Here is a 57,671-nt window from a genome sequence, read left to right as displayed (position 1 = left end):
ACAGTCCAGTTTCCAGCTGCGCCTCTTCGCTCATCATGTGCCGCTGCCAGGGCGGATCGAAGACCAACTCAACGGCCACTTTCTTCACGTTCGGCACCTTGCGAACCCGATGTTCAACATCACCGACCAAAACCGGGCCCATGCCGCAAGCAGGAGCCGTAAGGGTCATAGTGATATTGACCTGCTTATTGTCCTGATCGATCTGCACGTCGTAGATCAGGCCAAGATTAACCAAATCCACGGGAATTTCCGGATCATAGATGCTGCCCAACGCCTGCCACACTTGATCGGGGGCGATTTGATCGTCCTCGGGAGGCGGAAAGTTGAGATCCGGTGTTTCCAGGCCCAGAGCACCCGCATCACTACCGTCAACGCGAACCATCTGGCCATGATAGGTCAGTGTGTAGTTGCCGCCCAGGGACTGGGTAATGGTTACGAAGGTGTCTTTGGGAATGGTCAGGGGCGTACCGTCGGGCACCCGGCGCGCCGGGCAATCCTCTTGAGCCACTACCACTTGTCGTTCACTGGCGCCCATAACTTAATTCACACTGAAGCTTTCGCCGCAACCGCAATGGTCTTTGGCGTTAGGGTTGAGAAATTTGAGCTGGCGGTTAACGCCCTCTGAGACGTAATCAATCTGGGTACCGCTGACCACTTTTAAGCTGGCACGATCAATCAGAAGCTCCAAATCCTGCGCAAGCGGATAGCGCAGATCTTCAGCTTCCGGCTCAATTACCAGATCGACCACGTACATAAAACCGGTACAGCCGCTCTCTTTCACACTCAAGCGCACCGCTTGCGCCTCTTGATTTTGTTGCAATTGCTTACGAAAGTGCTCCACGGCCGCTGGGCTCACGGAAACCACCTCGGTGCTGGGATCAAAGGACTCTACACTCATTACAGACTCCTGCTAAAAAAATTCGCGCGCCTTGCGTAAGGCGGCAAACAGCCGATCAACCTCGGCCATGGTATTGTAAAAACTGAAACTGGCTCGCACCGTTCCGGGAATGCAGTACTGCTCCATAATAGGTTGCGCACAATGGTGGCCAGTACGCACCGCAACCCCCTGCTGATCCAGCAAAAAACCCAGATCATTGGGGTGCGTGCCTTCCACGAGAAAACTCATCACACTGACTTTTTGCGTGGCCGTGCCCACCAATCTAATACCTTGCTCCGCACTGGCCTGCTCTTGCGCGTATTCCAATACCGCTTGCTCGTGCGCGGCGGCCGCGGTGCGATCCATTTGATTCAGATAGTCGATGGCCGCGCCCAGTGCAATAGCTCCGGCGATATCCGGTGTACCCGCTTCGAACTTGTACGGCAGCTGATTGTAAGTGGTGCCCTCAAAGCTGACCCGCTCAATCATTTCGCCACCACCTTGCCAGGGGGGCATGGCCTCTAGCAACTCGCGTTTACCATACAGCACACCGATACCCGTAGGGCCAAACAATTTGTGCGCGGAAAACACATAGAAGTCGCAACCCAGCGCCTGCACATCCACCGGCCAGTGGCTTACCGCCTGGGCACCATCGATCAAAACCCGAGCACCGAACTTATGGGCCAACGCAATGACGTCCTCGATGGGATTCACCGTTCCCAGAGCATTGGACACATGCCCAAGCGATACCATTTTCACGCGCTCATCGAGAAGGATATTCAGCGCGGTCATATCCAGCGTGCCGGTTTCATCAACCGGAATGGCTTCCACCGAAGCACCGGTAGCGGCGGCAGCCATCTGCCAGGGCACAATGTTGGAGTGGTGTTCCATGGCGGAAACCAGTACCCGGTCCCCGGCTTTCAGGTTGCTGCGACCCCAACTGCTGGCCACTAAGTTGACCCCTTCAGTGGTACCACGCGTCCACAGAATTTGCTGGGTCGAAGGCGCGTTTAAAAACTCCGCCACTTTCGTGCGTGCGCCTTCGAATTTTTCCGTCGCCCGAGCCGCTAACGTGTGCGCACCTCGGTGTACATTGCTGTTATCGTGACTGTAGTAATGCACGATGGCATCAATGACCGCCTGAGGCTTTTGTGTGGTGGCGGCGTTATCCAAATACACCAGCGGATGACCGTTCACAGTCTCCCGCAGGATAGGAAAATCCTCCCGGACCCGCTCGACATCAAACAAGTTCACACGCTTATTCATAACTGAGGTGCCGCAGTAGCTCACTGTTAGGGCTAAACAGTTGTGCCAGCCTCGGACCCAAATAGGCGCGCACGGCGGGCTGAGCCACTTGCTGTAGCAATTCATTGATAAAGCCGAAGTTCAACATCACTTCCGCCTCCGCACGAGGAATGCCCCGGCTTTGCAGATAGTACAGCGCAGTCAGGTTCAATTGGCTGACCGTGGCGCCGTGAGCGCACTTAACGTCGTCGGCGTAAATTTCCAACTCCGGCTTGGTATCCACTTCCGCCTTGTTGGAAGTCAGCAGGTTTTTGTTGCTCAGCTCTGCCAAAGTTTTTTGTGCGTGGGGATGAATGTAAATCCGGCCATTAAATACGGCCTTTGCAGAATCGCCCACAATGCCGTGAAAAACTTCTTTGCTGGTGCAGTGCGGCACCATGTGACGAATCTCGGTGTGGTAATCAATCAGCTGCTTGTTTCTCGGCAGATACAAACCCTGCAAATCCAGCTCCGCACCCTCACCCCGGTGATTCACCTGGTAATCAATGCGCTTCAGGCGGCTACCCTGAGCAATGGTAAATGCACGCAAGCGCGCTGAGCGCTGCAGGTCCACATGCACGCCGCCTACGTGCAGTATATTCTCTTCTTCCAGATTCAATCGGTAGTGGTGCAGTTCGGCGTTTTCTCCCACCACCACTTCGGTCAAACCGTTCACAAAGCCGTTCTGTTCAGACGCACCAGATACGAAGTGTTCGATCACCTCGGCCTGGGCGCCATTTTCCAACACCAGCAACAAGCGCTGGTTGGCGGTGGCTGGCTCTGCCGTAGCGGTGGAAACGTGAATCACGTACAGAGGCTTTTCCAAGCGCTGGTTAGCTGGCACATGCAGAAGCACGCCGTCGGACGTCCAAGCGTTGCTCAGTGCAGCAAACAGGTGCTTTTCAGCATCCACAACTTTGCCCAGATGTTTTTCAATCACGGCTCGGGCCGCACCTTCCGCCGCACCAAAGCGAACGACTTCGGCGGGTAACTCGCTGGAGTGTTCAGGATGAAAAACGCCATTCACAAATACCAGCCGAGTGGCGTCAATGTCGAGCCACTCTTGCTGGTCCTGCCAATCAGCCTCTACATCCGCCCAGCGCCCAAAGCCCACTTTTTGCAAAGGCGCTAAGGGGGTGTACTTCCAATGCTCAGTCTTGCGGCTCGGCCAGGCTGCACTGGACCACAGCTCAGCGCCCTGCTCCCGCAAACCGGCGAGCCAGTCGGGGCTTGTTTGCTGGCCAGCGAGCACTAAAGCTTGCTGCTGGAAGTCGGTTATGGACTTATCCGTCATTACGCTACCTCTTGTTCCAGCCAGCCATATCCTTTAGCTTCGAGTTCTTTGGCCAGTTCTTTATCACCGGATTTCACGATTCGACCGCCCGCCAGTACGTGTACAAAGTCGGGCACTATGTAGTCCAGCAGCCGCTGGTAGTGGGTCACAACAATAAAGCTGCGCTCTGGACTGCGCATGGCGTTGACGCCGTTGGCGACAACCTGCAAGGCGTCGATATCCAACCCTGAGTCGGTTTCATCGAGAATGCACAGCTTGGGTTCCAACAGCATCATTTGCAGCAGCTCATTGCGCTTTTTCTCGCCGCCGGAAAAGGCTTCGTTGACGCCGCGCTTTAGGAACGATGCATCCAGGTCGACTTTTTTACTGGTTTCCCGCGCAAGCTTCAAAAATTCCACGGAGGACAGTTCGGGCAGGTCGCGATGTTTGCGCGTAGCGTCCACGGCCGCTTTGAGGAATTCCATGTTGCTGACGCCGGGAATTTCCACCGGATACTGGAACGCCAGGAACAGACCTTCACGAGCCCGCTCTTCGGTTTCCAGCTCCAGCAGGTCGGCACCCTGATAGGTGACGCTACCGCCAGTAACCTGGAAACCTTGCCGGCCGGTCAGAACATTGCCCAGGGTGCTTTTGCCGGACCCATTGGGACCCATAATGGCATGCACCTCTCCCGGTTTGATGTCCAGGCTAAGGCCTTTAAGAATTTCCTGTTCTGCGACGCTGGCGCGAAGATCTTTAATGCTCAACATAATCTTTGGTTTCCCATTGGGTGAAACGTTAACCTTTCTGTATTTCTAAATCGTTTTGAATGTAGTCTTGGTGCTTCGTAAGGTCGCTCCGCCGCGAGGGGAAACTACCTTCCGGGACACGCGGTGAATACTTCCATGTAGTTTGGATCGGGCATACCGCGTGTCTCGAACCCCTGTACCCCTTACCGGGCCTCTCCACATCCAAAACCAAAACGCAGACAACTTTATCTTTCTGAAACTCTCAATTCTTTCAATCGTTGCCAAGCTTGATGCTTTGTAAGGCTACTCCGCCGGAAGGGAAAGTTAACTTCCGGGACACGCGGTAAATACATCCCTGTAGCTTGTTTCGGGCGTCCTGCCCTCTACAGTCCCGGAAGTTAACTTTCCCTCCCGGCTCAGCGGTAACTGCGGGTGCGACGCTCAGTTGACCCTTGGTACAAACTCTAAGGACAACCCAGGCCTTTCGTCTTACAACCGCAAAAAGCCAAAACTCCCAAGCTCAAGCTCGGTAAGGGGTACAGGGGTTCGAGACTGTAGAGGGCATGGATGCCCGAAACAAGCTACAGGGATGTATTTACCGCGTGTCTCGAACCCCTGTACCCCTTACCGAGCCCCTCCGAGCTCCAATTGAAAACCCAACTCAAACTACAAAAGAAAAAACTTAACCAACCGCTCCCTCAAGACTTACCTCAAGCAATTTGCCAGCCTCAACCGCAAACTCCATAGGCAATTCTTTAAACACTTCTCGACAAAACCCATTCACAATCATCGATACCGCTTTTTCAGCGTCCAGACCGCGCTGCTGACACAAAAACAACTGATCGTCACTCACCTTCGACGTCGTTGCCTCATGCTCAATCACCGCACTTGGATTCTTACTTTCGATATAAGGAAAAGTGTGCGCCGCGCAGCGATCGCCAATCAGCAGAGAATCACACTGAGTGTAATTGCGCGCACCCTCAGCGCCGGGGTTCATACGCACCAGACCGCGGTAGGCGTTGGAGCTTTTGCCTGCAGAAATACCCTTCGAGATAATCGTGGAACGGGTATTTTTACCCAGATGAATCATCTTGGTGCCCGTATCAGCCTGCTGAAAATTATTGGTTAGCGCGACCGAATAGAACTCCCCAACACTGTTATCCCCTTTCAGGATACAACTGGGATACTTCCACGTAATCGCCGAACCAGTTTCCACCTGAGTCCAGGAAATTTTGGCATTGGTGTGCGCTACACCGCGCTTGGTCACAAAGTTAAAAATGCCACCTTTGCCGTTCTCATCGCCCGGATACCAATTCTGTACCGTCGAGTATTTGATCTCCGCGTTATCCAGCGCTACCAACTCCACCACCGCCGCGTGCATCTGATTCTCATCGCGCATGGGCGCGGTGCAGCCTTCAAGATAACTGACGTGGGAGCCTTCCTCAGCGACAATCAGCGTGCGCTCAAACTGGCCGGTATTCTGCTCGTTAATGCGGAAATAGGTGGACAGCTCCATGGGGCACCGGACCCCTTTGGGAATAAACACAAAAGAACCGTCGGAGAATACGGCGGAATTCAGAGCCGCGTAGTAGTTGTCTTTTTGGGGAACCACTGAGCCCAGATACTTTTTAATCAGTTCCGGGTACTTTTGCACCGCTTCACTGATGGAACAGAAAATGACACCGGCTTCGGAAAGCTTTTCACGGAATGTGGTTACCACTGAGACTGAGTCAAACACCACATCCATAGCCACACCAGCGAGTACTTCCTGTTCATGCAGCGGGATGCCCAGCTTTTCGTAGGTGCGCAGCAACTCGGGGTCCACTTCGTCCAGACTTTTGGGACGATCTTCCATGCTTTTGGGAGCGGAATAATAGGAGATGGCCTGAAAGTCCACTGGCGGATAGCTAACATGCGCCCAGCTGGGTTCAGTCATTTCCTGCCAGGCACGGAACGCCTGTAAGCGCCATTCGAGCATCCACTCGGGCTCCTGCTTCTTCGCAGAAATGAAACGCACCACGTCTTCATTCAAACCCGGTGGCAGAGTATCCGAGTCGATCAGGGTATGAAACCCGGCCGCGTACTCTTTGCGAATCAAATTTTCCACTTGCTCTTCAGCCATTACTTCACCTCTTGTCCGGCTGGCGGCCGGAAGGGTTGCCCGAGGGCAACGCTCTGGATTTACGTACTTTCAAAACCGGCAGGAAAACCCTGCGTATTAACCAATCCGTCATTCCCGCGAAGGTGGGAATCCATCAGCTACCTACCAACCGACCGACTAACGGGATCCCCGCTTACGCGGGAATGACCAGTGCTGAGGTTCGCAGAAATCCTGCATTCGTGAACCCTCTCGTCATTCCCGCGTAAGCGGGAATCTATCAACTACTTAGCGTCACCCACAACTGGGGCTGCGCTCGCACAGGGATGATAACTGCCGGGAATTTTCCCCGCGTCTCATAGTGGCTTTGACACCACCCCTGTGGGTCATTTCCGAATCTTTTCCACTACTTCTCGGATGTGGCTCACTGCAATCGCCACTTCTTCTTCCGTGGTGTAGCGTCCCAAGCTAATACGCAAGGAGGACTGAGCCAGTTCGTCGCTCAAGCCTATGGCCTTAAGCACGTAGCTGGGCGCCATAGTGGCGGAAGTACAGGCGGAGCCTGTGGCCACAGCCAACTGACGTAAGCTCAATAAAAGCATTTCGCCGTCGCAGCCGCCGAAGGCCACGTTTAAATGCCCGCACGAGCGCTCTTCAACGGGACCGTTGAGCCGCACACCGGGCAAGTCTGCGATGCCTTGCCAGAGTTGATCGCGCAGGGCTGCGATTCGCTTCGGCTCGCTGCCCATTTTGTCTTTCGCCAATTGCGCTGCGCTGCCCATACCGACACATAAATGCGTGGCCAGTGTGCCGGAGCGCATGCCCCGCTCGTGGCCGCCGCCGTGCATTTGCGGCGCAATCACTACGTCCGGATGGCGGCGTACATAGAGTGCGCCGACACCTTTAGGGCCATACATTTTGTGCGCGGACAGCGACATCAAATCCACCGACTGTGCCACTACATCCAAAGGCACACGCCCGCTGCTTTGTGCCGCATCCACGTGAAACAGGCAACCGTGTTCGCGGCAAACGGCCCCCAACTGGGCAATATCATTAATACTGCCTATCTCGTTGTTGATGTGCATGATGCTTACTAGGAAAGTATCTTCCCGCAACGCGTCTTTCAGTATTTGCACATCGACCCGGCCGTCCCGGTTCGGGATCAGGTACGTGACCTGCACGCCCTGCTCGGCCAGCCACTGGGCCGCGTCAAGCACGGCTTTGTGTTCAATAGCCGAGACAATCAAGTGTCCGGCGCTTTTACCGGCGCGTCGGCGCGCTTCTGCGGCGCCCTTGAGTGCCAGGTTGTCGGCCTCGGTAGCGCCGCTGGTCCAAACGATTTCCCGGGAGTCGGCATTGATTAGCTCAGCCACCTGGAGGCGCGCCTGCTCTACGGCTTCCTCGGCTTGCCAGCCGTAGAGGTGCGAGCGGGACGCTGGATTGGCAAAGTTGCCCTCCCGAGTCAGGCACTGGACCATTTGCTCGGCCACTGCTTCATCCACCGGGGTCGTGGCCGCGTAATCCAGGTATATGGGCCTTTGTGGCGCGCCCGACGGGCGACTGACTGTCATCTCGTACTACTCACTACTGTATTTCGCTACACGCTATCTGTTGGTCGCGGTCCAGCGGCAAACGCTGATCCTGACGCTGGCTGACGGCCTGAATATCACCTCGCGACACCAGGTCGGCGAGGGAGATGTCACTTAAAAACCGATGAATCTGTGCGCTCAAGTCCTCCCACAGGTGGTGGGTCAAACACACCTCACCCTGCTGACAGTCCCCTTTACCTTCACAGCGCGTGGCATCCAGGGATTCACTGACCGCATCCACCACCTGTGCGACGGAAATCTCTGCGGTAGTCTTGGCGAGGCGGTAACCGCCGCCTGGGCCGCGAACGCTGTTGACCAGTTGCTGGCGACGCAACTTGGCGAACAGTTGTTCCAGGTAGGACAATGAAATCCCCTGACGCTGGGAGATGTCCGCCAGACTGACGGGCCCCCGCTCGCAGTGCAGTGCCAAATCCAACATTGCCGTGACCGCATAGCGGCCTTTGGTGGTCAGTCTCATTGCCGAACCTGTAAGTGAGAATCAGTCGTGGCTGAAGGTGGTAGAGAGAACCCTCTATATCCGACTATTTTACTCAACTATTGACTGGTATCCAAGGGATTTTTTCCCGCCCACCGTCGACAGGCCCTAGCCCTCATCGTCCGAGAGTTTCTCCAGGCGCTTGTTGGTGTGGTAGATGTAGTTCTGCGTGGCGGTAAGCACACCGCGCAAAATACTCAATTCCATTTCATCCGGGCGTACCCGGTTATATAGACGGCGCAGACGGGTCATGGTCTGACGAGGATTATCCGGGGTCAGAAAGCCCAGGGTTTCCAGGGTTTCCTGCAAGTGCTCGTAGTAGCGCTCCACAGCCTGGCTGGGCGCGGGGGGCACATCCCAGGGCTCGGGCGGCAAAAGCGTGCCCTGCTCCTGGGCCAGATGCGCCATACGTATTTCGTAGCTGACAACCTGAACAGCCGCGGCGAGGTTCAACGAGCTGTAGTCCGGGTTAGAGGGAATGTGCACGTGATAATGGCACTTGTGCAGCTCCTCGTTGGTCAGGCCGCGATCTTCACGGCCGAACAACAGCGCCACTTCGTGCCTCTGCGCCTCTTGCCAGCAGCGTTCGCCGCACGCACGTGGGTCCACTAAGGGCCAGGGAATACGCCGTCCGCGCGCACTCGTGCCCACCACCAAACCGCACTCTGCAATGGCTTCGTCCAAGGTTTCCACCACAACTGCCTGGTCCAGTACGTCCAATGCGCCAGCGGCTCGCCATACGGCTTTCTCGGCCGGGAAATCCTTCGGTGCCACCAGGTAAAGGCGCGACAGGCCCATGTTTTTCATGGCCCGGGCAGCTCCACCGATGTTGCCGGGATGGGAGGTGTTCACCAGGACGATACGGATGTTATCAAAAGCGTTGGCGGTCATAGGGCGGCTCTCATACAAATACAGTGCGCCTCGCATTGCCTAGGCGGGGCCGGGGGTCAGAAAAGGCGCGCATTCTACCACGAACGTTGCGTCCACGAACCTCGGGTTTTCGCCGCAATCTCGCAATGGATCAGCGCACTGATGCCGTATACCCCTAGAGCCTGGGCCGTGTGCAAGTTATACTAGCGCCCTTCGCGGGGTCCCCCCGTCCGTTCTTTCACGCAGCCACAGATTGATCGCCCTATGGAACCCATGTTAAATATCGCCCTGCGCGCGGCGCGCAAGGCAGCTCTGTTGATTGAGCGCTCTTACGAGCGTCTGGATTTGGTCAAGGTCGAGAACAAGCGACCCAATGATTTCGTCACCGAGGTAGATCGCGCGGCGGAAAAAGAGATCATCAGCCAGTTGCGCAAGGCCTACCCGGATCACAGCATTCGCGGCGAGGAAGGCGGCGATCAGCCCGGCAAAAACCCCGATTACGAGTGGATTATCGATCCGCTGGACGGCACCACCAATTTTGTACACGGCATGCCGCACTTTTCCATTTCCATCGCCTGTAAATACAAAGGGCAATTGGAGCACGCGGTCGTGCTGGACCCGGTTCGCCGCGAAGAGTTTACCGCCAGCCGTGGTAAAGGTGCGGCACTCAATGGTCGACGCATTCGGGTGACCTCACGACGGGGATTGGAAGGCGCTCTTATCGGCACCGGTATTCCTTTTGACGGCTACGCCTACGATCATATCGACCCTTACTTAGCCTGCGTTAAAGATGTGGCGGGACAAACCGCCGGTATTCGGCGCGCCGGGTCGGCGGCACTGGATCTAGCCTATGTGGCCGCTGGCCGCTTTGATGCCTTTTGGGAAATGAATCTGAACGAGTGGGACTTTGCCGCGGGCGTGCTTCTGGTTCACGAAGCTGGCGGACTGGTCAGCGATTTCAAAGGCGGCAAATCGTATATGGAAACCGGCCATATCGTGTGCGGCAGCCCAAAAGTGTTCAAGCCGATTTTGCAATTAGTTGAGAAACACTTGGGACACATCAAATAACGCGCCGGCTCACCGAGCGGTCGAACCGGTAAGTTTGCCGGGCGACCGCTCAGGATTTTAATAATAAAGAAATACGAAATGGGTGCTTAGGCGAGGAGCTGGTTCAGCGTGTGGATCAGATGGTTAATCTCCACCGGTTTAGTCAAGTAATCATAAAATCCAGCATTCTTCCCGCGCTCTATATCGTAGGGCATAGCATTGGCGGAGAGGCCGACCACTGGAATATGCGCGGTGATCGGGTCACGCTTGAGCACTGACAGCGCCTCATAGCCATCCATGCCAGGCAGATTGATATCCAAAATAATGACGTCCGGCTGATCGTTCCGGGCCTTATAAATCCCCAGAAATGCTTCCTCCGCCACGTCCAACTCCAATTCGGGATAACGGGCAAACAACTGCTGTAGGAGTCGTATATTGGAAGGGTTATCTTCCACATACAGCACCCGGCATGGCCCCTCCACATTGAGTTCCGCCGCCTGAAACTCGTTCGTACGAGGCTCGCTCACCGCCAACAAATCCTGATTCCACTCGGTGGACAGCGGCAAGTCGATCCAAAACTCGGTGCCTTTACCTTCAACACTTTCAAACGACAGTTTGCCCGCCATCATTTCCACTAGCTGCTTGGTAATGACCAACCCGACCCCGGAACCTTCAACTGCCGACTGCTCCGCGTTTAGGCGGTTAAACGGTTGAAACACTTCATCCTGGCGGTTGGCGGGAATGCCCTGCCCGGTATCGCGCACGGAAATGCGCAGCTGGTTGTCCTGATGCTCAGTCATGCGCACCACGACTTCGCCACCCACTTTGTTGTATTTCACAGCGTTGCTGATCAAATTAATGAGTGCTTGTTTCAAGCGCACATTATCAGCCACCACATAGCTGCTTTCTAAGCCGTTCAAACTGACATCGAGCTTTACGCCTTGAGCGTCGGCTTGGGGCTGCACGAGCGTAAAGCAATCCGCGATCACCCGGGAGACCAGTACCGGCTCGAGGGAGACGGTCATTTTGCCCGATTCAATCTTGGCCAGATCCAATACATCATTGATCAATTGCAATAAATGCTGGCCAGCTTTGTAGATTTCCCGCACGTTGTCCATGTGACGTTGAGGCAGGTTCACGTCATACTCGAACAACTGGGCGTAACCCATAATGGCGTTCAAGGGGGTACGCAATTCGTGACTCATACTGGAGAGAAATTCCGATTTGGCCTGATTGGCTTTTTCCGCCGTCTCCTTGGCCTGCATGACGCGCTCTTCTGCTCGTTTGACGTCAGTAATATCCATATTGGTGCCGGACATGCGCACCGGTTTGCCAGTGGCATCAAAGCTGGCGCGTCCGCGGGCGCGAATCCAGCGTACGTCCCCTTCCTTACCAAATATCCGATACTCAATATCAAAGGGGCCGGAGCCTCGCATGTGAGAGGCCAGGGTATCGTCGAATTTGGGTAAGTCCTGGGGATGAATGTGAGAGCGCCAGACCGCGAGACGATTTTGGCCACGGTTCACCAAATCGTCTTTTTCGTTGTAACCTAAATGCTCCCAACAACGGTTGGAGAAGTGAAAACCGCCCCGGTCCGCATACCACTCCCAAATCCCGTCGTTAGAGGCCTGAATAATACGGGCTTGACGAGCTTCACTCTCGCGTAGTGCCGCTTCAACGTTTTTAAGCTCGGTAATATCAAAATTGACGCCGGAAATGTAAAGCGCCCGACCGTATTGGTCACGGATGGAATTGGCCCGAACCTGAGTCCAGACGTAACCACCTTCTTTGGTGCGAATTCGGTAGGAGGTGTAGAGTTGCTCGCCGCTGCGCAAATGCTGGCGCACCGCTTCGAGCATATTTTCCCGGTCATCCGGGTGAATAAAGTCCGGCAGTTGATGAGCATCAGCAACACGACGCTGGTCCTCTGCCCCGTATCCCAGACTTTCCCAGAAGCCTCCCGACCAATCTATGCGATGAGTGGTGAGATCCCACTCCCAAAAACCATAACCACTGCCGTTAAAAATCCGACGATAGCGCGCCACCAGATCACGCAGCTGCTCGCTGGACATAGAGCCAAGCTCTTCATCGCTGATGGTAATACGGTTGGACATACAATTGCTTCGGCATCTGGGCAAACCGGCCTTGGCAGAGCCCGTTGTTATTATGGGATACAGATGGACAACATAAACCAGTTTTTACGCCAATACCAGCCGCCGCCCATGATATTTTCGGGCAGCGGCGGCGCCCCAATTTAGGGCGCGATTGGCTCTTGATCTTCGCCTTCTTTGGGCGGAGGCATGAGATCTTCTTTGGTCAACTGTAGGCTGACCAATAGGTTGGCGGAGATGTATATAGAAGAGTATGTACCGATCACCACACCGGCGATCAGTGCGGCCGAGAAACCGCGAATCAGTTCGCCACCCATGAAGAACAAAATTAACAGAACCATTAGAGTGGTCAACGACGTGATTAGAGTCCGCTCGAGCATTTGCGTCAGAGAGCTGTTGATCACCTCCTCGGTGGTACCACGTCGCATCAAGCGGAAGTTTTCCCGTATTCGGTCATAGACAACGATGGTGTCGTTCAACGAATAGCCGATGACCGCCAACAAGGCCGCCAACACCGTGAGATCGAACTCCATCCCCAGGAGAGAGAAAATACCCACGACAATAATCACATCGTGGATCAGGGCGAGCACGGCACCAAAGGCAAATTTGTATTGGAAACGAAGGGCCACATAGGCCATGACCACGAACAGCGCAAATAAGAGCCCGAGGCCACCTTCGTCGCGCAGTTCCTCACCGATTTGAGGTCCCACAAACTCACTCCGACGCAGCTCCAGGCGTGAGTCCGTGGCCTCCGCAATCGCGTCCATCAGATAGGATATATAAACGTTATCCAGGGAGCGCTCTACCGCCACCTCAACCGAGTCACCCACAGTGTCAAAGCGCACAGAGCCGTACAGCGCTCTGGAAAACAACCCCGACTCTCTCAGTTGTTCTTCACTCACTCCACTCACTTGCACGATCTGCGTGAAATCCACCATTTCACTGGGCACGCGGCGAACTTCGGTGACAGATGCCTGTGGGTCAAGCTCAACCAAACGCCGCTCAATGCGCCGCTGCTCTTCGTCCTCCATGGATTCTTGAGTGCGGATCAGCACTTCAGTGTCGGAACCGAACAAGACCACTACTGGATTCTCAAGCCCAGTTTCGCCAAGCACCTCCCGAATCCGGTTGAGGTTTACGGGCTCTTCAAAGCCCAGCTCCAACTGAGTACCGCCCGTAAAGTCCAGACCCAGATTCAGCCCTTTGGTTACCAAAGAACCGATAGAGATTACCAGCAGAATGAAGGAGATGGTCAGCGCAGTCTTGCGCATCCCCATAAAATTAATGGTTTTTTCAACGTGCACCATAGCTGTGACTCTCTTATATCCAGATCTTCTGCAGATTTCGGCGGCGGCCATAAATCAAGTTCACCAGGGCACGGGTGCCTATAATGGCGGTGAACATAGAGGTCATGATGCCGATGGACAGGGTAACCGCGAAGCCTTTGACCGGCCCGGTACCAATGGCGTAGAGGATCACCGCCACCAACAATGTGGTGATGTTGGCATCCAGAATACTCACGAAGGCGCGCTCATAGCCCGAATAAATGGCCGACTGTGGTGAGCTTCCGGAGCGCAGCTCCTCGCGAATCCGCGAGAAGATCAGCACATTGGCATCCACCGCCATACCCACAGTGAGCACGATACCGGCAATACCCGGTAGCGTCAGTGTGGCGCCGATGATGGACATAACAGCGACCAGAACAAACATGTTCATGATCAGCGCGAGATTCGCAATCAACCCGAAGGTTTTGTAGTACAGCAGCATGAACAGCAACACCAGCGCCATCCCCCAGGTGAGTGAGGTGATGCCCTGGGAAATGTTTTCTGCACCCAAAGATGGCCCAATGGTGCGCTCTTCCACAAAATACATGGGGGCGGCCAGGGCGCCAGCGCGCAGCAGCAGCGCCAATTCGGACGCTTCAGCAGGCGACTCCAAGCCAGTAATACGGAACTGCACCCCCAGGGCTCCCTGGATGGTAGCGAGGCTGATAATTTCCCGATCGACGTAGTATTCGGTGACTTCTACCTGTTCGCCGGCTTCGTCGGTTTGGATCTCGGTGCGGCTTCTGTGCTCAATAAAGAGTACACCCATGCGCCGACCGATGTTGCTACGGGTCGCCCGGTGCATCATGGTGCCGCCGAGGCTGTCCAGGGTGATATTCACCTGGGGCTGGTTGGTTTCGTGGTCGAAACCACTGCTGGCGTTGGCCACATGATCACCGGTAAGGATGATTTGCCGCTCCAGCTCCGCCGTAGCTCCGCGTCGGTCCTCCTGACTGCGGAATGGGAATTCCTCTTTCATGGAAACCATGGTGTCCGGCTGGGCTTCCAGGCGGAATTCCAGGTTGGCGGTACGACCGATAATCCGTTTGGCTTCAGCGGTATCCTGAACGCCCGGTAGCTGAACAATAATCCGGTCAGCGCCTTGGCGCTGGACGATAGGCTCGGAAACACCCAGTTCGTTAACCCGGTTGCGCAGGGTCACCAGGTTTTGATTCAGAGCGTAACTTTCAATTTCGGAAATAGCGCTTTCGCTCAGGGTGGCGTAAAAGCGGTGCTCGTCATCGGTATCGACACTGCGGAAGCTGTGATCGTTAAATTCCCGACGCACCGCAGCTACTGCTTGATCGCGCAACTCCGCCGTACGGAAGCGACCGTAAATCACATTGTCCTCATCCACTTCTACTTCGTGGTAACGAATGCGCTGGTTGCGCAGTATGCTTTTCATTTCATCGGAATTGATTTCCTGCCGCGTGGCAACCGCGCTATGAGTATCCACCTCCATCAAAAAGTGCACACCACCAGACAGATCAAGACCCAAGGCCATGGGGGAGCCACCAATGGAACGTAGCCACTGCGGCGTGGTGGGCGCCATGTTCAAAGCAGCCACATAGTCACTGCCCAGCACTCGCTGGATCTCCCGACGAGCCAGCATTTGGTGCTCTTCTTCTTCCAGGCGAACTAGAATTGCGCTTTCGGTGACTTCCGTATTGACGATGCCCACACCTAGAGAAGTTAAATGTTCCTCTACGGTTTGTGCCTGCTGGCGGCCTACCACTACATTGGCAGCGGCGCCGGAGATCTGTACCGCCGGATCCGGGGCGTAGATGTTGGGCAGCGCATAAACGTATGCCAAGACGGCAACGAAGGCTACCAAAAGGTACTTCCAGAGCGGATAGCGGTTTGACATAGATGGTTCCGTGTATTTATTTAACGGTATCGATGGATTGCGACGGGCTCGAAAGCTGGAGCAGCCCCTGGATTCCGGGTCGAGTCGGTAAAGGCGCGATTATACCGATTTAAACGCATACAACAACGAACAGCCATCCGACCCATCAGGCATCCGTCAGTTCCGAAGTCAATGCCGGCACGGGTAACCCCTGGGCACTGTAAAAATCCTCTACCATGGCATCCAGCTCTCCGGCCGCAATCGCCGCTCTAAGTTGGGCCATCAAGTTCTGGTAAAAAGTCAGGTTGTGGATGGTTGCCAGCTGGGCGGCCAGCATCTCACCACATTTTTCCAAGTGGTGAAGATAGCTGCGACTGAAGTTTTGACAACAATAGCAATCACAATGTGAGTCCACAGGCCCGGTATCGTGACGATGACGGGCATTGCGAATCTTAACCACACCCTCGCGAGTAAACAGGTGGCCATTGCGCGCATTACGCGTAGGCATCACACAATCGAACATGTCCACACCGCGGCGCACCGCCTCGACAATATCCGCCGGCTTACCCACGCCCATCAGGTAGCGGGGCTTATCTTGCGGCATGTCCGGTGCCAATGCATCCAACACCTTCAGCATTTCGTCTTTGGGCTCCCCCACTGACAAACCGCCGATGGCGTAGCCGTCAAAACCAATATCCATCAGGCCGGCCAGAGATTCCCGGCGCAACTGCGGGTACATGCCGCCTTGCACAATACCAAACAGAGCGGCTGGATTGTCGTCATGAGCAACACGTGAGCGTTTGGCCCAGCGCAATGACAGCTCCATGGAATCCCGAGCCTGTTTCTCCGTCGCTGGGTACGGGGTGCACTCGTCGAAGATCATGACTATGTCAGAGCCCAAATCCCGTTGCACTTTCATGGCGGTTTCCGGGTCCAGATAGACTTTGCTTCCATTAATGGGGGAGCGAAAGGAAACGCCCTCCTCGGTGATTTTGCGCAAGTCACCCAGGCTAAACACCTGAAAGCCGCCCGAGTCGGTGAGTATGGGCCCAGGCCACTGCATAAAGTCGTGCAAATCCCCGTGCGCCTTTACCACCTCAGTGCCCGGTCGCAGCATTAAATGGAAGGTATTACCGAGAATAATCTGCGCACCGGTCGCGGCTATGTCCCGGGGCAACATGCCCTTGACGGTGCCGTAGGTGCCCACGGGCATAAAAGCGGGCGTCTCTACCACTCCCCGAGGGAAGATCAGGCGCCCACGCCGGGCCAACCCTTGCTGGGTATCCAACTCAAACTTCATAGTAGGGGATTGCTTCAAGCGTCTGTCTCTTTGGAGTCCGTATCTCCGGCCACGGATTCGGTCTCGGCCTGGGGATTGCGCGTAATAAACATGGCATCGCCATAACTAAAGAAGCGGTATCGTTCTTCTACCGCTGTCCGGTAAGCACCTAGCGTGTGGCGATAACCGGCAAAAGCCGACACCAACATCAACAGAGTGGACTCAGGCAGGTGGAAGTTGGTGATCAATGCGTCCACCACCTGAAACGAATAGCCGGGGTAAATAAAGATGTCGGTATCGCCCCGATAGGGCTGCAACTCACCAGAGCGAGCCGCGCTTTCCAGGCAGCGTACGCTGGTCGTTCCCACCGCGATAACTCGACCACCGGCTTCACGGGTGGCACGCACTCGCGCGCAGACCTCTTCATTCAACTCCATCACTTCGCTGTGCATCTGATGCTCGGTGATGTTATCCACGCGCACAGGCTGAAAGGTTCCTGCCCCTACATGGAGGGTTACAAAGGCAATTTCAACCCCTTTGGACCGCAGCTGATCCAACAATTCAGTATCAAAATGCAGCCCAGCGGTGGGCGCGGCTACCGCGCCGGAGTGACGGCCGTACACCGTTTGATAACGTTCCCGATCCAGCGCCTCGTCTTCCCGGTCAATATAAGGAGGCAGAGGCATATGCCCCGCCCGCTCCAAAACTTCGAAAGCGGGCTCTCCCTCAGGGAAATTTAATTCGAACAAATCACCACGACGGCCGGTTACCGCCAGACGAGTACCATCTTCCAACAGGATGAAGCTACCAATCTTCGGGGATTTGCTGGCACGGGTATGGGCGAGTACCCGCTGCTCATCGAGCAGCCGTTCCACCAACACCTCCACCCGGCCGCCCGTGTCTTTTTGACCGAACAGGCGCGCGGGAATAACGCGAGTATCGTTGAAGACCATGAGGTCACCGGGCTGCACCAATTCCAGTAAGTCTGGAAAGTGCCGGTGCGCCACTTGGCCACTGGGGCCATCCAAACACAGCAGCCGGCTGCCGCGGCGCTGCGCTGCTGGCTCACGGGCAATGAGCTCGTCGGGCAAGACGTATGAGAAATCCTGGCGTTGCATAATAAAAGTACAAAGGCGTGTGGTGAGGGCACCGAATGGCGCTCTGGAACTCGTCAGGTTGGCAAGGGTATAGGAAAAGCGCTCATCTGGCTACGCGCACGGCTCAGCCTGCCGCTATAAAAAGACATTTCCTGTCAGTAGCAGTTGACGGGGTGAGGCACACTGCTATAATCTCGCGCTCTTCGATGGCGGCCAGCCCTCATCGAGAGATGGGCTGGAGCCCGTGAGCGACCGCAGGGCCAGTGCGAAGCACTGGTAGAACTTGCAAACCGCACAGTAACTTCAAGTTACGTTTTTGTGCCAGAGTGGCGAAATTGGTAGACGCAGGGGATTCAAAATCCCCCGCCCGCGAGGGTGTGCCGGTTCGAGTCCGGCCTCTGGTACCATCTTTATCTATTTGCATTCCTATCCCCACTGTCCGCCCCCTGTGTTTTGTAACACAGCCGCGTTATGATGCGGCTGTTCGTTCCTTCGTTTACCCAGAGAATTCACACCGGTAATGAGCCAGCAGAGCCGCGACCTCGCCATTATGTTTGCCGACGTCTCCAACAGCTCGGCCCTATACAAGCGCCTGGGAAATTTGGGCGCCAAGCAACTGGTGGATAACACACTGGACATTATGACCCGGCTGACTGTGGAGTATGCCGGTACCGTCGTAAAAACCATCGGCGACGAAATAATGGCCCGCTTTGATACAGCCTGCGACGCCTGTCGAGCCGCCACCGCCATCCAGCAGCGTTGCGCCCTGCGCAGTGGCAATGAAGCATTAGCCGTGCGCATCGGTATAGCCTACGGCCCCACCCTACTCGACAAAGAAGACACTTTCGGCGACACGGTAAACGACGCCGCCTTCGTCACTCATATTGCCCGCGCCAATCAAATCGTTTTGACGGAAGGCGTGGTGTCCAGTCTCGACGACGATCTGCACAGCCAGTGCCAAACCTTCGATCAGGTAAACATCAAAGGCGAAGTGGGCCACACCACTATTTATCGGCTGCAGTGGGAAGGTGCCACCCATGGGCACAGCGCCACGCGCATGATGTCCGTGGATGCGATCTCCCAGCGGCTGGACGGTATGAAGCTGACGCTCATCCTAGGCGGAAGGGAAATCACCATCGCGCCCTACCAAACGCCGTTCGTGGTGGGTCGGGACGCGCTCAAAGCCGATTTGCAAATCGATTCGGGGCTGGCCTCTCGCGATCATTGCCATATTGTTTTTCGCCGCGGCAAGTACGTATTGGTGGACCACAGCACCAACGGCACCTATGTGCAGAGCCCCGGCCAAGCCGAAATTTACCTGCGTCGCGAAGCCTTGCCGCTGTTGGGCTCCGGCACCATATCCTTGGGGCAGCCACCTCAAAAGGCCGACAATTGGTTGATTCATTTCAGCCTTTAAACCGAATGTTTCACTCATACGTCTGGCGTGGCGCATGGGAAAAGCCGATGAGCGTTGGCACTGAGTGAATTATCCAGACTAACTGTTACAATGCCCGCCCGTTTTGCGAACGAAAACAAATTATGCCCACTAGCCCTCCTCGCACCGATCTCCAACACGTCTCCGCCCGCTTACTACGCCGCTTCGCCGCTATGGTGTACGACAGTCTGTTACTGATTGCGGTGGCTTTGGCCTATGGAGCGGTGGTGACATTTATTAATGTGCTGCTGCAAGGCGCGCCCGCAGAAGGGGAGCGAATGCAGTGGGGTGTCTGGCGGTTTCCGGTGTTTGTGGGTCTGCTGGTGGTGTTGGCTGGCTTCTTTTGTTATTTCTGGCGTCGCTCCGGGCAAACCCTGGGCATGCGAGCTTGGCGATTGAAACTGGTAGACGGGGATTCCGGGGCGTTGGCATCACTCAAACAGTGCGTGCTGCGCTCTCTCGTGGCCCCGGTATCGCTGCTGTGCTTGGGAATGGGGTACTTTTGGCGGTGGGTGGATCCCCAGCGGCACACCCTGCATGGGCGGCTTAGCAAAACCCGGGTGATTCTATTGCCCAAAGAGAAAAACTGACATCTGAATATCCCACGGAGTGTGCGGGAGCGACGTACCTGCGCGCAGGTGCTGGGTTGGATAATCGAACTAGCCGCTTCGTAAGCAAGTTTTAGGGCCGCGCAGGGTGAGTGTTCAGCAAACGTCGTGAACCCATCCATGGGGACTGCCTCAAAAGGTCCCTCTTTTGAGGCTTGCTGAACACTCATCCTGCACGCCCCTCGTGGTCTTACACTACCGAGTTCTTCCCCCAATTTTCACCCGCCTTCTCCATTTCAACAAAATGGGGAGTCCACGGTAACAGTGGCTTAGTTGCAGCGACGGAGGCGATTCGCGGGAGGAACGGTTAAAATTGCTGCAACGCTACCGAGTTCGATTCAACAGGTATACCCCAAGCCCAATACAAGCGGCGATGGGAATCACCACCGCGATCACCGGGGGAAAACCGAACACCAGGCTGGAGGGCCCCAGCAGGCTTTGGGTGAGGCGAAACACAATACCGAATACCACGCCGGTAAAAATTCGCTGCCCCATGGTCACTTCCCGCAGCGGACCAAAAATAAAGGAAATCGCAATCAACACCAGGCTTACGGTAGCCAAAGGCTGCAATGTTTTTTCCCAAAACGCCAATCGATACTCGCCGCTATCCAGCCCCTGCTGGCGCAAATAATTGGCGTAGAAAAACAAATTGCGAATCGACAGCGCATGGGGCTCCAGCGCAACAATGTTCAGCAGCGCTGGCGACAGGTCCGTATCCCAGCGGCGCTCCTCTAGGTGGTCAACCCGGGTGGTTTCCCGATCCAGATGAGTGGTGGCAATATCTTCCTCGTGCCAATAGCCGCCCTGATAGCGGGCTTCACGGGTGTAGCTGGCCTGAAGTAAATCCCGGTTCTCATCAAACCGATAGCGGGTTACACCGTGGATAACTCCATCGGGCTGAACAGCGCCGAAATAAATAAAGTCATTTCCTTCACGCGTCCAAAGCCCCCGCTGAGTTTGCACACTGCGTTGGTCACCCAGAGCCACAGCGCGCCGACTGTCCGCTAGCTGATCCGTATAGGGAATCACGTACTCGCCCAAGGCGATACCCAGGGCGACGAAGAGCAACACCGGCTTTACCACCATCCACGTAATACGTTTTACGGACACGCCCGCTGCGCGAATCACCACCAGCTCGCTGGCGTTGGCGAGAATCCCCAGCCCTACCAAGCAGCCCACCAGACTGGCGTAGGGGAGGTACTGGTATACGCGACCGGGGAGCGTCAACAGGATATAAATGAGCGCTTCAACGACGTTGTAATCCGCCCGCAAGCTGCCCATTTCGTCGATAAAAGTACCCGCCAAATCCAGGGACAAAATTACCAACAGCACCATGAGCACGGCAAGAAACACCGTTTTGCCCACGTAAAAATTGATTTTACGCATGTCGGGCCTCCGCCTGGGCGCGGCGCTTCTGCCGCCAGAGACGCAAACCCTGCGCATTGAGTAGCAGCAACGCCAGAGCGATAAACACAGGATGGACAACCCACAAGCCCGGCACCACCGGCCAATTACCGGCCTCAATGGCTCCCCTGACGCCGCTTAATGCCCCCAAGTACACCATGTAAAGAATAATGGCTGGCAGCATTTTCACGTAGCGCCCCCGTCGAGGGCTGGTGCTACTCAAAGGTACCGCCAAGAATGCCACTACCATTACCAATACTGGCAGAGACAATCGCCACTGCAAGGTAGCGCGACTTTGTAAGTCCTCAGCCCTCCACAATTCGGCTGTGGGAATAGCATCCGCTTTGTTTCGGAAGCCAGCGCTGGTATCGGGCGGTGGTAAGTATTGGCCGTAAATATCAAATTCGGTGACTTGAAAATTCGCCTCGCCGGGCTGGCCCTCGTAGCGACGGCCGTTATACAAGTTCAGGTAGCGTCGCCCATATTCATCGTGGACGGCTTGTTCACCGTAATCGGCCACCACCACCGTTGTGCTGTGTTGGCCCGCGTCGGTGCCCGACTCCGCCACGAACACCCCGCGCAGGCGCTGCCGGTCGTCACTGACGCCTTCCACATAAGAAATGGATTCACCGCCGCTCAAAGGTTGGAAGCGACCTGGCTGCACCAAATCAAATTCGCTCCGCGTGCGCTGCTCTGCCAGCACCGTCTCCGTGGCGAGCACACCCATGGGACTCACCCACAAACTCATGCTGCCGACCAGAACGGCCACGCCTAGCGCCGGCACCAACGTAAAGCCCAGCAGTTGATGTTGACTAATACCACAGGCCGAGAGCACCACCATCTCGCTGTCGGTATACAAGCGCCCATAGGCGAGCAGAATGGCGATAAAGAAACCCAGAGGCACCACAAGCTCCAGGAAGCCCGGCAAGCGATAACCCATGATGGTAAACAGAACATCCACCGATAAATTACCGGTGGCGGCTTCGGCCAAATATCGGACGAAGCGGCCACTCATGATAATCAACAGCAAGATACTGCTCACCGCCACCATAGTGACCATGACTTCGCGGTTTAGGTAACGGAAAATAATCACGCGGACATCCTGAGTTTCAAATTCTGAGCCTGCAACGGTCGCCGTAGTCGTAGCGAGTGGTCGCGGCGATTTTCCCGGCAAGCCCTATGGCGTACACTAGCAGCCAACTGAAAAGCCTTGTGGAACACGATCGAGCAAGCGCGGCCACCTTATCCCAGAGCGTTTCGCCGGATTGGCGCGCAAAACCAGCTTGACGCCGTCCCAATCGTTTTTGGCAGCTCCCAGGCAAAGTCGCCTTAATGCACCTGGGTCAAGACCGTGAAAAGTGTGGCATTATCCCGCACTCGCGCTTTTTTGTCTTGGTTCTTTAAACTACCCGTCCGCCGGAGGATGTTTATGTCTTTTACCGCCAAAGTTGTCACCGCTCCAAAACAGCGCAGCCATTGCCTGGTCGTGGCCGTCTATGAAGGAGGCAAACTCTCCCCTTCCGCCCAGGCGATCGAAGAGGCGGGCGGACAACTGGGGGCATTGTGCAAGCGCGAGGGCTTCAAAGGCAAGGCCGGACAAACTCTGCTGCTGCTAAGCCCAACCGGGATTAGCGCCGAACGCCTGCTGGTCATTGGCATGGGCAAGGCACCGGTGAGCGCAAACGATTATCGCAAAGCCGTGGACAAAGGCCTCCTGGCGCTGAAAAACACCGCCTGCAAGGATTTGTGCCTGTGTTTGGGAGAGGTGTCGGTCAAGGACCGCGACGCCCAGTGGCAAGCCCGGCAAGTCGCGGAACTGCTCGGCGCCCAACAGTATCGTTTTACCCGCTTCAAATCCTCATCCCCGGACGACAACTTCGCTCCCAGCAAAATTGTTTTTGGGTGCCAGGAAACCTCCCAGGTGAATCTCGCCAAAGCCGGCCTGGAAACGGGCGCGGCGGTAGCCAAGGGTGTGGCCCTGGCGCGGGAGCTGGGCGACCTGCCGGGTAACGTTTGCACCCCGACCTATCTGGCCAACGAGGCCAAGCAATTGGCGCGCGGCCAGACCAAGTTGAGTGTCAAAGTGCTGGAGGAAAAACAGATGAAAGAGTTGGGTATGGGTTCCCTACTCTCTGTGTCCGCCGGCAGTGAAGAGCCCGCCAAACTGATTGTAATGACCTACCAGGGCGGCGCCAAAAGTGCGGCTCCGGTGGCACTGGTGGGCAAAGGCATTACCTTCGATACCGGCGGCATCAGCCTGAAACCCGGCCAGGGCATGGACGAGATGAAGTACGACATGTGCGGCGCTGCCAGTGTCCTGGGTACAATGAAAACGTTGATAGAGCTGCAAGCCAAGATCAACGTGGTGGCAATTGTGGCCGCCGCGGAGAACATGCCCGACGGCCGCGCCACCAAACCGGGGGACATCGTTACCTCCATGAGCGGCCAGACCATCGAAATTCTCAACACCGATGCTGAGGGCCGGCTGGTACTGTGCGACGCCCTCACCTACTCCGCCCGCTTTAAACCCAAGGCCGTGGTCGATGTCGCCACTTTGACCGGTGCCTGTGTGATTGCGCTGGGCAGTCACGCCACCGGTTTGTACAGCAACGAAGACAGTTTGGCCGAAGCCCTGCTCAATGCTGGTGAGGAAGCCAATGACCGAGCTTGGCGTATGCCTCTGTGGGATGAATACCAAAAGCAGCTCGACAGTAATTTTGCCGATATAGCCAACATAGGTGGCCGCGAAGCCGGCAGCGTAACTGCGGCCTGCTTCCTATCCAGATTCGTCAAGAAAACGCCCTGGGCCCATCTGGACGTGGCCGGCACGGCCTGGCGCAGCGGCGCCAATAAAGGTGCTACGGGTCGCCCCGTGTCACTGCTGGTGCAATATCTGCTTAATCAGCGTTAACCGCTTAGAATTTTAAGGGCCAGCATGACTGAAGTTTCTTTTTACATACTCCAGGACAGTGAAGCGCAAGCGCGCTGGCAGTTCGCCTGCCGGTTGGTCGAAAAAGCGCAACGCCTGGGCCACGAGGTGCTGGTCGTTGTGGATTCGGCGGCGGAGGCCGACTATCTGGATGAATTGCTGTGGAGCTTTAATCCAGAGAGTTTTGTTCCCCATCGCCGTATCGACGCCCAAGACCAACCGGCAGCACCGGTGGAGATCACCGCCAACGGCGATTGCGGCGATCACCACGACGTACTGGTGAATCTGAGCCAGCGAGTGCCGGAACACTTCAGTCGGTTCCAGCGCTTGTCAGAGGTAGTGATCCAGGAGCCTCAGGTTCTTCAATGCACCCGCGAGCATTTCAGTTTTTACAAAAGCCGTGGCTATCCCATTCAATCACGCAATATTTAGCGGCCGATTTCCACAGAGACCCACCTATGGCTGAAGAGCACAAAAGCAAAACCAAAGCCGTCATTCTTCAAGAGCTGGAATCCATCAAAGGCCTGTTGTTGGAAGACGACGACATCCCTCTTTTGCAAGAAGTCATCGACACCGCTGAGGAACAAACCGGCGCGGAAGACACCCTGGATGGCGATGACCTGGCGGAACTCCAACTGGCTTACAGAGACTTGCTCCAGGCCCGGGATATGTCTCATGACGTTCCCACACTGGAAGAGCAAGAGGAGCAAGAGCCGCCCATCCTGCACGACATAGAGGCACCCGCAAAGGATGAGCAGGCAGGGCTTGAAGAATATCAACCTGAGGATTCGCCAGCGAAAGAACTTTCGCCGCGAGAAGAAGTGCAGACTTCGCTGTTTGATATGGATAGTCCGCTCGCCGATCAAGCGCCGGCAAAAGAACCTTCGCCCGGATTAAAGCGCCCCAGTGTGACCAAAGCCAGTGGGGAGAACCCGTTCCTGCCTGCACACATTCGCGAGCGGCTGCACGGCAACCGGCCACCGCCGTTGTTTGAGCCCGTGCCCCCAGCGTTCAAACCCAAACCGACGCCGGAAGCGCCACCGACAGTTACTCCGGTAGCTCCAACGCAAAACCCGAACTTGACGCAATTGGTGGAAGACGTAGTGGCCAGTGTGTTGCCAGAAGCGGAAGCGACTCTACGCCGCAAGTTGAGCGAGCTCAGCGCCGAGCAGCTGCATCAGATGTTGGAGAACGCCCGCTCTGAGGACGAGCCGGATAGTGACAACGAATTCTAGTGGACGCACTGTTTTTAGCGCTCAGGGCTGCGTCGGAGGTGCACACCCCAAAATGCCGCCATGGCCAACACGATAACCACCAGATTCACCGCGAACACATCCTGGTAGCCATAAAAGTCCGCCACCACCGCCACCATTAAGCTGCTGAACAAATTACCCAAGTGAGTGGTATTGGTATAAAGCGCCGACGCACTGCCCGAGCGACCGGGCAGCAATTGCTGCACCACCGACACGCCCAGCCCCGCCAGGACACCGATAAAGATGGCATTCGGTAGCTGCAAGATAAATAGATGCCACAGAGAGTCCAGCCAGTAGACGCCCGCATAAAGCATCAACCCCGCTACGCCCGCCAGCCGTACCATCGTAATCAAGCGCACTCGCGTACTGAGATAACCGGCCAGAAGCATAATGGGGATTTCCAGCCCCGCCGCCGTACCCATCAGCCAGCCGACCCACTTGGCGCTTAGGCCCAGGTTTTCGGTCATATGCAGCGGCAGACTGATCAAATAGGCATTGTTCGCTCCCCACATAAGCGAGAAGGCAATCAAGCACAATACTAATGACCGCTTGCCCGCGGACGTTAACGCTGGCGGCGTGACCTTGCCAGGGGTTGGCGCCCGCTCATCGGCACTGCCAGTTAGTTCTTGGTCAGCCAACTCCTGGTCAGTTTGCTCCAGGCGCGGTAACAGCTTATAGCTAACCAAGCCGACGAACGTGAACAGGGCACCAGCTACCCAGTACATGGTGCTGAAACCAAAATACGCCGCCAACAAAAAACCCGCCGGCGGCCCCGACACCCAAGCCACGGCGATCTGCGCCCGCACTATGGCATTGAATAAGGGCACCCGATCCTCTGCCAGCCGTCGGTCCGCATAATCCAGACTGTAGGCGAGCATTTGTGAATAGGCCACCATGGCCAAACTGAACAACACCACAGCGGAAAAAGACACCAGCCAGTAGTTACGAGACAGGGCGAAAATTGCACAGGATAGAGTGCCTAAAAAACAAAACCCCACCACCAATGGGCGACGGTCAGGAAGTTTGTCCGACCAAGCGCCAATCAACTGGTTGTAAACAATACTGGCCAGCGCCAGGCCGGCAAAAGGCAACCCTACCAACAGCGGGCGTACCCCCAACTCCTGCGCCAGGAAGATACTGAAAGTGGGCAGCACCAATGCCGCCACAGCGCCCACAGCAAACGACAAAAAATAAATGCCCAAGGGCACTGGGCGCAGCAAATCTCGAATCACGCGGGCTCCTGACGCGAAAAAGGGGGGACGATAGCGGACAAAGAAGGCTGGGTCCAGATTCGTAAGCCATTTTTTAACCCTGCCACAGCTCCGTACAGCAGCTAACGAACAGGGGCTATCAACCAAGGCAGTTCTTCAACGGCCTGGCTGGCTACAAAGAGTTAGGTATCACCGTCCGTGGACCCAGAGTGGCCCAACCACCGCTCGAGTCGATGCCGCAACTCCTCATACCGCAGCGGCTTGAGTACCTGGTCGTCCATGCCGGCGGCCAGGCATCGAGTCTCTTCCTCAGGATTGTCATAGGAGGTCATGGCGACGACCGGCAGATGCCGTTTTATGTTACTGGCTTTTTCATCCTCTCGAAGCTCAGTGATTGCCGCCAGGGCATCCAGTTCGGGTATGTCGCAATCCATGAGTACGAGGTCAAACTTTTCCTTACTCAAGGCCGACAAGGCATCTTTGCCATCAATGGCAATGTGTACGCGACAACCCAATTTTTTCAGCATACCCGAGATCACCATCTGATCGACGCGGTGATCTTCAACCAGCAAAATGCGCGGCTCAGGTGTGTGATGAGACATATCGGCGTGTGCCTGAACCGTGTCCAGCTCACGGTTGTCATGCTCTATTAACCGTTGAACCATGACATCGTGAAGGCGCCGATGCATGATGGGCTTGTCAATACAGCTCACTTGAGAGTGCGAGCCGAGGTGTTTTTCCAGCTCCGGCGTATCCCGCTGAAGAACGCTCATGGCAATGACCTGCTTCAGCTCAGCGGTTTCGGGATCGCTGGCCAGCTCCCGCGACAGCGGCAAGGCATTAAAACTGTTCAGCGCGTTGTAAATCAACACCAAATCCAGGGGCTGTTTGCGCTGACGCACTTCCCGAATTTTGGCCATGGTTTGTTCACGCCCATAACTGCTATTGACCCGCATGCCCCAGCCGCTTAACTGATCGGTCAGATCCATTGCGACGGTTTCTGGGAAGTCGACCAGCAAAACGCCGCGCCCTCGCAGCTTTTGCTCCTCCGCAAATCCCTTGGTGGCATGAGAGATCACTTCCAATTTAATATTGATGACGGTGCGCTTGCCACCCTGGGGTTTTTCCAACACATGCACGCTGCCGCCCATGCATTCGGCCAAGCCCTTACAGATGGATAGCCCGATACCGCGCAGCTCCTCATCCACGGCCAGGGAGCCCTCTTCTTCCCCCGGCTCTCGGGGGGCGCCGCTGGCGGAATCGCTGATCACGATTTGTAACTCGCCATTCTCGTTTTCATCCGGGTGGAAAACCGCTTCGATAAACACTTGTCCCAAACTGGCGTACTTGAGAGCATGATTGAGCAAGGTGCTAAGAATCTGCCCCAACCGAGTGGCATCCCCCCTAACCCGATTTGGCAGCTCAGCGTCTAGCAAATAGTTGAGTTCGATCCCCAACTGGTGCGCTTCCAGAGCAAAGTCCTGCACGAGCTTTTCCAAAAGCCGGCGCAAGTCAAAATTTTCCTCTTCCAGATTCAAGCTTTTGGTGGTGATCTTGGAAAAATCCACCACGTTATTCACCAGATCGAGCTGGCGTTCAGCCGCTTTACTAGCCACCAAAAGCAGCTCTCGATGCCGCTCCGACAATTTGTCGTCGTCCACCAGCGCCAGCGTGCCCAAAATATCGTTTAACGAAGAGCGTAACTCCTGCCCCAGATTCACCAGGAATTCATTCTTGAGTTCAATGGAGGCCTGAGAGCTGCGCTGCTCGAACTCCAACCCCCGGGCTCGCTCCTGTAACGCATGGTTGGCCTCAAGCCGCTCCCAATAGGTATTGCAGGTCACCTTAGCCTGATGGGTGATCATGCTAAAAAAGACCAGCATGATAATGCCGTACAAATAGCCCTCGGCGTGACCGAGTAAAATCGCCGTGACGGCGGCGGGAATCTGACCGATAAACAAATAAGCCGCCAAAAAGCGCCGGTACGGAGCAAAGACATTCGCGACACTGGAGTAAAAAACCACCGAGTACAGCCACATAACCAAGGTTTCGTTGCGCATACCGTGAACCCACGTCAGGGTCACGAGAATTACACTCCACCAGGCAGCCCCCAAAAAAGACGCGATAAAATACTGATTGCGCCAACGCCCGGGGGCGCGCGCGTAAAGTGTGTCGAAACGAAAAAGGAAGTAGCTGCGTAGCAGTGTCACCAAAAGCAAACCCGTGACCAGAGCTATGGCCAGATGCTGTTCACTTTGGTAAAAATCCCCGAAGAATGCCAGGGTGAGAATAAACACCAAAAAGTTAAGTACCAGCCCGCGTCGACTGTACTTCGCCACTCGGGCGTCAGTGTCGCGCATGACTTGCCGATCTTTTTGCACTTTGGTGGTGGCGTTAAAGAGTTGCAACATGGGCCATTCTCGGACATAGCGGATGAGTTATCGAAGGCACTGAGCGCAGCGTGAGGAAGATCCACGAGCCAACTCCTGGCCGGGCTTTTGGATCATAGTCTCAAATCAGTTAAGTTTCGAGTTTTCCTTTCACCAAACACAACAAGCTCAGTCATTTTCGTCCCAGGCGGAACAATTGGGCTTTGTATCGCTCTCAGGCCTTACGGATGCGCTTAACGGTGCGGTGCTTTTTACTGTCGCTCGCGCAAACCCGGCGGCTACTGGCGCTTTTTGCCACCAAGCGATTATTGTATAAGAAATACCAGCTTACATACACCAGGGCCAAGGTTTAATTGGGTCAAATGGCAAGTTATGATTTGGCTGGAGTACACAGAGTCGGCACTGTCAGGATATGCCGTTGGGAATGCATCCAGTTCCACAGCCCGCCTTGATAGTTCGTGTGGGCACAGTGGTTTCTGCCATCACTAAACAGGAGTTTAATGTTATGAAAACCACTTTGACGATTGCCTCCTTCGCACTGGTATTTGGCCTTTTCACCGCCTGCTCCCCGGATGAGCCTCCAGGAGAGCAAAACCGCAACGACGCGGGTGATACTTGGGAACGTACTCGTGACCGCGCTGATGATGCCGGCGACGAAGCGGGTGAGACCTGGGAAGATACGCAAGAAGGTGCGGAAGATGCTTGGGAGGATACCCGCGAAGGCACCGAGGACGCTTGGGAAGACACCCGTGAAGGTGCTGAGGACGCCTGGGAAGACACCCGTGAAGGCGCTGAAGACGCTGGCGAAGCGACTGAAGATGCCTGGGAAGATACTCGGGAAGGCGCTGAAGAAACCTGGGAAGACGTTGAAGACTCAGCCGACGACGCTACCGACAACAACCGGTAAGTCACGACGCTTTGCCTTTCAGGTCGCCTGCCCCGTGTGGGGCAGGCCCTCTCTCCTTACGCCGCGTGCTAGGCCAGGCGCTCTTTGAAATCCTGGTAGCCAAATTCTCGAATTACCTCCAACTTATCGGTCAACGAGTTCCACAACGCAATTGACGGCAAGCGAATCCCATTAAACGTGGTGGCTTTGACCATGGTGTAGTGCGCCATATCGTCAAATATCAATCGCTGTCCGACACTGAGCGGATTGGGGAAACTGTAATCACCAATAATGTCCCCAGCCAAGCAAGTCATGCCACCCAGCCGGTAAGTGTGCGGGTGAACATTTGGTTGATCCGCACCCAGAATTTCAGCTCGGTAAGGCATTTCCAACACGTCGGGCATATGGCAAGTCGCTGACGTATCCAGAATCGCCTGATTCATGCCGTTCCAAGGCAGATCCAACACTTCAGCCACCAGCGCCCCGGTGTGAATGGCCACCGCTTCGCCGGGCTCCAAGTACACTTGCACGTCGTAGCGGCCAGCAAAGTCTTTGATCAATGCAATCAGATCATCCACCTGGTAGTCGGGACGACTGATATGGTGCCCCCCGCCAAAGTTGATCCATTCCATTTGCCCCAACCAAGCGCCAAATTTTTCTTCCACCGCCGCCAGGGTGCGGGTCAGTGGCGGTAGGTCCTGTTCGCAGAGCGTGTGAAAGTGCAATCCGGAGATGCCTTCCAGTTCATCGGGCTGGAACTGCGATACCGGAATACCCATGCGCGAACAGGGGGCGCAGGGGTCATAGATGGGCACTTCGCCTTCGGAGTGCTCGGGGTTAATGCGCAAGCCGAAACGCAATTGGGGCCGTTCTTTTTGAGCGTCGAGGGCGATGCTTCGGAATCTCTTCCACTGATCAAAGGAGTTGAACACGACGTGGTCGGAGATGGCCAGAATTTCGCGCAGATCGCTTTCGCGATACGCGGCAGAATACGTATGCACTTCACCACCAAAGTGCTCGCGCCCCAGCATGGCTTCATGCAGTCCGCTGGCGCAGGTGCCCGAGAGGTATTTTCCTACGAGCCCGCCCAGTTTCCAGCAGGAAAAGGCTTTTAGCGCGGCCAGTACCTTGGCCCCACTTTCGCGCTGGACACGGTTGAGGATTTTGAGATTCTCCTCCACGGCGGCGGTGTCCACCACAAAGCAAGGAGACGGTACACGAGTGGGATCGAAGTTGTTAAAGGTACTGCGCATGTGTTTTTCTCTCTGCCTTTAGCGGGTGGGGCTGTAATTATGTTGGAGTTTGAGTGGAGGTTATCTGCCTGGTTCATAAGGGCCTGAAAGACCGGCGGCTACGGGGTATGAGGTTTCGGAAACGCGGTAAATACGTCCCTGTAGCTCCTGCGCGCCATCCATGGCGCGAAGGCTCCGAAACCTCATACCCCGCATCCGCCTTTGTGCCGAGATCAGCAGTGGGAGTTTCGTTCACTGGATTCCCGCTTTCGCGGGAATGACGAGAAATTGACTTCGTCCTCACCGATTAGGGCTTCGCCATCCCCGCGTACGAGGGAATCCACGTACGAGCCGGAAAGCCCAGATACGCGTACACCAGACTCCCTACTGGCACCAGGGGTGGTTGGGGAAGCTATTCCGGAACCCTCGCGTCATGGATGACGCGCGGGAGCCACACGGACGTGTTTACTGCGTTTCCGGAATGGCTTACCCAATCGCCCCTCTCTCAGGCTTTACCGAGTATCCAATGGAGAACCCAAGTCTTAACAAGCGGCTCTACCCGTTTCAACCTCCGATGCCAAACTTACCGAATTCTCCTCGATCGTAGTCGGGGTTGAAGTTCTTTCGCGGGAATGACGAGAAAAACTCCCGTCAATCATCCACCGCTGTTGGCTCGTTGACGGTATGGATTTCCCAGGGCAAACCGTATTCGTTGAGGTCTGCCATAAAAGGATCCGGATCCATCTGCTCCATATTCCACACGCCCGCTTCCATCCACTTGCCTTCCAGCATCATCTTCGCGCCGATCATCGCCGGTACACCCGTGGTGTAAGAAATCGCCTGGGATTGAACCTCCCGATAGCATTCCTCGTGGTCGCAAATATTGTAAATGTAAACGGTCTTTTCTTTGCCGTCCTTAATACCGCGGGCCACACAACCAATGCATGTCTTGCCTTTAGTTCTCGGTCCAAGACTGGCTGGATCGGGCAGCAACGCCTTCAAAAACTGCAACGGGATAATCTCTTTACCTTCGAATTCGACCGGCTCGATGGACGTCATGCCCACATTGCCCAACACCTCCAAATGCTTGAGGTAATTATCCGAAAACGTCATCCAGAACCGGGCACGTTTAATTTCCGGGAAGTGCTTGGTGATGGACTCCAGTTCCTCGTGATACATCAGGTAAATATTTTTGGGGCCAATGCCCGCCGGGAAATCGAACGAGCGCTTTTCGCTCAACGGCTCAGTCTCGCGCCAGTCACCATCCTGCCAATAGCGGCCTTTGGCGGTAACTTCGCGGATATTGATTTCCGGATTGAAATTGGTGGCAAATGCATAACCGTGATCGCCGGCATTACAGTCGATGATATCCAGGTAGTGGATTTCATCCAGATAATGCTTTTTGATGTAAGCGGTGTACACGTTGGTCACACCGGGGTCAAAACCCGAGCCCAGCAGCGCCATCAAGTCCGCATTCTTAAACTTGTCCTGATACTTCCACTGCCAGCTGTATTCAAACTTTGCCTCGCCAGGCGGCTCGTAATTGGCGGTATCCAAATAGTGAATACCGGCCTCCAGGCAGGCATCCATAATGGTCAGATCCTGATACGGCAAGGCCACATTGATCACCAACTGAGGCTTCTCGCGCTCCAGCAATGCGACCAGCTCGGGAACATTGTCCGCATCCACTTGGGCGGTTTTAATGGGGCGGTCAATCTGGGCCGCGATCGCCTTGCACTTTGCCTCGGTGCGGCTGGCCAAGACGATTTCAGAAAATACTTCGGGCACTTGGGCGCATTTGTGGGTCACTACACCACCTACGCCGCCAGCACCGATAATCAATACTTTGGCCATATGCTTATCTCCAATTAAACACAGTTCAAAAAAAGTCGAAGGGCAGTTTAACGCTCGAAATACGTGTAACCGCGCAAGCTCTCAGTAAAAGCCGCCAGCATAGCCTGGCGTTCGGACACACTAATACGCCCATCGCGAACCGCTTGTTCGGCGGTGGCACGGAACTGCTTGAACATAGCCTGAGGGTCGTACTCCACGTAACTGAGCACGTCGGAAATACTGTCGCCGTGCAACTCGTGCACAAAGTCCATGCCACCGTCCGGATTGATCCGCACGCTGGCGACATTCGTATCGCCGAACAGGTTGTGCAGGTCCCCCAGTGTTTCCTGGTAAGCGCCCACCAAAAACACACCCATATAATATTCTTCCCCGTGGTTAACCGGGTGCACAGATAGCGTCTGAGCCTCACCCTCGGGGCCGGCGAAGCGGTCCAGCTTACCGTCACAGTCACAGGTTAAATCGGCAATGATCGCCTGACGGCTCGGCTCTTCTTTAAGGCGATGGATAGGCATCACCGGAAAAACCTGGTCAATGGCCCAAGAATCCGGCAGGGACTGGAAGACGCTAAAGTTGCCGTAATAGATGTCCGCTAACTGCTGCGGAAGCGTTTCCAATTCCGCCGGGATGCGCTTCATTTGCGGCAAGAGACCGGCGATTTTTTGCAAGCCGGCCAGGTACAAATTCTCGCCCATGGCGCGCATACGCAAGTTTATATCGCCCCTGTGAAACAGATCGCGGATCTGATCCCGGTAATAGATCACGTCGTTGTAACACTCCTGCAGGGATTCGGGAGTGATTACCCGAATGGCGTGCCAGAGGTTCACCAACTGGTCGTGGCTGCCTTCGGGCAGTTCTTCCGGCAGTGGGCCAGGCTCAAAGTGACCCACATCCAGAACGTTGAACAGCAGCACGGCGGTATGGGCGACCGTCGCCCGCCCGGATTCCGTGACGATCACCGGATGGGGAATGTCGTGCGCGTCCAACGATTGCTGAATGGCTTCCACCACGTCAACGCAATATTCCTGTACCGAATAGTTGCGGCTGTGGCCACTGTTACTGCTGGTGCCGTCGTAGTCGATGGCCAGGCCACCGCCCAAGTCCAAATACCCCAGGGGCACGCCCTCGGCCACCAAGTCGATGTAGTACCGACAGGCCTCTAGCACGCCGCTACGAATGCTGCGGATGTTGGGGATTTGGGAGCCAAGATGGAAGTGCAGTAACTGGAAGCAGTGCAGCAAACCGGCCTCTCGAAGCTCGTCCACCACGCTCACCAGCTGTATGGCGGTCAGACCAAACAGGCTGCGGTCGCCGCTATCCTCGCTCCAATGGCCTTCCACCTTGGTGGACAGCTTCAGGCGCGCGCCGATCAGCGGGTCCACGCCCAGTAGGCGGCTGCGCTCGATAATCAGAGGGACTTCCGCCGGAGTCTCCAAAACAAAGAAGCACTTGAAGCCCAATTTGCGCGCCTGTAAGCCCAGGTCGATAAACTCGGCATCCTTATAGCCATTACAGATGATCAGGCTCTCACGGTTTTGCAAGGTGGAGATGGCAATCATCAACTCCGCCTTGCTGCCCGCTTCCAGGCCGTGGTTGTAGCGCTCGCCGAAACGGGCGATCTCGGCCACTACGTGGCTTTGCTGATTGACCTTTATGGGGAAGGCGCCCCGGTATTCACCCTGGTAACCGGCGCTTTTGATGGCATCGGCAAAGGACTCATTCAGTGCGGTTAAACGCCCGTCCACCAGGTTCTCCATCCGCAACAAAATGGGCATATCCAGGCCGCGCTGCTGGAGTCCACGGGCGATGTCCATCAGGGACACAGCCGCGCCGGGCTCTCCGTTGTGAGGTGCTCGAACCACCACTTCACCTTCTGGGGATACGCCGAAGTAACCGCTTCCCCATTCGTCAATGCCGTACAGTTCGGCAGATTTGCGCGCAGACCATGCCTGCTTGTCATCGGATGTCGTCAATGCTTTACCTACCTCGTCATAAGTGCCCTGGCCGAAAGTGCGTGCATCGGGCTGAGGCGCGCAATTCTCCACATTTCCAGCCAAAAGAAAAGCCTTTTCCGCGGCCCAGCGCGGGTACCCCGGAAACCATGCCAGACCTTAGCCCACAGAGCAAATCATGCCCCCTGTGCCAGAGCACGAATCGGAGCCCGTGGGACGCTGAAATCGAAGGACCTAATTGGCAGACAATGACCCCGCGTTGTTGTAAAGTTCCGTTATTACGGCTAACTCAACGCTTCCAGTAAAAGCATCTTCCAGGATCGAATTCAAAGGCTTTGTGAATGAAAAATCAGACAGAACATCGAGGCGTTGCGGAGTATTTATTGGCCTCGAAGCGCTGTGATATTCGGAGCCTGGAACAGCTGTTAAACATGGGCCAGCTGGTGGCAGGCATCAGCAGCCTGGTCCACGCCTTACAGCTTGAGCGTGGTGCCTCCAATATGTACGTGGGTTCGGCCGGCGAACGGTGCGCTGATATTCGACTAAAGCAAGTGGCCATCGCCGAGGAAGCGGAGGAAGCGTTTAGGCAGTGCCTTGACCGGATGGACACAGACAATCACGGACTACCCGCCGCCAGCCGCTTTTACAGTCGGATTGCTTATTCCATTCATGGGCTGGAAGAACTGCGTGGTGTGCGTGACGAGATCCAAGCACTAAAGCCCGTACCGGAAACCATTATCGATGGTTACAGTGAGCTGATCGAAAGCTTGCTGGCGATTGTGTTTGAAGCTGCCGACTCGGCCGCCGACCCGGATATTTCACGCATTCTCGTCGCCATGTTTCACCTGATGCAAGGCAAGGAATTTGCTGGCCAAGAACGAGCGGTAGGCTCCGCCGGCTTTGCCCAAGGCCTGTTTGACGAACGTTTTTCCAAACGGCTCCGGCACTTAATTGACAATCAAGAACGGTGCTTTCACATATTCACTGAGTTCGCGGATGCCGAAGCACTAAAACAGTGGCGAGCAATCAACTCCAACCCCTACACGTCCGAACTGGAACGACTGCGCCGCATCGCGTTCACTTCAGCGGCGGACGGCAAGGCCGACCGTGAACTGAGCGAAGCTTGGTTTGCGCTTACTACTGAACGCATCAATGCTATCAAAGCTTTGGAACACGCCCTTGAGCAAAGCCTCAGTGCCACTTGCCGCCTAAAAATCGCCTCGGCCCGGGAAGACCTTAACTCCCACCAGCTGCACATTGACGAACTTGCCCGGCAACCGAGTGCGCCCTCTTTCGCCATTTTTTTTAATGGCGCCTCATCTCCACACCAAGCCGGCACCGAAACCTTTGTCACAGGTTGCGCCAGCCCACAACTGGGCCGATCCCTTTTCGATTTGGTGCAGTCACAATCGCAACGGTTACAAACGATGTCCGAGGAACTTCAGCAGGCACGCGCTGCTTTGGCTGAACGCAAAACCATTGAGAAAGCGAAGGGCATGATCATGAAATACCGGAGCGTGAACGAGGAAGAGGCGTATCGCTTCCTACGGCAGGTGGCCATGAGTCAGAATCGGCGCCTGGCGGACATAGCCAAGGATACCCTGGCTATGTCCGACTTGTTCCCCATACCGGACCCTGATGCTAAATCCTAAGCCCTTCTACCGCTGCGCCGCGGACTTAGCCACTTCTTTCGTCGGGCCGACGGCCGCACGAGCACCAATGGTCTCTACTTTCTTCTGTTTTTCATGCAGAAAGCGCAGCACTTCACGCCGATAGTGGTTGTACTCTGGATCTTCTGCCAACTCAATGCGGCTGCGCGGCCGGGGCAACTTAATATCCAGCACTTCACCAATATTGGCATTCGGCCCGTTGGTCATCATCACAATTCGGTCCGATAACAGCACGGCTTCATCCACATCATGGGTAATCATAAGCACCGTATTGTTGAGCTCATTCTGAATGCGCATCACCTCCTCCTGAAGATGCGCGCGGGTCAGTGCATCCAAAGCGCCGAACGGTTCGTCCAAGAGCAGTAGCTTGGGCTCCATGGCCAGCGCCCGGGCGATGCCCACCCGCTGTTTCATGCCGCCGGAGATTTCCGAGGGAAGCCGGGTTAAGGCGTGTGACATGCCCACCATCTCCAGATTCTTTAACACCCATTCGCGCCGCTCGGCGGAGGTTTTGGTGTGTTTGAATACCTTGTTCACCGCCAGCGCTACGTTCTCGTAAACCGTTAACCAGGGCAACAGGGAATGGTTTTGAAAAACCAGACTGCGATCCGGCCCAGGAGCATTTACCTCCTTACCATCAAGAATGACACAGCCGCTGGTGGCCGATGTGAGCCCTGCGACAATATTAAGCAAGGTGGATTTGCCGCAACCGGAGTGGCCAATAATGGCTATGTACTCACCCTGGGCCACGCTTAGATTTACCTTGTCCAATACATGGGTTTCGGTATTGTTACGGGTAAAGGTTTTGTCGACCTGTTCTATGCTGAGATAACGCTTATTCATGGCAATGTCCCCCTTAAGCTGCGGTGCCGCGTGTCACACGACGCCCGATAAAACCCACTATGCCATCTAGGGCATAACCCACCAGACCGACGTACACCAGGGCCAACACAATGTCGCTGATCTGTGAGGCATTCCAGGCATCCCAGATAAAAAAGCCGATGCCCACACCACCGATCAACATCTCGGCGGCAACAATCGCCAACCAGGACAAGCCAATACCTATGCGCAACCCGGAAAAAATGTACGGCGCAGCCGCAGGCAACATGATTTTGGTGAAATTCTCATAGCCGTTGAGGCGCAACACACGCGCCACGTTGCGATAATCTTCGGGGATATTTCGCACACCCACCGAGGTATTGATGATGATGGGCCAAATAGCCGTAATAAAAATCACGAAGATTGCCGACGGATGACTGGCCTGAAACGCCGCCAGAGAAATTGGCAGCCAAGCCAAAGGCGGCACGGTGCGCAACACTTGAAACAGAGGGTCCAAGCCGCGCATCGCCCAAGTGGACTTGCCCACCAAAACGCCCAGACTGATTCCGGCAATCACCGCCAACGTATACCCGTAAGCAACTCGCTCCAAGCTTGCCAATACCTGCCAACCCATGCCCACGTCGTTGCCGCCGTAGTTATAAAAGGGATTAACTATTAACTCCCAGGTGTCGGCCAACATGACAGATGGTGCCGGTAGTGCGGCACCGGGCTGTGAACACAACCACTCCCACAACAACAACAGTACGCCCAGCACCAGCATGGGTGGAAATACCCGACTCATAAGCCAGTGTCCTAAGCGTTTAAACTCCGCACCGACTCTGTCCGCCGAAGGCAGGCTTAGAGCCGCAATGCGGCTCTCTTCTGGATTGACTTGGACGGTCATAAGCTACTCCTTAAAGGTTTGCACAAACATACATAAAGCTTGCCGATGCGTTCGGTTTAACCCATACGTGTGATGGCTAGGCTATCCAGATACGCTTTTGGATTCTCCGGGTCGAACACCTTGCCATCGAAGAAAGTTTCAGGCCCGCGGGAGGTGGACTCGGGAATGTCAGCACTGTCCACACCGAGCTTGGCCGCTGCGTCGCGCCAGATATCCTCGCGGTTGACCTGAGCAATCAGGCTCTTGGTATCCAAATCCAGCGACAAATTACCCCAGCGCTGATTCTCCGTTAGGAACCACAGATCGTGACTCTGGAATGGGTAAGAAGCGTGATCCTTCCAGTAGCGCATTTGATCCGGGTGATCGTTTACCACACGTCCGGTGCCGTAGTCGAAGTTGCCCTGCATGCGGTCAATAATGTCCGCGTAGGGCGCATGGATCCAGCGACGGCGGGAACAGATGCGAGCCACCTCTTCCTTATTTTCGGCCTGTTCGCAAAACATTTGCGCTTCCATAATGGCCATCACTAACGCACGCGCGGCGTTGGGGTTGGCGTCCACATAATCGGCACGCATGCCGAACGCTTTTTCCGGGTGGTTGTGCCAAAGCTCGCCAGTGGTATTCGCGGTGTAACCAATGCCCTGATTCACCAGTTGATGGTTCCAAGGCTCACAAACACAAAAAGTATCCATGCTACCGACGCGCATGTTGGCCACCATTTGCGCTGGCGGCACAGTAATGGTGGCGATATCCCGATCCGGATTAATGCCGCCCGCCGCCATCCAGTAGCGAATCCACAAATCGTGGGTACCGCCGGGGAAGGTCATGGCCGCGCGAACTTCATCGCCACCGGCGCGCTTTTCAGCCAAGGCTTTGGCGAACTCAGTGGTATCCACACCCACGTTTAAATCGCTGTACTCACGTCCCACGGAGATACACTGCCCCGCAAGGTTCAGACGCGCCAGAATGCGCATGGGCGTTTTCTCACTCATGGCACCCGCGCTCATCAAATAAGGCATAGGTGTGAGGATGTGTGCACCATCGATACCGCCACGGCGGGAGCCCAGCACCAAATTGTCGCGTGTGGTTCCCCAGGAGGATTGCTTAAGGACTTGCACATCGGTCATGCCGTGTTTTTTAAAAAAACCTTTCTCATCGGCTACAAACAAAGGCGCGGCGTCGGTCAACGCAATGAAACCCAACTTAGCCGAACGGGTTTCCAATTTGTCACCAGCCGCCGCCCAGGCGGCGCTGCCCAATCCACCGGGTAGTGCACCGCTGAGGGTAACTCCGCCGGCCGCCAACGCCATGCCCTTGAGAAGCTTACGCCGGGAAAATCCTTGCTCGCGATCATCAGTACTCATAGTTCGTCCTCATAAAAAAACCCGCGTACCACTGCGCCGGATGAACGCAAAGGTAAAGCGGGCTTCGTTGCCTTTAATTGTGCGGAGCGTTTCCCACGTTGGACGCACTCCGAAATACATTACTGCAGCAAGACGTTTTGCTGTGTACTTAGGACTTTGCAGCAATCGTGCCATTCGAATAACAGCAAACACTCGTGCCGTAAAAAATATTCTGAAAGGTGGCCAATAAACGTCAGTTCAATTGCCGTGTTTCTGTCGGCTTCGGCCATCAAACCCGCACGGCTTCTGGATTTCACCTGAAGGTAGCTTCGGTACACAAAGGGAACGTGACTAAATGCGAGGCGACGTAAACATTCCCAGCAACATCCACCAAGCTCATGCCACTGCAAACAAAATGCTCAATTCCAGAGCGGGCTATTCGCACTTGGTGCACACCAGCTCGGACGACAAGCGCCGCTGAGGTGCACACGCTTATTCCCCGTCACCAGATTGGCGCAGTGACGATCGCTCTTGGCGTCCAGCTATGCTGGCAGACAGGCACAAGGGCAATCCGGTACACTGGCTGTTTTCATCACGCAGTTTGTGAGGCGTAATATGACTTGGGCACCACACGTCACCGTAGCCACGGTTGTAGAGAAGCAAGGGCGTTTTTTGTTGGTCCGGGAGCGGCCGAATGATCGAGAGGTCTACAACCAGCCCGCCGGACACCTGGAAGAAGGTGAAACGTTGGAAGAAGCCGCACTGCGGGAAACGCTGGAAGAAACCGGCTGGCAGGTGAAGTTAACCGGCCTTTTAGGTATTGGCCTGTACCTGGCACCGGCCAACGGCGTCACCTACGTGCGGCATACGTTCATTGCGGAGCCGGTCACCCACTTGCCGGAGCAAACGCTGGACGATGGTATTCTCGCCGCCGAATGGCTCAGTTATGCAGAAATTCTGGAGCGCCGCGCCCAGTTGCGCAGCCCCATGGTATTGGACGCGGTGGACGAGTTTCTCTCTGGCCAGCGCTATCCGCTGGAGATGCTGCGCTCCTACCTGTAAAATGCGCGTCAGTTACCGCGAAACGCTGGCGCGGCATTCGGCGCCAGCCCAACATCACTTTCTCCAGTCCACGCGTACCCATTTGTTATGACCAATACCAGCAAACCTCGCGTCATTGTCGGCATGTCCGGCGGCGTCGACTCTTCCGTATCGGCCCTACTGTTGCAGCAACAGGGTTACCAGGTGGAAGGTCTGTTCATGAAAAACTGGGACGAGGACGACGGCACCGAATACTGTACCGCCAAGGCGGACCTAGCCGATGCCGAGCGCGTCTGCGCCCGCTTGGGCATCACACTGCACACCGCCAATTTTGCCGCCGAGTACTGGGATAACGTGTTCGAACACTTCCTGGCGGAATACCAAGCCGGCCGTACCCCGAACCCGGACATACTGTGCAACCGGGAAATCAAGTTCAAAGTGTTTTTGGAGTACGCGCAGATTCTGGGTGCCGAACTGATTGCCACCGGCCACTATGTACGCCGGGCGGATCGGGACGGGCACACGTACCTGCTCAAAGGTCTGGACGCCAACAAAGACCAAAGCTATTTCCTGCACGCTGTGGGTGAAGCCGAGTTCGCGCGCACACTCTTTCCCGTAGGCGAATTGGCAAAACCGGAAGTCCGCCGCATCGCCGAGTCCAACCAGCTGGCGACTCACGCCAAGAAAGACAGCACCGGTATTTGCTTCATCGGCGAGCGGCGCTTTAAAGATTTCCTGCAAACCTACCTGCCCGCTCAGCCGGGGAAGATTGAGACGCCGGACGGCAAAGTCATCGGTGAGCACGCCGGGCTCATGTACCACACCATCGGCCAGCGCCAGGGGCTGGGCATCGGTGGCGTTAAAGGTGCCGACGAAGCGCCCTGGTTTGTGGCCGGTAAAGATTTGCAGCGCAATGTGCTGATAGCCGTCCAGGGTGACCACCCGCTGCTGTACAGCGACTCACTCACCGCCAACCAACCGCACTGGATCAACGGCACGCCCGCACAGAGCGAATTCCGCTGCACCGCCAAAGTTCGTTACCGGCAAGCCGACCAGGTCTGTCAGATTCGAGTCGACGAGGGGCACTTGACCGTCATTTTCGACGAGCCCCAGCGGGCGGTCACCCCTGGTCAATCGGTAGTGTTCTATCAAGGCGATCAATGTCTCGGTGGCGCGGTGATTGAAAGCTCCTCGACCCCGGCGGCCTGAGTCCTGGCTGCAGACTCCGACCAGGCGCGTTACCATAGTAGCTACTTCAAACGAAACGGAATCGACTTTAGTGAGTAAGAACTGGCACGACATCACCCTCGCCCTGGCCGGAATCTTTCAGGCATCTGCCCTGGTGGAACAGCTGGCCAAAACCGGCTATGTGCCCAATGACGCCTACCGCTGCAGTATTGGAAGTCTGTTTATCCTTGACCCGCCCGACACCCTCTCGGTGTACGGAAATCTGGGCGACATGCAGCTGGGGCTGGAAATTCTGCAAGAGACTCTCTCACCCGGTAATCAGCGGCCGCGGGACGCCCTGCGCTATACCTTGGGGATTTTGCACCTACAGAAAAAACTCAAAGCCCGCAAAGACATGATGGGTGTGTTGGGCACGCGCCTGAAGCAGGCCGCCCGCCAAGCGGAACACTTTACCCCCACCCACGATAACGTAATCGGCAACCTGGGTGATCTGTATAAAGAGACTCTGAGCACCTTCCGCTTCCGCATTCAGGTGACCGGGGATCAAGGCTACTTGCAGCAGCCTCGGGTTGCCAATCAGGTGCGCGCCCTACTGCTGGCGGGCATTCGCTCCGCGACATTGTGGCGGCAGGTGGGCGGCAATCGTTGGCAGTTACTGCTCCAGCGCAAGCGCCTGGCGAATACCGTGCACCACCTGCTCAAGGAAGCCAAAGCCGAGAATGCCCGGAATCTTCACTGAGCCAAGCCCCTGCGCGCTCAGCCATTATCCGGTACAATAGCCGCCTTTTTTCGTCCCCGAACCATAGACAGCAAGAGACCCCCATGGCCGCTCCCAATCTTGATCAGCTTTCCGCTCTTAACGCCGTTTCCCCCATCGATGGCCGCTACGGCAGCAAAACCGCCTCACTGCGCGCTGTGTTCAGCGAATTCGGCCTGATTCACTGCCGCGTCGCGGTCGAGGTGCGCTGGTTGCAACGCTTGAGCGAGCACAACGAGATTGCCGAAGTGCCCGCCTTCAGCCCTGAAACCCACCAACAGCTCAACGCCCTGGTGGACAACTTCAGCGAAGCCCAGGCCCAGGAAATCAAAGACATCGAACGCACCACCAACCACGACGTAAAAGCCGTGGAATATTTCCTGAAAAAACAATTCTCCGGCAATGCCGAGCTGGAAGCCGTTCTGGAGTACGTGCACTTCGCTTGCACCAGCGAGGACATCAACAACCTGTCCCACGCGCTGATGCTAAAAGCCGGGCGCGAACAGATGCTGGCCCAGGGCCAGGAGATTGTGGATGCGCTGGCCAAGCTGGCCCACGACTACGCCGCCGACCCCATGCTCTCGCGCACCCACGGCCAAACCGCCTCCCCCACCACCGTGGGCAAGGAAATCGCCAATGTGGTCGCGCGCCTGCGCCGTCAGTTGGTGCAAATTCAGCGAGTGGAGCTGATGGGTAAAATTAACGGTGCCGTGGGCAACTACAACGCCCACCTGGCCACCTACCCAAACATCGATTGGGCCGCCAACGCTAAAACCTTTGTGGAAGGCCTGGGCCTGGTGTGGAACCCCTACACCACTCAGATCGAACCACACGATTATATCGCCGAGCTGTTCGATGCCATCGCACGCTTCAATACCATTTTGATTGATTTTGATCGCGATGTTTGGGGCTATATCTCTTTGGGTTACTTCAAACAAAAAACCATCGCTGGCGAAGTGGGTTCTTCCACCATGCCCCACAAGGTTAACCCCATCGACTTTGAAAACTCCGAAGGCAACCTGGGCCTGGCCAACGCGATTTTTACGCACTTGGCGCAAAAGCTACCCATCTCCCGCTGGCAGCGTGACCTGACTGACTCCACAGCACTGCGCAATATGGGTGTGGGTTTTGGCTACAGTCAGATTGCCTACGCATCGACGCTGAAAGGCATCGGCAAGCTGGAAATTAACCGCGCCCGTCTGGCGGAAGATTTGGACAACGCTTGGGAAGTTTTGGCTGAACCGATTCAAACGATTATGCGTCGTTATGAAGTGGCCGAGCCTTACGAAAAGCTCAAGGCTCTCACTCGTGGTCAAACCATCAACCAACAGGTACTGAACGATTTTGTCGATGGCTTGGATATTCCCGAGGAAGCCAAGCAGGCCATGCGAGCTCTGACACCGGCTAATTATGTAGGTAATGCGGAAGAACAGGCGAAGAAGATTTAACGGCTTGTTTTAAGCCTATAATTCTTCGTCATTCCCGCGTAGGCGGGAATCCAGGAATTTAGCCATAACTGTTGATTTGGGCTCTCCATTCGAGGATTCGAGTAGACCTGAGAGTGGGACCGGTGGGGTACGCTATTCCGGAAACGCAGTGAACACATCCATGTGGCTCCCGCGCGTCATCCATGACGCGAGGGTTCCGGAATAGCGTACCCCACCGGCCCCTGGTGCCAATAGAGCGTTTAGAATATTTCCGGAGTTAGCTTTAATCTAACTAAGAATGGATCCCCGCTTTCGCGGGGATGACGAATTAAAAACTCCTACTCCGTCATTCCCGCGTAGGCGGGAATCCATGAACGAGACCACCACGCTGGAATCTGGTATTGAGGCGGATGCGGGGTGGAAAAGAGCTCGGAATCTGAAACTACCAGGGACGTGTAGGGTGAGTGTTCAGCAAGCCTCAAAAGAGGGACCTTTCGGCCGGCGCCCCGGTGAGGCAGTCCCCATGGACGACTCACAGGGAAGTGAGGAGTGTCCCGAAGCGCCGGGAGCGCGTAGGGATAGGGTTCACGACGGTTGCTGAACACTCACCCTACATGCCCCGAGGACTTGCTTACGAAGCAGTCAGTCTGCACTTTGGATTGACGTATTATCCAGCTGCACCAAAACTCACCGTCTCGTAATAGTCAATTTGTCTCTAAAGACATTTTCACCACCAAGAATTCGCCTCCAGGAGTAGCCATGTCCTCACCCCTAACCCACCTCGGTGATTTGTCCATTCAGGATTTCCTCCGCGACTACTGGCAAAAAAAACCATTGTTGATTCGTGGTGCATTTGTAGATTTTGAGTGGCCACTGGATGGCGACGAGTTAGCGGGATTAGCGCTGGAAGAGGAAGTAGAATCACGCCTAATTTTAGAAAACGGAAAAAATCCCTGGGAATTGTGGCGAGGACCTTTTACCGAAGAACAGTTCGCTGAACTGCCGCCCTCACACTGGACCCTATTAGTTCAAGCGGTTGATCAGTGGGTACCGGAAGTGCGCGAACTGCTGCAACGCTTTCGCTTTCTACCCGATTGGCGCCTGGACGATGTAATGGTCAGCTACGCGCCGGACCAGGGCAGCGTAGGTCCGCACTTTGACTTTTACGATGTGTTTTTATTACAAGGCGCAGGCAAACGGCGTTGGCGTATTGGTCAAACCTGCGACGACACCACTCCCTGCCGGGATGACACACCCTTAAAAATTGTCACGCAGTTTGAAACACAGGAAGAATGGCTGCTGGAACCGGGCGATATGTTGTACATCCCCCCCGGCGTCGCCCACTGGGGCATAGCCGAGGGTGAATGCCTCACCTACTCCGTCGGCTTTCGTGCGCCCAGTCATGGAGAAGTACTGAGTGAACTCGGGCCGGAAATTGCTGAGACGTTGAGTGATGCCCTGCGCTATAGCGATGCCGATCTGAAACCTCAAGCCAACCCCGGCTATATAGACCCCAGTGCCATTAATCACTTGCAGGAGATTCTGCAAAAACACCTTACGCCAGAGAATCTACTGCGCTGGTTTGGTGGTTATATGACTGAACCCAAATACCCGGAGCTAGAGTATCAACCGGAGCGTACTTTCGAAGCGGCAGACTGGCAGAACGATCAAGCAATTTTGGAGCGGAACCCCGCGGCGCGCTTTGCGTATTTTCCAAAAGGAGACGACCAGAGTTTGTTGTTCGTGGACGGCTTGGCCTACCCCTGCCCGCTACCATTAGCGGAATGCCTGTGTGCGCACTGGGAATTTTACGGGCCGGTTTTGCAAACACTCAAGGCGCAACCAGACCCAGATGATTTGGTGACGCAGCTATTGAATCAGGGTTCACTGGTGTTGCTAGAGAAGTAATTATGGGCACGTCATTCCCGCGAAGGCGGGAATCCATGGTGAGGTTGGCACTATAACGTTCGTAAAAGCTGGATCCCCGCGTTCGCGGGGATGACGGGTAAAGAGGCGCATTCCGCCCGGCATTCCATTATCGCCCCTTCGTGATTCATGGGCCACTTTTCAGCCGAACCCTTTTGTCATTCCCTCCCTCCGTCATCCCCGCGAAGGCGGGGATCCAGGCTTATGGGCCCCCGCTTGTGCAGACGTTAAAAAGGAGGAGTAGCGCCCGTGGATCCCCACTTTCGCGGGGACGACGAAATAATGCGGGGTTGACGCTCCTTTGCTCGTCATTCCCGCGAAGGCGGGAATCCAGCGTTTTAAAAGTAGTCCTAATCAGCTTGTACAACTTTCTGTTTCTGCACACCCAAACCTTCCACACCCAACTCCACTTCATCGCCGGGCTGTAAATAAACGGGCGGCTTCTGCCCCATACCCACGCCGGGCGGTGTTCCGGTGGTAATGATGTCGCCAGGTTGCAGACTCATAAATTGGCTCAAGTAGTGCACCAGAAAATGCGGGCCGTAGACCATCTGTTTGGAAGAACCGTTTTGGAAGGTTTTGCCATTTACTTTTAGCCACAGGGACAGGTTGAGTGGATCGGGGACTTCATCGGGCGTCACCAGCCAGGGGCCGATGGGGCCGAAGGTATCGCAGCCCTTGCCTTTGTCCCATTGACCGCAGCGCTCCAACTGAAAGCTCCGCTCAGAGACGTCGTGCACCACGCAGTAACCGGCAATGTATTCGCCCGCCTCCGCCTCGCTCACGTAACTGGCACGCTGGCCGATCACAATGCCCAGCTCCACTTCCCAATCCAGCTTTTCGGAATTGCGCGGGCGAATCACATTGTCATTGGGGCCACAGATAGCGCTGGTGGCTTTCATGAATACTACCGGCTCGTCCGGAATTTTTGCACCCGTTTCTTCGGCGTGATCAGCGTAGTTTAAGCCGATGCAAAGAAACTTGCCCACTCGGCCGACACAGGGTCCGATGCGGCCGGGTTCTTTGACAACGGGCAAAGATTCAACATCCAGTGCAGCGATTTTCTTTAGACTCTCGGGGCTCAACGCTTCTCCCGCAAGATCCGGCACCACGCCGGACAAATCCCGTACCTGACCCTGAGTATCCAACAGACCTGGACGCTCTTGGCCATCCGCGCCGTACCGTAATAATTTCATGTTTGTTCCTCAAATTTGTTCAGCCAACCCAAAGGGCAACTGACCTAGTAAGTGTTTAACAGGCCGTTGAAAAACGTTTTCGAGACAGGCGATGCAAGGCAAAAACAGGCGAAAAAGCGGAGTTTATGTGCAATAAATGAGCATTTTGAGCCTGTTTTTAACGCCGCAGCGGCAACGCAGGTAGTTTTTTTAACAGCCTGTTAGTTGCTCCAGCCACCATCGATTACATGCACAGTCCCGGTCGTAAACGCGGATTCATCACTAGCCAGATACAGCGCCAACTGCGCAATTTCTTCGGCTTTGCCGAGGCGACCCATGGGTTGCCGCGCCACAAAGGCCGCGTGTGCTTTGTCGTAATCGCCTGTAGCGCGCAAGCGCTCTTCCAGGGATGGAGTTTCCACCGTGCCGGGGCATATGGCGTTGCAGCGAATGCCGTGCTGCACAAAGTCCGCCGCGACCGCTTTACTAAGCCCGATCACCGCTGCCTTGGTGGTGCCGTAAGTAAAGCGGTTGGGTACGCCTTTGATGGAGCTGGCGACCGAGGACATGTTGATAATGGAACCGCCACCGCGCTGAATCATACCGGGCAAAAACGCTCGCATGGTCCGATAAATGGCGGTTACGTTCAAGTCCAGGGAAAATTCCCAATCCTCTTCGCTGCAGTCCAACAAAGTGCCGTTGTGTACAAAACCCGCGCAGTTGAACAACACATTCACCGGCCCAATATCTTCGCTAAGCTGAATGATGCCTTCAGCGTCTCGCACGTCCAATACCCGGGTTTCACAACCGGTTAAATCGGCCAACGCATCGGCGTTGATGTCGGTGGCGATCACTCGGGCACCTTCGCGGGCGAATAGCTCCGCGGTGGCCCGGCCTATGCCCTGCCCCGCACCGGTAATCAAAGCGGTTTTATTCTGCAATCTAGCCATGGTTGTTTATCCTATTTGACGCACAGGCAAGCACGCTGGCCCGAGCGGTTCAAAGGCTTTATAAGTGAGAATAAATTCCTGGTGGCCCAACGCTTCGGAGCAACTGGGCTCGCCTTGTGCGAGGGAAATAACACGTTGGTAAATTTCCTCCCCCACTTCATCCAGTGTCGCTTCGCCATTGAGAATGCGACCAGCATCGATGTCCATATCTTCGGACAGCCGACGATAGGTATCGGGGTTGGCGCACACTTTAATGACCGGAGAAATGGCTGATCCCACCACCGAACCACGCCCCGTGGTGAACAATATCAGGTGGCAACCGCAGGCGATCATTTCAACAATTTCCGCGTTGTCGGAAATATTGGGAAAACCAAAACGCGGTTCGCCATCGGGTACTACATCCAACAAATAAAGACCGCCCGCGGGTGCCTGATCGCCAGGCTTTAGCAAACCACTGATAGGCGACGAGCCAGATTTTGAGTAAGCGCCCATGGATTTTTCTTCCAGAGTGGTTAGCCCGCCCTCGGCGTTGCCCGGCGCAAAACTGCCAAAGCCCATGGTGCGGTAATAACTCTCAGCTTTGGCCACGCAAGCGCGGATTTCTTCCGCCAAATCGGGTGTTACGGCGCGCTCGGCCATAATGGTTTCGCAGCCTATCAACTCACCGGTTTCTTCAAAAATGCAGGTGGCGTCGTCGGCCACCAAATGATCAAAACAACGACCCACCGCGGGGTTGGCGGTAATGCCGCTGGTGCCGTCGGAACCGCCACAAATGGTGCCCACCACCAGCTCACTGACCGCCATGTCGGCGCGGGGCGCTTGATCCGCTTCAGCGCGTAACCGGGCCACGGCGTCCAGACCGGCGCGCATGGTACTGAGCGTACCGCCCGCTTCCTGAATCACCAATAACTCGGCGGGACGACCGCTTGCACGGATATCCGACAGGAGCTGTTCACGATTCATGCTTTCGCAACCGAGCGATACCAACAAGGCGGCACCCACATTGGGATGGGTGCAAATGGCGGACATCATGCGGTAGGCGTATTCGTTGGGGAAACAACCGGGAAAGCCGATCAGGTGCACTTCTGAATCGTTGGCGCCATCCACAATGCGGCGACTCACATGGTGCGCGCACTCCACCAAATAAGCCACCACCACCACATTGCGAATGCCCTTGCGGCCATCTTTACGAACATAGGCATTAATCATGGCTGTGGTTTCCCTTGGTTGGGCGAACGATCGCGCGAATGGCTGGCGATGTAATCGCTTTTCATATTATGCATATGCACGTGTCCGCCGGGCGGCACCGCGTGCGTGATTGAACCAATGGGAGCGCCGTATTTAAGCACTGTATCGCCGGGCTTTAGCGCCTGACGAGCGATCTTATGGCCAACCTGGATGGCATCGGTTGCGCTCACCGCCACCTGATCAATCATCAAAATATCGCCCGGGGCGATAGCGCTGATACAAACCAGTACTGTGTCGTCTGGATGCAGCAACAAAGTCTGAGCGACCGAGGACGACTTACCATCGGGCTTTTCAGTGGGAACCATGATTACGACTACCAAGGTTTGTGGATTCGGGTGTAGGTGCTGATGGGTGTAAAAGCCCTTCCGCACGCAAAGTTTGCCAAAGTTCGGCCGGCAAGGGCCAGTTCATCAATTCCACCGCTCGGGTAACTTCCTCGGCATTCGCCAGGCCGGCCAGAACGGAACACACTTGAGGATGCGCGGCGGGAAACTGAAGTGCAGCCGCTGCCAGGGGCACATTCAATTGCCGACAAACGGCTTCGATGCGCGCCACGCGGGTAATGACTTCCTCCGGGGCGGGTTCGTAGTTGTAATGGTGTGGGCCGGGACCACTAACGCCAGTGGCCAAAATGCCGGAATTAAATGGCCCCCCCAAAATGACCGAGGCGCCGCGCTCGGCACACAGAGGCAAAAAAGTTTCCACGGCGCCCTGCTCCAATAAGGTGTAACGCCCCGCCAACAAAAAGCCATCAAACTCACCGTATTCCAAAGCCTGGGCACAAATCTGCCATTCGTTGGCGCCCAACCCGAGGGCGCCCACCAGGCCGGAATCTCTCAGCTCAACCATGGCCTTGTAACCGCCGTCCATAAACTCGCGCCAGCGCTGTGGGTGTTGTTCACCGTGAGTGACTTCGCCCAGATCGTGCGCCAGCAGAATATCCACATGCTCCCGCCCGAGCCGCGCCAAGCTGGCTTCAAAGGAGCGCATGACGCCGTCGTAGCTGTAATCAAATACCGGTTCCAGTTTTGGCGCGTCGGCGAAGCCGTGACGCACAGCGTCCGTCTCTTGCTCAGCCAACGGCTCCAACAAACGGCCTACCTTGGTGGACAGCACCGGAGTCGCATGGCGAGCTTTTAGGGCAGCGCCCAAGCGCGTTTCGCTCAGACCAAAACCGTAATGGGGTGCGGTATCAAAATAGTCCAGCTCGGAATCCAGAGCACAGTGGACCGCTTGGCTGGCCGTGCTCTCGGTGACCGCTCGATACAGGTTGCCAATGGGCGCAGAACCAAAACCCAGCAGGCTGGTAAACACGTCGCTGCGACCGAACTGCCGCTTACGTTTATGGTTCTCTTCCCCTGTCACAGACTGCTCCAACGACGCGTTTTTATAATTGAAAAGCTGATCGCCAGTAAAAACGACTTTGACTTTTATGTCAACCACTTTCACTGTTTGGTGGATCAAACTCCTGCGCTCACCAGGCCCCAAATTCAGAACGAGGCACTACCCTAGTACGATAAAGTGGCAAAGCGCAGAAACCATAGTACGCCGATCACCGACGAATGCAGAGCGGCGGGCTGGTGATGGTGGAATGAGAAAAGATGGAGAGCCCTCCAGGGAGCTCAAAAGCTCCCGGAGGTGAAGGTTGGATAGCGCTATTCGCCGTTCAACTGGCTGGCAATTCGCGCGGAGGCGTCGTGCAGTTTTTCAATGACTTCTTCGGCGGTAGCCGGTAGCGGTTTGGAAATGATGAAAGGTACGATTAATGCCGCCACGGCACCCTGAGCACCCAGCACAGGCACACACAGGTCGGTAACGCCATCCACGAACTTACTGGGTGTGCGTACGTAACCCTGCTCCACGGCGGCTTTTGATTCGGCCACAAAGCGCTCCAAGCGCTCGGGCTCGCTGCTGGAGGCCAAGCGCTCTAACCACACGCCCTTCTCCGTTTCCGGCTGATAACCGAACAGCATTAGGCCCGACGCGGCGTCCACCATGGGACGCCGGTATCCAATCCGTACGGCAAAACCCAAGTCCCGAGGGCTTTCAATTCGGGCTACCACCACCACTTGATCGCCGGTCGGCACTACCAAGTGGCAGGACTGACCGATGGCGCGGCTAAGGTCGTTCATTACCGGCAGCGCAGCGTCCAACAAGGTACGATTCGCCGTTTGCGCCATACCTAGAGCGAACAATTTGTTGGTTAGCTCGTAGCCTTCGCGCCCTTCGGCGGGAGCGATGTAGCCCCGGTATTCCAAAGCCAACACCATGCGGAACAGCTCGCTCACCGAACGCCCCAAACTGGTCGCCATTTGCGAGGTGGTTAGCGAGCCGCCCTGGGACGCCAGAAGCTCGAGAATGTCCAACCCCTTTTCCAAAGCAGGGGCCCGATATTTACGGCCATTTTCTTCCGAGTCGCTCGTATCCGTCGCTGCCGTTTTATTTTTTCCTGTGGCCATAGGTTGTTCTCACACAAGGTTGTTCTTAAGGTTTTATCCGATACACCCGTCGGGCCGTGCCGTGCATAATGTCACTACGTTCGTGCTCCGACAATGAAGCCAACAAAGGCTCGGTCAAACGCAGCCAGCGGCGATAACCGCCTTCCAGGTTCACCACTGGCCAATCGCTCCCCCACAACAAACGTGAAGGTCCAAACAGCGTTAACAGCTCCTCAACCCAGGGCTTCAATTCCGTCAGTCCTTGATCGGGCGCCGCCTCCGTCACCAATCCTGAGAGTTTACAGTAAATATTACGCCTTGCTGCAATCGCAGCTATCTCATCCCGCCATGGCTGCCAAGTGCCTTCAGCAATAGGCGGCTTGGCGGCGTGATCGAGAATAATGGTCAAGCGGGGGAAGCGGGCCGCGAAACGGCCAAGAAACGGCAGGTGACGGGTGTATACCAAGGCGTCAAAGCTCAGGTTGTTGGCAATCATGGCATCGACGGCGGGTGCCAGTGCCGGATCATCAATCCAATCGTCCTCAGACAGCGCCTGGAGCATTGGGCGCAGGCCCTTTAGCTTCGGATGACGAGCCAATCGCTCAATGCGCTCGGCGGCATTGGGCGCCTTAAGATCCACCCACCCCACAACGCCGCGCACAAACTCGTGCTGATCCGCCACCGCCAACAGGTAATCCGTGTCCGCATCGCTGGGCTGGGACTGCACCAGCACGGAACCCACCACCCCCAACGGACGAGCCTGAGCCTCTAACTCACTTACGTCAAAATCGCGATAAATCGCCTCCAACTCTGGCGTCGGCCATTGGCACTCGGGCCGGCTCAATTCCCAGCAATGTTGGTGGGCATCAATAATGTCCGTCATGCGATAGACCTCCGGCGGCTGAAGGCACGTTCTCTCGACCCATTTGAACCTCGACTTCGGACGCGGTAGCGTTGTGATCTTATCGCGAGAATAAGGAGTACGCGCCCATGGAATACGTTGCGCCCATCAGTAGCGCCATTATGGCCCTTGTTTGGGTCGTTTATTTTCAGCTGTTTTTTCTACAATACAAACGCAACAATCGCCCCTATCTGGTGATCCATCACGCTCAGGATGAAATGCCCGATGCGCTGTGCCTGTTGGTCAATATGGGCGAACAACCCGTGCATGTTCTTTGTGTTCAGGCCATTGCCTACCCCCGCAACGGAACCCCCAAATCATTTACGGTCACTGAGTACGAGCGCGTAAACCCGGCGCAAAAAGATATCCAGCAGGTGCTCCGGCAGGGCCCACTTCAGCCGGGCGGGTATCTGGTACTCGGCTCCTTTCGCAACATCGTGCTCGGGCGCCAAAGCTCCGAAGAGCACTCTGGTTACTTACTTGAAGACTTTGAACGCCTGGAAATTAGAGCCGCAGTGATTCACGGTCCCTCCAAATTTCCCGTTGGCGCTCGGCGCCTGTTTTATTTCCATCACCAGGATGGCACCCGTGTCTATCCACAAAATATTCATACCGAACAGCTGATCCGCCGACAGGACCTGCGCACGGTGCGCACCTGGGTGGAGGATGAGCTTAACCCCAAGCGCACTGGCGGCCAGGAGTCGGACTATTCAGAGCAAGCTCATTAACTCACCGCTGCCGACGGCGCAGCGTCCGCCACTTCATTGGCGCGGGCAACTGACTTGGAGCGGCTCAAACTGGCTTTGGCAAAAGCAGCGATCACCAGGAAGCACACCAGGGGCACCACCACGGCCACGTTAATAGAGGTAATGTCGGATACGCCCCCCATCAAAGCGGTCAGGGCCGCGCCGCCGACAATGGCCATGATCAGCAGCGAGGCACCAGCCTTGGACTGCTCGCCCAGGCCGCGCAGGCTCAAGGCAAAAATGGTCGGGAACATCAGCGACATAAAGAAGCTGGTAGCCGCCAGCGCCAGCATACCAGTCAGGTTGGGCGAGGCCATAGCCACCGCGCACAGCACTACGTTAATGCCAGCAAACAACAACATAATGGCCGCCGGGCGGAATTTGCTCATCAGGGCCGTGGCCACAAAGCGCCCGATCATAAAGGCCACCAGGGACCAAATCAGAAAATCCGCCAGAGCTTTTTCACCCGTGCCGGGCAAGGCCATTTGACCGTAGCGAATCATATAGCTCCAGATGCACACCTGAGCACCCACGTAGAAAAACTGCGTGATCACACCGAACATAAAATAGCGGTTGCGCACCAACTGGCGGTAATCTTTGGCCTTACCCACGCCAGCGGACTCGGTAGCCACTTGCGGAAATTTGGTGAACCAAACCATCACCGCCCAAAATATCACCACACCCGCCAGCACCAGGTAGGGCCCCTGCACGGCACGCGCTTCGGAGGTATAAAAGGCGTCCAGCTCGGTGGCGGTCATAGCAGCCAGTTCGGCGGCCGTGGGCTCCACGCCGGAGAGGATGAACAGTTTGCCAATCACCACCCCGGAAATCACACCCAAGGGGTTAAAAGACTGGGCCAAGTTAAGCCGCCGCTCCGCGGTATCCGGATTGCCCATAGCCACAATCAAGGGGTTGGCGGACGTCTCCAAAAACGCCAGGCCGCTGGCGATCACAAACAGGGCAAACAGGAAGAAGCGATATTCGTGCATCTCCGCGGCCGGATAAAACAACAGCGCACCGACGCCGTAGAGCAACAGCCCCAGAATCACCCCGGATTTGTAACCAAAGCGCTTCATATAAAGCGCCGCCGGAATGGCGAAGCAGAAATACCCCATGTAGAAAGCCGATTGCACTAAGCCGGAGGCAAAGTCGGTGAGGGAAAACGCCTTTCTGAAATGACCGATAAGAATATCGTTTAAGTTGTTGGCTACACCCCAGAGGAAAAAGAGGCTTACGATCAACATTAGAGGGAATAACATCGTGCTTTTATTATGGGTGCTCATCTAACCTCCGAAGGTGCAAGCAAAACGGCCGAAGCCGGCGTTTCAAACCTGATCGACCTAAACTCAAACGACTGTATACCACAGCATTGATTTATATGTAAAATGTAATTTATCTATAAAAGATATGCACCCGCTGGCCATTTACGCCAACCATAACCAAGGCCCAATCATGATTCTCGCCAATATTGAGGACTACCGAAGGCTAGCACAAAGGCGCCTGCCCCGGTTCCTGTTCGAATACATCGACGGCGGCGCCTTTGGCGAAGCCACCCTGCGAGCCAATACCGCCGACCTGCAAACCATCCGCCTGCGCCAGCGTGTATTGCGGGACCTCTCGAACCTGGACACCAGCACCACCTTGTTCGGACAAAAACTGTCCTTGCCGCTGATCCTGGCCCCGGTGGGCATTGCCGGCCTAAACGCCCGACGCGGCGAAGTTCAGGCCGCCCGTGCGGCGGAACAAGCCGGAGTCCCTTTTTGTTTATCCACCGTCTCCGCCTGTGCGCTGGACGAAGTGCGGGCCGGTACTCAGGCTCCGTTTTGGTTCCAGTTGTACATGATGCGTGACCGGGGGTTTTTGCGGGAAATCCTCGCCCGCGCGCGGGAGTCCGGAGTGGAAACACTCTTATTCACCGTGGATATGCCCGTCCCTGCGACCCGCTACCGGGACATACGTTCCGGCCTTTCCGGGGGCAGCCCTGTGGCCCGCAAATTGCGCCGAGTCGGCCAGGTGCTGACCCGCCCACGCTGGGCCTGGGACGTGGGCCTGATGGGGCGTCCCCACAACTTGGGCAACATAGCGCCGGTGCTGGGCGACCGCGCAGGAGTGGACGAATTCTGGACCTGGATGGGCAAGAACTTCGACCCCAGTGTGACTTGGCAAGACATAGACACCATTCGGGCCGAATGGCCGGGGCAATTTGTCATTAAGGGCATACTCGACCCGGAAGACGCCCGCCAAGCCGCCAACCTGGGCGCCGACGGCCTGGTGGTGTCCAACCACGGCGGGCGCCAGTTGGACGGTGCCCCCAGCGCCATCTCCGCCCTGCCCCGCATTGCCGACACCGTCAAAGGCGAATTGACCTTGCTGATGGACAGCGGCATTCGCAGTGGTCTGGACCTGGTGCGGGCTTTAGCATTGGGCGCGGATGCTGGCATGATTGGCCGGCCTTGGGTGTATGGTCTGGCGGCCCGTGGGGAGCGAGGCGTGAGCGAAGTCATTGCCTTGTTCGAGCGCGAAATCCGTGTCGCCATGGCGCTAACCGGTAGCACTCGCATAGCGGATGTAGGGCCTGAAATCCTCTGGGACGCTTCCTAGCATCTCGGTGTTTCCGTAATCAGCAAGCCTTCGGTGGTCTGCCGGGGAGTTTGTAAATAACCTGGAACCAACGTAACCTAGTAGTCTGATTAACAATAAGGAGACACCCCATGTTCAACTTGTCCGGCAAGTTCATTAGTCTTGCCCTGGTTGTTCTACTGGCAACAACTGGCTGTAGCAGTTCCAGCAACGACCCCATGCCGCCCCCACCTACACCGCCAACTACTACGCCTCCGGCGGATGATGACACGAATCAGGATCAGGACCCCGAACCTGAGGCAGTCCCGGCTGCCGAGCTGGACTTTGAGCACCTGTACGAGCTGGCAGGCTTCCCCATTGGTGTGTCTGTGGACGGCCAAAACGGTATGCCCCCACAAGCCGAACGACCCGTAATTGAAAAGCACTTTAACCAGTTGACTGCCGGTAACATTATGAAAATGAGTTACCTGCACAACAACTGGGACGTTTATACGTTCGATAATGCCGACCGACTCGTGGAATACGCTGCTGAGAATGATATGACCATGCATGGCCATGCACTGGTTTGGCACTCCTGCTATCAGGTACCGGCCTGGGCTAGAAACTTCGAAGGTGATAAAGAAGACTTTTTAGATCGGGTGTACGAGCACGCCGAAACCGTTGCCAGCCACTATGAGACCAACTACGCCGGCACAGTTGTTAGCTGGGACGTGGTCAACGAGGCGTTTCAGGGCAATGGGGCCTATCGTGACCCAGTCCAAAACTGCAACTCTAATGGAGAAGGCTCAGTGTTTGGTTACCATGCCGAAGGGCCTGAGTTTATAGAAGCAGCCTTTAGAGGCGCCCGCGCCGGCGCACCCAGCGCAGACCTGTACTACAACGACTTCAACCTCGTTCCCAATGGGGCGAAATTGAGAGGCGGGGACGATACGCCGGGTGTACTGGGCATGCTGGATGACTTTCTCGAGCGGGACGTGCCCATCGACGGCATTGGCTTCCAGATGCACATCTATATAGGTTGGCCCAGCATTAGCAATATCCGCGAGGCTTTTGAACAGGTAGTTGAACGCGGACTGAAGGTAAAAATAACCGAGCTGGATGTCGCCGCCTATAACCCCTACGGCGGTGAATCCTTCGAACCGTACACGCAGGAACTGGCCGACCGGCAAAAGCAGCGCTACTGTGAAATCGTTGAGGCCTATATGGATGTGGTACCCGAAGAACAACGCGGCGGCTTTACTGTCTGGGGCGTATCCGACGACAACACTTGGCTGACGGCCCTCAGCCACTTTAGTTCCGGCAACCCCTGGCCGCTACTGTTTACTGGAGATCTGGAGCCCAAACCCGCCATCATGGGTGTAGCGGACGCCTTGCGCGGGCGCCCCTGTTCCTAGCGAATTAAGGGAGTGGGTTTACTTGAGCGGGCGAACCGGTAGATCGGTTCGCCCGTTTTGCATTTCAACTAC

49 protein-coding genes and 1 tRNA gene (2 of these 50 running past the window's edge) are annotated in these 57,671 nt (G+C 55.8%); 17 read left to right on the top strand and 33 right to left on the bottom strand.

What is annotated here, in order from left to right; all coding sequences use genetic code 11:
* From sufT to trmJ, 9 genes are all read right to left on the bottom strand, one after another.
* Nucleotides 1-535: the 5' portion of a putative Fe-S cluster assembly protein SufT gene (gene sufT / locus RBH33_RS11145; RefSeq protein WP_306732266.1), read on the bottom strand. The gene continues 8 nt to the left of window position 1, outside the view; only the first 535 of its 543 coding nucleotides appear in the window; its start codon is at nucleotides 533-535; its stop codon lies off the left edge, out of view.
* 3 nt (nucleotides 536-538) lie between these two features.
* Complete coding sequence (locus tag RBH33_RS11140) at nucleotides 539-898, bottom strand: HesB/IscA family protein (RefSeq protein ID WP_306732265.1); 360 nt, start codon at nucleotides 896-898, stop codon at nucleotides 539-541.
* A gap of 12 nt (nucleotides 899-910) precedes the next feature.
* The gene (locus tag RBH33_RS11135; RefSeq protein ID WP_306732264.1) at nucleotides 911-2,143 is read right to left on the bottom strand and encodes a cysteine desulfurase; all 1,233 of its coding nucleotides are present in this window, start codon (nucleotides 2,141-2,143) and stop codon (nucleotides 911-913) included.
* Nucleotides 2,136-3,455 (bottom strand): Fe-S cluster assembly protein SufD, encoded by a 1,320-nt coding sequence (gene sufD, locus RBH33_RS11130; protein WP_306732263.1) that lies wholly within the window; start codon nucleotides 3,453-3,455, stop codon nucleotides 2,136-2,138. The genes RBH33_RS11135 and sufD overlap by 8 nt, the downstream gene beginning before the upstream one ends.
* On the bottom strand, nucleotides 3,455-4,204 hold the full coding sequence (gene sufC, locus RBH33_RS11125; RefSeq protein ID WP_306732262.1) for a Fe-S cluster assembly ATPase SufC: 750 nt from the start codon (nucleotides 4,202-4,204) through the stop codon (nucleotides 3,455-3,457). The genes sufD and sufC overlap by 1 nt, the downstream gene beginning before the upstream one ends.
* A gap of 661 nt (nucleotides 4,205-4,865) precedes the next feature.
* Nucleotides 4,866-6,305, bottom strand: coding sequence for a Fe-S cluster assembly protein SufB (gene sufB / locus RBH33_RS11120; RefSeq protein ID WP_306732261.1), 1,440 nt, complete (start codon nucleotides 6,303-6,305; stop codon nucleotides 4,866-4,868).
* A 362-nt stretch (nucleotides 6,306-6,667) separates the two neighbouring features.
* Nucleotides 6,668-7,852: an IscS subfamily cysteine desulfurase gene (locus RBH33_RS11115; protein ID WP_306732260.1), complete on the bottom strand. Its 1,185-nt coding sequence runs from the start codon at nucleotides 7,850-7,852 to the stop codon at nucleotides 6,668-6,670.
* Nucleotides 7,853-7,865: 13 nt separating this feature from the next.
* Entirely contained in the window at nucleotides 7,866-8,348 is a 483-nt protein-coding gene (gene iscR / locus RBH33_RS11110) for a Fe-S cluster assembly transcriptional regulator IscR (protein ID WP_306732259.1), read from the bottom strand.
* Between the two features lie 126 nt (nucleotides 8,349-8,474).
* The gene (gene trmJ, locus RBH33_RS11105) at nucleotides 8,475-9,257 is read right to left on the bottom strand and encodes a tRNA (cytosine(32)/uridine(32)-2'-O)-methyltransferase TrmJ (RefSeq protein ID WP_306732258.1); all 783 of its coding nucleotides are present in this window, start codon (nucleotides 9,255-9,257) and stop codon (nucleotides 8,475-8,477) included.
* 243 nt (nucleotides 9,258-9,500) lie between these two features.
* Between trmJ and RBH33_RS11100 the strand changes: the two genes are divergently transcribed.
* On the top strand, nucleotides 9,501-10,304 hold the full coding sequence (locus RBH33_RS11100) for an inositol monophosphatase family protein (RefSeq protein ID WP_306732257.1): 804 nt from the start codon (nucleotides 9,501-9,503) through the stop codon (nucleotides 10,302-10,304).
* 86 nt (nucleotides 10,305-10,390) lie between these two features.
* On the opposite strand, the gene RBH33_RS11095 is transcribed toward RBH33_RS11100, so the two are convergent.
* The 5 genes from RBH33_RS11095 to queA form a co-directional block, all read right to left on the bottom strand.
* Nucleotides 10,391-12,397 carry a PAS domain-containing protein gene (locus tag RBH33_RS11095; protein ID WP_306732256.1) on the bottom strand — a complete coding sequence of 669 codons (2,007 nt, stop codon included), beginning with the start codon at nucleotides 12,395-12,397 and terminating at the stop codon, nucleotides 10,391-10,393.
* A gap of 140 nt (nucleotides 12,398-12,537) precedes the next feature.
* The gene (gene secF, locus RBH33_RS11090) at nucleotides 12,538-13,701 is read right to left on the bottom strand and encodes a protein translocase subunit SecF (RefSeq protein WP_373568258.1); all 1,164 of its coding nucleotides are present in this window, start codon (nucleotides 13,699-13,701) and stop codon (nucleotides 12,538-12,540) included.
* Between the two features lie 13 nt (nucleotides 13,702-13,714).
* Nucleotides 13,715-15,586, bottom strand: coding sequence for a protein translocase subunit SecD (secD, locus tag RBH33_RS11085; protein ID WP_306732255.1), 1,872 nt, complete (start codon nucleotides 15,584-15,586; stop codon nucleotides 13,715-13,717).
* 145 nt (nucleotides 15,587-15,731) lie between these two features.
* Nucleotides 15,732-16,865, bottom strand: a complete 1,134-nt coding sequence (gene tgt, locus RBH33_RS11080) for a tRNA guanosine(34) transglycosylase Tgt (protein WP_306732352.1) — start codon at nucleotides 16,863-16,865, stop codon at nucleotides 15,732-15,734.
* 14 nt (nucleotides 16,866-16,879) lie between these two features.
* A complete protein-coding gene (queA, locus tag RBH33_RS11075; protein ID WP_306732254.1) occupies nucleotides 16,880-17,962 on the bottom strand; it encodes a tRNA preQ1(34) S-adenosylmethionine ribosyltransferase-isomerase QueA in 1,083 nt (360 codons plus the stop codon).
* Nucleotides 17,963-18,261: 299 nt separating this feature from the next.
* Between queA and RBH33_RS11070 the strand changes: the two genes are divergently transcribed.
* From RBH33_RS11070 to RBH33_RS11060, 3 genes are all read left to right on the top strand, one after another.
* Nucleotides 18,262-18,348 (top strand) — tRNA-Leu (locus RBH33_RS11070).
* Between the two features lie 113 nt (nucleotides 18,349-18,461).
* Entirely contained in the window at nucleotides 18,462-19,358 is an 897-nt protein-coding gene (locus RBH33_RS11065) for an adenylate/guanylate cyclase domain-containing protein (protein ID WP_306732253.1), read from the top strand.
* A gap of 122 nt (nucleotides 19,359-19,480) precedes the next feature.
* Nucleotides 19,481-19,966 carry an RDD family protein gene (locus RBH33_RS11060; protein ID WP_306732252.1) on the top strand — a complete coding sequence of 162 codons (486 nt, stop codon included), beginning with the start codon at nucleotides 19,481-19,483 and terminating at the stop codon, nucleotides 19,964-19,966.
* A 342-nt stretch (nucleotides 19,967-20,308) separates the two neighbouring features.
* Here the strand turns inward: RBH33_RS11060 and lptG are convergent, their stop codons facing one another.
* Complete coding sequence (gene lptG, locus RBH33_RS11055; protein ID WP_306732251.1) at nucleotides 20,309-21,370, bottom strand: LPS export ABC transporter permease LptG; 1,062 nt, start codon at nucleotides 21,368-21,370, stop codon at nucleotides 20,309-20,311.
* Nucleotides 21,363-22,481, bottom strand: coding sequence for an LPS export ABC transporter permease LptF (gene lptF, locus RBH33_RS11050; protein WP_306732250.1), 1,119 nt, complete (start codon nucleotides 22,479-22,481; stop codon nucleotides 21,363-21,365). Before lptF ends, lptG begins: the two co-directional genes overlap by 8 nt.
* Before the next feature lie 336 nt (nucleotides 22,482-22,817).
* Here lptF and RBH33_RS11045 point away from each other — a divergent pair, with 336 nt between their 5' ends.
* From RBH33_RS11045 to RBH33_RS11035, 3 genes are read left to right on the top strand one after another with little or no spacing between them, the layout of a single operon-like run.
* Entirely contained in the window at nucleotides 22,818-24,299 is a 1,482-nt protein-coding gene (locus tag RBH33_RS11045) for a leucyl aminopeptidase (protein WP_306732249.1), read from the top strand.
* A gap of 24 nt (nucleotides 24,300-24,323) precedes the next feature.
* Complete coding sequence (locus RBH33_RS11040) at nucleotides 24,324-24,749, top strand: DNA polymerase III subunit chi (protein WP_306732248.1); 426 nt, start codon at nucleotides 24,324-24,326, stop codon at nucleotides 24,747-24,749.
* Between the two features lie 26 nt (nucleotides 24,750-24,775).
* Entirely contained in the window at nucleotides 24,776-25,552 is a 777-nt protein-coding gene (locus tag RBH33_RS11035; RefSeq protein ID WP_306732247.1) for a hypothetical protein, read from the top strand.
* 14 nt (nucleotides 25,553-25,566) lie between these two features.
* On the opposite strand, the gene RBH33_RS11030 is transcribed toward RBH33_RS11035, so the two are convergent.
* Both RBH33_RS11030 and RBH33_RS11025 read right to left on the bottom strand, forming a co-directional pair.
* A complete protein-coding gene (locus RBH33_RS11030) occupies nucleotides 25,567-26,802 on the bottom strand; it encodes a sugar efflux transporter (RefSeq protein WP_306732246.1) in 1,236 nt (411 codons plus the stop codon).
* Nucleotides 26,803-26,963: 161 nt separating this feature from the next.
* Entirely contained in the window at nucleotides 26,964-29,192 is a 2,229-nt protein-coding gene (locus RBH33_RS11025) for a response regulator (protein WP_306732245.1), read from the bottom strand.
* 484 nt (nucleotides 29,193-29,676) lie between these two features.
* Here RBH33_RS11025 and RBH33_RS11020 point away from each other — a divergent pair, with 484 nt between their 5' ends.
* Nucleotides 29,677-30,078, top strand: a complete 402-nt coding sequence (locus RBH33_RS11020; protein ID WP_306732244.1) for a hypothetical protein — start codon at nucleotides 29,677-29,679, stop codon at nucleotides 30,076-30,078.
* Between the two features lie 68 nt (nucleotides 30,079-30,146).
* Here RBH33_RS11020 and nspC read toward each other — a convergent pair whose 3' ends face one another.
* The 3 genes from nspC to speA form a co-directional block, all read right to left on the bottom strand.
* Nucleotides 30,147-31,310, bottom strand: coding sequence for a carboxynorspermidine decarboxylase (nspC, locus tag RBH33_RS11015; protein WP_306732243.1), 1,164 nt, complete (start codon nucleotides 31,308-31,310; stop codon nucleotides 30,147-30,149).
* Nucleotides 31,311-31,940: 630 nt separating this feature from the next.
* Nucleotides 31,941-33,143, bottom strand: coding sequence for a saccharopine dehydrogenase family protein (locus RBH33_RS11010; RefSeq protein ID WP_306732242.1), 1,203 nt, complete (start codon nucleotides 33,141-33,143; stop codon nucleotides 31,941-31,943).
* A 47-nt stretch (nucleotides 33,144-33,190) separates the two neighbouring features.
* On the bottom strand, nucleotides 33,191-35,113 hold the full coding sequence (gene speA, locus RBH33_RS11005; protein ID WP_306732241.1) for a biosynthetic arginine decarboxylase: 1,923 nt from the start codon (nucleotides 35,111-35,113) through the stop codon (nucleotides 33,191-33,193).
* 320 nt (nucleotides 35,114-35,433) lie between these two features.
* On the opposite strand from speA, the gene RBH33_RS11000 reads away from it, so the two are divergent.
* Nucleotides 35,434-36,744 carry a nitrate- and nitrite sensing domain-containing protein gene (locus RBH33_RS11000; protein WP_306732240.1) on the top strand — a complete coding sequence of 437 codons (1,311 nt, stop codon included), beginning with the start codon at nucleotides 35,434-35,436 and terminating at the stop codon, nucleotides 36,742-36,744.
* Nucleotides 36,745-36,750: 6 nt separating this feature from the next.
* Here RBH33_RS11000 and RBH33_RS10995 read toward each other — a convergent pair whose 3' ends face one another.
* Genes RBH33_RS10995 through RBH33_RS10985 form a run of 3 tightly spaced genes read right to left on the bottom strand, consistent with a single transcriptional unit; the run spans nucleotide 36,751 to nucleotide 39,849 of the window.
* A complete protein-coding gene (locus RBH33_RS10995; RefSeq protein WP_306732239.1) occupies nucleotides 36,751-37,605 on the bottom strand; it encodes an ABC transporter ATP-binding protein in 855 nt (284 codons plus the stop codon).
* Between the two features lie 13 nt (nucleotides 37,606-37,618).
* Nucleotides 37,619-38,485, bottom strand: a complete 867-nt coding sequence (gene ntrB, locus RBH33_RS10990) for a nitrate ABC transporter permease (protein WP_306732238.1) — start codon at nucleotides 38,483-38,485, stop codon at nucleotides 37,619-37,621.
* Nucleotides 38,486-38,541: 56 nt separating this feature from the next.
* Nucleotides 38,542-39,849, bottom strand: a complete 1,308-nt coding sequence (locus RBH33_RS10985) for a CmpA/NrtA family ABC transporter substrate-binding protein (protein ID WP_306732237.1) — start codon at nucleotides 39,847-39,849, stop codon at nucleotides 38,542-38,544.
* 594 nt (nucleotides 39,850-40,443) lie between these two features.
* Here RBH33_RS10985 and RBH33_RS10980 point away from each other — a divergent pair.
* The 5 genes from RBH33_RS10980 to RBH33_RS10960 all read left to right on the top strand — a co-directional run bounded on the left by RBH33_RS10980 (nucleotide 40,444) and on the right by RBH33_RS10960 (nucleotide 46,149).
* Nucleotides 40,444-40,890, top strand: a complete 447-nt coding sequence (locus RBH33_RS10980) for an NUDIX hydrolase (RefSeq protein ID WP_306732236.1) — start codon at nucleotides 40,444-40,446, stop codon at nucleotides 40,888-40,890.
* A gap of 87 nt (nucleotides 40,891-40,977) precedes the next feature.
* A complete protein-coding gene (mnmA, locus tag RBH33_RS10975; protein WP_306732235.1) occupies nucleotides 40,978-42,078 on the top strand; it encodes a tRNA 2-thiouridine(34) synthase MnmA in 1,101 nt (366 codons plus the stop codon).
* Nucleotides 42,079-42,148: 70 nt separating this feature from the next.
* Nucleotides 42,149-42,796, top strand: coding sequence for a high frequency lysogenization protein HflD (gene hflD / locus RBH33_RS10970; RefSeq protein ID WP_306732234.1), 648 nt, complete (start codon nucleotides 42,149-42,151; stop codon nucleotides 42,794-42,796).
* A gap of 83 nt (nucleotides 42,797-42,879) precedes the next feature.
* Nucleotides 42,880-44,262, top strand: a complete 1,383-nt coding sequence (gene purB / locus RBH33_RS10965) for an adenylosuccinate lyase (protein WP_306732233.1) — start codon at nucleotides 42,880-42,882, stop codon at nucleotides 44,260-44,262.
* Between the two features lie 738 nt (nucleotides 44,263-45,000).
* The gene (locus RBH33_RS10960) at nucleotides 45,001-46,149 is read left to right on the top strand and encodes a cupin domain-containing protein (protein ID WP_306732232.1); all 1,149 of its coding nucleotides are present in this window, start codon (nucleotides 45,001-45,003) and stop codon (nucleotides 46,147-46,149) included.
* A 368-nt stretch (nucleotides 46,150-46,517) separates the two neighbouring features.
* Here the strand turns inward: RBH33_RS10960 and RBH33_RS10955 are convergent, their stop codons facing one another.
* The 7 genes from RBH33_RS10955 to RBH33_RS10925 form a co-directional block, all read right to left on the bottom strand.
* On the bottom strand, nucleotides 46,518-47,363 hold the full coding sequence (locus tag RBH33_RS10955; RefSeq protein WP_306732231.1) for a fumarylacetoacetate hydrolase family protein: 846 nt from the start codon (nucleotides 47,361-47,363) through the stop codon (nucleotides 46,518-46,520).
* Between the two features lie 200 nt (nucleotides 47,364-47,563).
* Nucleotides 47,564-48,292 carry an SDR family oxidoreductase gene (locus tag RBH33_RS10950; protein WP_306732230.1) on the bottom strand — a complete coding sequence of 243 codons (729 nt, stop codon included), beginning with the start codon at nucleotides 48,290-48,292 and terminating at the stop codon, nucleotides 47,564-47,566.
* A 6-nt stretch (nucleotides 48,293-48,298) separates the two neighbouring features.
* Nucleotides 48,299-49,501 (bottom strand): UxaA family hydrolase, encoded by a 1,203-nt coding sequence (locus RBH33_RS10945; protein WP_306732229.1) that lies wholly within the window; start codon nucleotides 49,499-49,501, stop codon nucleotides 48,299-48,301.
* The gene (locus tag RBH33_RS10940) at nucleotides 49,498-49,845 is read right to left on the bottom strand and encodes a UxaA family hydrolase (RefSeq protein WP_306732228.1); all 348 of its coding nucleotides are present in this window, start codon (nucleotides 49,843-49,845) and stop codon (nucleotides 49,498-49,500) included. Before RBH33_RS10940 ends, RBH33_RS10945 begins: the two co-directional genes overlap by 4 nt.
* Complete coding sequence (locus RBH33_RS10935; protein ID WP_306732227.1) at nucleotides 49,832-50,905, bottom strand: aldo/keto reductase; 1,074 nt, start codon at nucleotides 50,903-50,905, stop codon at nucleotides 49,832-49,834. The genes RBH33_RS10940 and RBH33_RS10935 overlap by 14 nt, the downstream gene beginning before the upstream one ends.
* Nucleotides 50,906-51,195: 290 nt before the next feature.
* Nucleotides 51,196-51,999, bottom strand: coding sequence for an IclR family transcriptional regulator (locus RBH33_RS10930; RefSeq protein WP_306732226.1), 804 nt, complete (start codon nucleotides 51,997-51,999; stop codon nucleotides 51,196-51,198).
* Nucleotides 52,000-52,024: 25 nt separating this feature from the next.
* Nucleotides 52,025-52,861, bottom strand: a complete 837-nt coding sequence (locus tag RBH33_RS10925; protein ID WP_306732225.1) for an amidohydrolase family protein — start codon at nucleotides 52,859-52,861, stop codon at nucleotides 52,025-52,027.
* Between the two features lie 107 nt (nucleotides 52,862-52,968).
* Here RBH33_RS10925 and RBH33_RS10920 point away from each other — a divergent pair, with 107 nt between their 5' ends.
* On the top strand, nucleotides 52,969-53,607 hold the full coding sequence (locus RBH33_RS10920) for a hypothetical protein (protein ID WP_306732224.1): 639 nt from the start codon (nucleotides 52,969-52,971) through the stop codon (nucleotides 53,605-53,607).
* Here RBH33_RS10920 and fucP read toward each other — a convergent pair.
* Nucleotides 53,604-54,908, bottom strand: a complete 1,305-nt coding sequence (gene fucP / locus RBH33_RS10915) for an L-fucose:H+ symporter permease (protein WP_306732223.1) — start codon at nucleotides 54,906-54,908, stop codon at nucleotides 53,604-53,606. The two genes, RBH33_RS10920 and fucP, sit on opposite strands and share 4 nt — an antisense overlap.
* 124 nt (nucleotides 54,909-55,032) lie before the next feature.
* Here fucP and lldD point away from each other — a divergent pair, with 124 nt between their 5' ends.
* Both lldD and RBH33_RS10905 read left to right on the top strand, forming a co-directional pair.
* Nucleotides 55,033-56,226 (top strand): FMN-dependent L-lactate dehydrogenase LldD, encoded by a 1,194-nt coding sequence (gene lldD / locus RBH33_RS10910; protein ID WP_373568257.1) that lies wholly within the window; start codon nucleotides 55,033-55,035, stop codon nucleotides 56,224-56,226.
* Between the two features lie 110 nt (nucleotides 56,227-56,336).
* Entirely contained in the window at nucleotides 56,337-57,599 is a 1,263-nt protein-coding gene (locus tag RBH33_RS10905; RefSeq protein ID WP_306732222.1) for an endo-1,4-beta-xylanase, read from the top strand.
* 68 nt (nucleotides 57,600-57,667) lie between these two features.
* Here the strand turns inward: RBH33_RS10905 and RBH33_RS10900 are convergent, their stop codons facing one another.
* Nucleotides 57,668-57,671: the final stretch of a diguanylate cyclase gene (locus tag RBH33_RS10900; protein ID WP_306732221.1), read on the bottom strand. It continues 866 nt past the right edge of the window; 4 of the gene's 870 nt are visible here — the last part of the coding sequence; its start codon lies beyond the right edge, outside the window; its stop codon occupies nucleotides 57,668-57,670.

The sequence above is a fragment of the Marinimicrobium hydrolyticum genome (assembly GCF_030848505.1).
GTDB lineage: Bacteria > Pseudomonadota > Gammaproteobacteria > Pseudomonadales > Cellvibrionaceae > JAVDDU01.
This window is presented reverse-complemented; position numbering and strand designations above follow the sequence as displayed.

What these genes read in the sequence shown, in the direction of transcription:
- RBH33_RS11035 (WP_306732247.1), top strand. Translation starts at nt 24,776, where the DNA reads ATGGCTGAAGAGCACAAAAGCAAAACCAAAGCCGTCATTCTTCAAGAG.
- ntrB (WP_306732238.1), bottom strand. Translation starts at nt 38,485, where the DNA reads ATGACCGTCCAAGTCAATCCAGAAGAGAGCCGCATTGCGGCTCTAAGC.
- sufD (WP_306732263.1), bottom strand. Translation starts at nt 3,455, where the DNA reads ATGACGGATAAGTCCATAACCGACTTCCAGCAGCAAGCTTTAGTGCTC.
- RBH33_RS10945 (WP_306732229.1), bottom strand. Translation starts at nt 49,501, where the DNA reads ATGATTAATGCCTATGTTCGTAAAGATGGCCGCAAGGGCATTCGCAAT.
- RBH33_RS10995 (WP_306732239.1), bottom strand. Translation starts at nt 37,605, where the DNA reads ATGAATAAGCGTTATCTCAGCATAGAACAGGTCGACAAAACCTTTACC.
- secF (WP_373568258.1), bottom strand. Translation starts at nt 13,701, where the DNA reads ATGGTGCACGTTGAAAAAACCATTAATTTTATGGGGATGCGCAAGACT.
- lldD (WP_373568257.1), top strand. Translation starts at nt 55,033, where the DNA reads ATGCACCCGCTGGCCATTTACGCCAACCATAACCAAGGCCCAATCATG.
- RBH33_RS11060 (WP_306732252.1), top strand. Translation starts at nt 19,481, where the DNA reads ATGCCCACTAGCCCTCCTCGCACCGATCTCCAACACGTCTCCGCCCGC.
- RBH33_RS10985 (WP_306732237.1), bottom strand. Translation starts at nt 39,849, where the DNA reads ATGAGTACTGATGATCGCGAGCAAGGATTTTCCCGGCGTAAGCTTCTC.
- sufB (WP_306732261.1), bottom strand. Translation starts at nt 6,305, where the DNA reads ATGGCTGAAGAGCAAGTGGAAAATTTGATTCGCAAAGAGTACGCGGCC.
- RBH33_RS11140 (WP_306732265.1), bottom strand. Translation starts at nt 898, where the DNA reads ATGAGTGTAGAGTCCTTTGATCCCAGCACCGAGGTGGTTTCCGTGAGC.
- RBH33_RS10980 (WP_306732236.1), top strand. Translation starts at nt 40,444, where the DNA reads ATGACTTGGGCACCACACGTCACCGTAGCCACGGTTGTAGAGAAGCAA.
- fucP (WP_306732223.1), bottom strand. Translation starts at nt 54,908, where the DNA reads ATGAGCACCCATAATAAAAGCACGATGTTATTCCCTCTAATGTTGATC.
- RBH33_RS10940 (WP_306732228.1), bottom strand. Translation starts at nt 49,845, where the DNA reads ATGGTTCCCACTGAAAAGCCCGATGGTAAGTCGTCCTCGGTCGCTCAG.
- RBH33_RS11065 (WP_306732253.1), top strand. Translation starts at nt 18,462, where the DNA reads ATGAGCCAGCAGAGCCGCGACCTCGCCATTATGTTTGCCGACGTCTCC.
- RBH33_RS11045 (WP_306732249.1), top strand. Translation starts at nt 22,818, where the DNA reads ATGTCTTTTACCGCCAAAGTTGTCACCGCTCCAAAACAGCGCAGCCAT.
- nspC (WP_306732243.1), bottom strand. Translation starts at nt 31,310, where the DNA reads ATGCGCAGTACCTTTAACAACTTCGATCCCACTCGTGTACCGTCTCCT.
- RBH33_RS11025 (WP_306732245.1), bottom strand. Translation starts at nt 29,192, where the DNA reads ATGTTGCAACTCTTTAACGCCACCACCAAAGTGCAAAAAGATCGGCAA.
- RBH33_RS10950 (WP_306732230.1), bottom strand. Translation starts at nt 48,292, where the DNA reads ATGGCTAGATTGCAGAATAAAACCGCTTTGATTACCGGTGCGGGGCAG.
- RBH33_RS11020 (WP_306732244.1), top strand. Translation starts at nt 29,677, where the DNA reads ATGAAAACCACTTTGACGATTGCCTCCTTCGCACTGGTATTTGGCCTT.
- RBH33_RS11100 (WP_306732257.1), top strand. Translation starts at nt 9,501, where the DNA reads ATGGAACCCATGTTAAATATCGCCCTGCGCGCGGCGCGCAAGGCAGCT.
- RBH33_RS11115 (WP_306732260.1), bottom strand. Translation starts at nt 7,852, where the DNA reads ATGACAGTCAGTCGCCCGTCGGGCGCGCCACAAAGGCCCATATACCTG.
- RBH33_RS10960 (WP_306732232.1), top strand. Translation starts at nt 45,001, where the DNA reads ATGTCCTCACCCCTAACCCACCTCGGTGATTTGTCCATTCAGGATTTC.
- RBH33_RS11040 (WP_306732248.1), top strand. Translation starts at nt 24,324, where the DNA reads ATGACTGAAGTTTCTTTTTACATACTCCAGGACAGTGAAGCGCAAGCG.
- iscR (WP_306732259.1), bottom strand. Translation starts at nt 8,348, where the DNA reads ATGAGACTGACCACCAAAGGCCGCTATGCGGTCACGGCAATGTTGGAT.
- tgt (WP_306732352.1), bottom strand. Translation starts at nt 16,865, where the DNA reads ATGAAGTTTGAGTTGGATACCCAGCAAGGGTTGGCCCGGCGTGGGCGC.
- RBH33_RS10955 (WP_306732231.1), bottom strand. Translation starts at nt 47,363, where the DNA reads ATGAAATTATTACGGTACGGCGCGGATGGCCAAGAGCGTCCAGGTCTG.
- queA (WP_306732254.1), bottom strand. Translation starts at nt 17,962, where the DNA reads ATGCAACGCCAGGATTTCTCATACGTCTTGCCCGACGAGCTCATTGCC.
- mnmA (WP_306732235.1), top strand. Translation starts at nt 40,978, where the DNA reads ATGACCAATACCAGCAAACCTCGCGTCATTGTCGGCATGTCCGGCGGC.
- trmJ (WP_306732258.1), bottom strand. Translation starts at nt 9,257, where the DNA reads ATGACCGCCAACGCTTTTGATAACATCCGTATCGTCCTGGTGAACACC.
- RBH33_RS10920 (WP_306732224.1), top strand. Translation starts at nt 52,969, where the DNA reads ATGGAATACGTTGCGCCCATCAGTAGCGCCATTATGGCCCTTGTTTGG.
- purB (WP_306732233.1), top strand. Translation starts at nt 42,880, where the DNA reads ATGGCCGCTCCCAATCTTGATCAGCTTTCCGCTCTTAACGCCGTTTCC.
- RBH33_RS11095 (WP_306732256.1), bottom strand. Translation starts at nt 12,397, where the DNA reads ATGTCCAACCGTATTACCATCAGCGATGAAGAGCTTGGCTCTATGTCC.
- RBH33_RS11135 (WP_306732264.1), bottom strand. Translation starts at nt 2,143, where the DNA reads ATGAATAAGCGTGTGAACTTGTTTGATGTCGAGCGGGTCCGGGAGGAT.
- RBH33_RS11000 (WP_306732240.1), top strand. Translation starts at nt 35,434, where the DNA reads ATGAAAAATCAGACAGAACATCGAGGCGTTGCGGAGTATTTATTGGCC.
- RBH33_RS10905 (WP_306732222.1), top strand. Translation starts at nt 56,337, where the DNA reads ATGTTCAACTTGTCCGGCAAGTTCATTAGTCTTGCCCTGGTTGTTCTA.
- RBH33_RS11010 (WP_306732242.1), bottom strand. Translation starts at nt 33,143, where the DNA reads ATGGCCAAAGTATTGATTATCGGTGCTGGCGGCGTAGGTGGTGTAGTG.
- RBH33_RS10925 (WP_306732225.1), bottom strand. Translation starts at nt 52,861, where the DNA reads ATGACGGACATTATTGATGCCCACCAACATTGCTGGGAATTGAGCCGG.
- sufC (WP_306732262.1), bottom strand. Translation starts at nt 4,204, where the DNA reads ATGTTGAGCATTAAAGATCTTCGCGCCAGCGTCGCAGAACAGGAAATT.
- lptG (WP_306732251.1), bottom strand. Translation starts at nt 21,370, where the DNA reads ATGCGTAAAATCAATTTTTACGTGGGCAAAACGGTGTTTCTTGCCGTG.
- secD (WP_306732255.1), bottom strand. Translation starts at nt 15,586, where the DNA reads ATGTCAAACCGCTATCCGCTCTGGAAGTACCTTTTGGTAGCCTTCGTT.
- RBH33_RS10930 (WP_306732226.1), bottom strand. Translation starts at nt 51,999, where the DNA reads ATGGCCACAGGAAAAAATAAAACGGCAGCGACGGATACGAGCGACTCG.